The 57,671-nt window shown below is 71.6% G+C and carries 47 protein-coding genes and 1 tRNA gene (2 of these 48 only partly in view); 19 read left to right on the top strand and 29 right to left on the bottom strand.

Annotated features, from left to right (window positions below; genetic code table 11):
• Together J2X68_RS07925 and J2X68_RS07920 are read right to left on the bottom strand one after the other, a co-directional pair.
• Positions 1–1,255 carry the 5' end (the start) of an SUKH-4 family immunity protein gene (locus tag J2X68_RS07925; protein WP_310431772.1) on the bottom strand. The gene continues 1,682 nt to the left of window position 1, outside the view, so only the first 1,255 of its 2,937 coding nucleotides appear in the window; its start codon is at positions 1,253–1,255; the stop codon falls past the left edge of the window.
• 8 nt (positions 1,256–1,263) lie between these two features.
• A complete protein-coding gene (locus J2X68_RS07920) occupies positions 1,264–2,259 on the bottom strand; it encodes an SMI1/KNR4 family protein (RefSeq protein ID WP_310431716.1) in 996 nt (331 codons plus the stop codon).
• A 307-nt stretch (positions 2,260–2,566) separates the two neighbouring features.
• Here J2X68_RS07920 and J2X68_RS07915 point away from each other — a divergent pair, with 307 nt between their 5' ends.
• Together J2X68_RS07915 and J2X68_RS07910 are read left to right on the top strand one after the other, a co-directional pair.
• Positions 2,567–3,202: a YwqJ-related putative deaminase gene (locus J2X68_RS07915; RefSeq protein WP_310431715.1), complete on the top strand. Its 636-nt coding sequence runs from the start codon at positions 2,567–2,569 to the stop codon at positions 3,200–3,202.
• A gap of 244 nt (positions 3,203–3,446) precedes the next feature.
• The gene (locus J2X68_RS07910) at positions 3,447–3,941 is read left to right on the top strand and encodes an SUKH-3 domain-containing protein (protein ID WP_310431714.1); all 495 of its coding nucleotides are present in this window, start codon (positions 3,447–3,449) and stop codon (positions 3,939–3,941) included.
• A gap of 79 nt (positions 3,942–4,020) precedes the next feature.
• On the opposite strand, the gene J2X68_RS07905 is transcribed toward J2X68_RS07910, so the two are convergent.
• Entirely contained in the window at positions 4,021–5,310 is a 1,290-nt protein-coding gene (locus tag J2X68_RS07905) for a histidine kinase (RefSeq protein WP_310431713.1), read from the bottom strand.
• A gap of 339 nt (positions 5,311–5,649) precedes the next feature.
• Here J2X68_RS07905 and J2X68_RS07900 point away from each other — a divergent pair.
• The 6 genes from J2X68_RS07900 (at position 5,650) to J2X68_RS07875 (ending at position 10,548) form a co-directional block, all read left to right on the top strand.
• Positions 5,650–5,724, top strand: a tRNA-Gln gene (locus tag J2X68_RS07900).
• 112 nt (positions 5,725–5,836) lie between these two features.
• Complete coding sequence (gene glmU / locus J2X68_RS07895) at positions 5,837–7,285, top strand: bifunctional UDP-N-acetylglucosamine diphosphorylase/glucosamine-1-phosphate N-acetyltransferase GlmU (protein ID WP_310431712.1); 1,449 nt, start codon at positions 5,837–5,839, stop codon at positions 7,283–7,285.
• A 134-nt stretch (positions 7,286–7,419) separates the two neighbouring features.
• On the top strand, positions 7,420–8,394 hold the full coding sequence (locus tag J2X68_RS07890) for a ribose-phosphate diphosphokinase (RefSeq protein ID WP_189920751.1): 975 nt from the start codon (positions 7,420–7,422) through the stop codon (positions 8,392–8,394).
• A gap of 176 nt (positions 8,395–8,570) precedes the next feature.
• Complete coding sequence (locus tag J2X68_RS07885) at positions 8,571–9,158, top strand: 50S ribosomal protein L25/general stress protein Ctc (RefSeq protein ID WP_310431711.1); 588 nt, start codon at positions 8,571–8,573, stop codon at positions 9,156–9,158.
• A 70-nt stretch (positions 9,159–9,228) separates the two neighbouring features.
• Positions 9,229–9,831, top strand: a complete 603-nt coding sequence (pth, locus tag J2X68_RS07880) for an aminoacyl-tRNA hydrolase (protein ID WP_062645254.1) — start codon at positions 9,229–9,231, stop codon at positions 9,829–9,831.
• Between the two features lie 270 nt (positions 9,832–10,101).
• A complete protein-coding gene (locus tag J2X68_RS07875) occupies positions 10,102–10,548 on the top strand; it encodes a hypothetical protein (protein ID WP_310431771.1) in 447 nt (148 codons plus the stop codon).
• Positions 10,549–10,650: 102 nt separating this feature from the next.
• Here the strand turns inward: J2X68_RS07875 and ppc are convergent, their stop codons facing one another.
• Positions 10,651–13,392 carry a phosphoenolpyruvate carboxylase gene (gene ppc, locus J2X68_RS07870; RefSeq protein WP_310431710.1) on the bottom strand — a complete coding sequence of 914 codons (2,742 nt, stop codon included), beginning with the start codon at positions 13,390–13,392 and terminating at the stop codon, positions 10,651–10,653.
• A 313-nt stretch (positions 13,393–13,705) separates the two neighbouring features.
• Here ppc and J2X68_RS07865 point away from each other — a divergent pair, with 313 nt between their 5' ends.
• Positions 13,706–14,719 carry a fatty acid desaturase gene (locus J2X68_RS07865; RefSeq protein ID WP_310431709.1) on the top strand — a complete coding sequence of 338 codons (1,014 nt, stop codon included), beginning with the start codon at positions 13,706–13,708 and terminating at the stop codon, positions 14,717–14,719.
• Positions 14,716–15,396, top strand: a complete 681-nt coding sequence (locus J2X68_RS07860) for a TetR/AcrR family transcriptional regulator (RefSeq protein ID WP_062645257.1) — start codon at positions 14,716–14,718, stop codon at positions 15,394–15,396. The genes J2X68_RS07865 and J2X68_RS07860 overlap by 4 nt, the downstream gene beginning before the upstream one ends.
• Positions 15,397–15,685: 289 nt before the next feature.
• On the opposite strand, the gene J2X68_RS07855 is transcribed toward J2X68_RS07860, so the two are convergent.
• The 3 genes from J2X68_RS07855 to J2X68_RS07845 all read right to left on the bottom strand — a co-directional run bounded on the left by J2X68_RS07855 (position 15,686) and on the right by J2X68_RS07845 (position 17,092).
• A complete protein-coding gene (locus J2X68_RS07855; protein WP_310431708.1) occupies positions 15,686–15,859 on the bottom strand; it encodes a CsbD family protein in 174 nt (57 codons plus the stop codon).
• Between the two features lie 65 nt (positions 15,860–15,924).
• Positions 15,925–16,293, bottom strand: a complete 369-nt coding sequence (locus J2X68_RS07850; protein WP_310431707.1) for a VOC family protein — start codon at positions 16,291–16,293, stop codon at positions 15,925–15,927.
• A 1-nt stretch (position 16,294) separates the two neighbouring features.
• Entirely contained in the window at positions 16,295–17,092 is a 798-nt protein-coding gene (locus J2X68_RS07845) for a trans-aconitate 2-methyltransferase (RefSeq protein ID WP_310431706.1), read from the bottom strand.
• Positions 17,093–17,181: 89 nt separating this feature from the next.
• On the opposite strand from J2X68_RS07845, the gene J2X68_RS07840 reads away from it, so the two are divergent.
• Positions 17,182–17,679 carry a MarR family winged helix-turn-helix transcriptional regulator gene (locus tag J2X68_RS07840; RefSeq protein WP_057600602.1) on the top strand — a complete coding sequence of 166 codons (498 nt, stop codon included), beginning with the start codon at positions 17,182–17,184 and terminating at the stop codon, positions 17,677–17,679.
• Here J2X68_RS07840 and J2X68_RS07835 read toward each other — a convergent pair.
• Positions 17,638–18,417: a response regulator transcription factor gene (locus J2X68_RS07835; RefSeq protein ID WP_310431705.1), complete on the bottom strand. Its 780-nt coding sequence runs from the start codon at positions 18,415–18,417 to the stop codon at positions 17,638–17,640. The genes J2X68_RS07840 and J2X68_RS07835 overlap by 42 nt on opposite strands.
• A 281-nt stretch (positions 18,418–18,698) precedes the next feature.
• Here J2X68_RS07835 and J2X68_RS07830 point away from each other — a divergent pair, with 281 nt between their 5' ends.
• Complete coding sequence (locus J2X68_RS07830) at positions 18,699–19,142, top strand: N-acetyltransferase (protein WP_310431704.1); 444 nt, start codon at positions 18,699–18,701, stop codon at positions 19,140–19,142.
• Positions 19,143–19,222: 80 nt separating this feature from the next.
• Here the strand turns inward: J2X68_RS07830 and galK are convergent, their stop codons facing one another.
• From galK to galT, 3 genes are read right to left on the bottom strand one after another with little or no spacing between them, the layout of a single operon-like run.
• Positions 19,223–20,380 carry a galactokinase gene (gene galK / locus J2X68_RS07825; RefSeq protein WP_310431703.1) on the bottom strand — a complete coding sequence of 386 codons (1,158 nt, stop codon included), beginning with the start codon at positions 20,378–20,380 and terminating at the stop codon, positions 19,223–19,225.
• A complete protein-coding gene (galE, locus tag J2X68_RS07820; protein WP_310431702.1) occupies positions 20,380–21,375 on the bottom strand; it encodes a UDP-glucose 4-epimerase GalE in 996 nt (331 codons plus the stop codon). Before galE ends, galK begins: the two co-directional genes overlap by 1 nt.
• Complete coding sequence (gene galT / locus J2X68_RS07815) at positions 21,372–22,433, bottom strand: galactose-1-phosphate uridylyltransferase (protein WP_310431701.1); 1,062 nt, start codon at positions 22,431–22,433, stop codon at positions 21,372–21,374. The genes galE and galT overlap by 4 nt, the downstream gene beginning before the upstream one ends.
• Positions 22,434–22,582: 149 nt before the next feature.
• Here galT and J2X68_RS07810 point away from each other — a divergent pair, with 149 nt between their 5' ends.
• Both J2X68_RS07810 and J2X68_RS07805 read left to right on the top strand, forming a co-directional pair.
• Positions 22,583–24,283, top strand: coding sequence for a sodium:solute symporter family protein (locus J2X68_RS07810; RefSeq protein WP_310431700.1), 1,701 nt, complete (start codon positions 22,583–22,585; stop codon positions 24,281–24,283).
• 36 nt (positions 24,284–24,319) lie between these two features.
• The gene (locus J2X68_RS07805; protein ID WP_310431699.1) at positions 24,320–24,700 is read left to right on the top strand and encodes a hypothetical protein; all 381 of its coding nucleotides are present in this window, start codon (positions 24,320–24,322) and stop codon (positions 24,698–24,700) included.
• Positions 24,701–24,784: 84 nt separating this feature from the next.
• Here J2X68_RS07805 and J2X68_RS07800 read toward each other — a convergent pair whose 3' ends face one another.
• Together J2X68_RS07800 and J2X68_RS07795 are read right to left on the bottom strand one after the other, a co-directional pair.
• Positions 24,785–25,054, bottom strand: a complete 270-nt coding sequence (locus J2X68_RS07800; RefSeq protein WP_057600609.1) for a hypothetical protein — start codon at positions 25,052–25,054, stop codon at positions 24,785–24,787.
• A 103-nt stretch (positions 25,055–25,157) separates the two neighbouring features.
• Positions 25,158–25,571, bottom strand: coding sequence for an ATP-binding protein (locus J2X68_RS07795; RefSeq protein WP_310431698.1), 414 nt, complete (start codon positions 25,569–25,571; stop codon positions 25,158–25,160).
• A gap of 205 nt (positions 25,572–25,776) precedes the next feature.
• Here J2X68_RS07795 and J2X68_RS07790 point away from each other — a divergent pair, with 205 nt between their 5' ends.
• Complete coding sequence (locus tag J2X68_RS07790; RefSeq protein WP_310431697.1) at positions 25,777–26,628, top strand: helix-turn-helix transcriptional regulator; 852 nt, start codon at positions 25,777–25,779, stop codon at positions 26,626–26,628.
• Positions 26,629–26,636: 8 nt separating this feature from the next.
• Entirely contained in the window at positions 26,637–26,861 is a 225-nt protein-coding gene (locus tag J2X68_RS07785; RefSeq protein WP_310431696.1) for a DUF397 domain-containing protein, read from the top strand.
• Here the strand turns inward: J2X68_RS07785 and J2X68_RS07780 are convergent.
• The 5 genes from J2X68_RS07780 to J2X68_RS07760 form a co-directional block, all read right to left on the bottom strand.
• Positions 26,831–27,403, bottom strand: a complete 573-nt coding sequence (locus tag J2X68_RS07780; RefSeq protein ID WP_310431695.1) for a dihydrofolate reductase family protein — start codon at positions 27,401–27,403, stop codon at positions 26,831–26,833. The two genes, J2X68_RS07785 and J2X68_RS07780, sit on opposite strands and share 31 nt — an antisense overlap.
• A gap of 77 nt (positions 27,404–27,480) precedes the next feature.
• Positions 27,481–27,936 carry a hypothetical protein gene (locus tag J2X68_RS07775; RefSeq protein WP_310431694.1) on the bottom strand — a complete coding sequence of 152 codons (456 nt, stop codon included), beginning with the start codon at positions 27,934–27,936 and terminating at the stop codon, positions 27,481–27,483.
• Between the two features lie 4 nt (positions 27,937–27,940).
• The gene (locus tag J2X68_RS07770; RefSeq protein ID WP_310431693.1) at positions 27,941–28,588 is read right to left on the bottom strand and encodes a hypothetical protein; all 648 of its coding nucleotides are present in this window, start codon (positions 28,586–28,588) and stop codon (positions 27,941–27,943) included.
• On the bottom strand, positions 28,588–28,986 hold the full coding sequence (locus J2X68_RS07765) for an Imm10 family immunity protein (protein ID WP_310431692.1): 399 nt from the start codon (positions 28,984–28,986) through the stop codon (positions 28,588–28,590). The genes J2X68_RS07770 and J2X68_RS07765 overlap by 1 nt, the downstream gene beginning before the upstream one ends.
• A 3-nt stretch (positions 28,987–28,989) precedes the next feature.
• Entirely contained in the window at positions 28,990–36,717 is a 7,728-nt protein-coding gene (locus tag J2X68_RS07760; RefSeq protein ID WP_310431691.1) for a ricin-type beta-trefoil lectin domain protein, read from the bottom strand.
• A 512-nt stretch (positions 36,718–37,229) separates the two neighbouring features.
• On the opposite strand from J2X68_RS07760, the gene J2X68_RS07755 reads away from it, so the two are divergent.
• Positions 37,230–40,676: a DNRLRE domain-containing protein gene (locus J2X68_RS07755; RefSeq protein ID WP_310431690.1), complete on the top strand. Its 3,447-nt coding sequence runs from the start codon at positions 37,230–37,232 to the stop codon at positions 40,674–40,676.
• A gap of 36 nt (positions 40,677–40,712) precedes the next feature.
• Here J2X68_RS07755 and J2X68_RS07750 read toward each other — a convergent pair whose 3' ends face one another.
• The 11 genes from J2X68_RS07750 to rsmI all read right to left on the bottom strand — a co-directional run bounded on the left by J2X68_RS07750 (position 40,713) and on the right by rsmI (position 55,629).
• On the bottom strand, positions 40,713–41,411 hold the full coding sequence (locus tag J2X68_RS07750) for a response regulator transcription factor (protein ID WP_310431689.1): 699 nt from the start codon (positions 41,409–41,411) through the stop codon (positions 40,713–40,715).
• A gap of 264 nt (positions 41,412–41,675) precedes the next feature.
• The gene (locus J2X68_RS07745; protein ID WP_310431688.1) at positions 41,676–43,763 is read right to left on the bottom strand and encodes a PQQ-binding-like beta-propeller repeat protein; all 2,088 of its coding nucleotides are present in this window, start codon (positions 43,761–43,763) and stop codon (positions 41,676–41,678) included.
• A gap of 85 nt (positions 43,764–43,848) precedes the next feature.
• Complete coding sequence (locus J2X68_RS07740; RefSeq protein WP_310431687.1) at positions 43,849–45,651, bottom strand: PQQ-binding-like beta-propeller repeat protein; 1,803 nt, start codon at positions 45,649–45,651, stop codon at positions 43,849–43,851.
• Between the two features lie 191 nt (positions 45,652–45,842).
• Entirely contained in the window at positions 45,843–47,648 is a 1,806-nt protein-coding gene (locus tag J2X68_RS07735; protein ID WP_310431686.1) for an ABC-F family ATP-binding cassette domain-containing protein, read from the bottom strand.
• Between the two features lie 365 nt (positions 47,649–48,013).
• Positions 48,014–49,342, bottom strand: a complete 1,329-nt coding sequence (locus J2X68_RS07730; protein WP_310431685.1) for a HEAT repeat domain-containing protein — start codon at positions 49,340–49,342, stop codon at positions 48,014–48,016.
• A gap of 80 nt (positions 49,343–49,422) precedes the next feature.
• Positions 49,423–50,328 carry a 4-(cytidine 5'-diphospho)-2-C-methyl-D-erythritol kinase gene (locus J2X68_RS07725; protein WP_310431684.1) on the bottom strand — a complete coding sequence of 302 codons (906 nt, stop codon included), beginning with the start codon at positions 50,326–50,328 and terminating at the stop codon, positions 49,423–49,425.
• Positions 50,325–51,251, bottom strand: coding sequence for a 16S rRNA (adenine(1518)-N(6)/adenine(1519)-N(6))-dimethyltransferase RsmA (rsmA, locus tag J2X68_RS07720; RefSeq protein ID WP_310431683.1), 927 nt, complete (start codon positions 51,249–51,251; stop codon positions 50,325–50,327). The genes J2X68_RS07725 and rsmA overlap by 4 nt, the downstream gene beginning before the upstream one ends.
• Positions 51,252–51,284: 33 nt before the next feature.
• Positions 51,285–52,967, bottom strand: a complete 1,683-nt coding sequence (locus tag J2X68_RS07715; RefSeq protein WP_310431682.1) for a ubiquitin-like domain-containing protein — start codon at positions 52,965–52,967, stop codon at positions 51,285–51,287.
• A gap of 114 nt (positions 52,968–53,081) precedes the next feature.
• A complete protein-coding gene (locus J2X68_RS07710; RefSeq protein WP_310431681.1) occupies positions 53,082–53,990 on the bottom strand; it encodes a TatD family hydrolase in 909 nt (302 codons plus the stop codon).
• 56 nt (positions 53,991–54,046) lie between these two features.
• The gene (locus J2X68_RS07705) at positions 54,047–54,478 is read right to left on the bottom strand and encodes a hypothetical protein (RefSeq protein ID WP_310431680.1); all 432 of its coding nucleotides are present in this window, start codon (positions 54,476–54,478) and stop codon (positions 54,047–54,049) included.
• A gap of 290 nt (positions 54,479–54,768) precedes the next feature.
• The gene (rsmI, locus tag J2X68_RS07700) at positions 54,769–55,629 is read right to left on the bottom strand and encodes a 16S rRNA (cytidine(1402)-2'-O)-methyltransferase (protein WP_310431679.1); all 861 of its coding nucleotides are present in this window, start codon (positions 55,627–55,629) and stop codon (positions 54,769–54,771) included.
• Positions 55,630–55,691: 62 nt separating this feature from the next.
• Here rsmI and J2X68_RS07695 point away from each other — a divergent pair, with 62 nt between their 5' ends.
• Both J2X68_RS07695 and J2X68_RS07690 read left to right on the top strand, forming a co-directional pair.
• Positions 55,692–57,443: a phospholipid carrier-dependent glycosyltransferase gene (locus J2X68_RS07695; RefSeq protein WP_310431678.1), complete on the top strand. Its 1,752-nt coding sequence runs from the start codon at positions 55,692–55,694 to the stop codon at positions 57,441–57,443.
• 118 nt (positions 57,444–57,561) lie between these two features.
• On the top strand, positions 57,562–57,671 hold the start of the coding sequence (locus J2X68_RS07690) for a penicillin-binding transpeptidase domain-containing protein (protein ID WP_310431677.1). It continues 1,528 nt past the right edge of the window; only the first 110 of its 1,638 coding nucleotides appear in the window; the start codon lies at positions 57,562–57,564; the stop codon falls past the right edge of the window.

Genomic DNA, 57,671 nt, shown 5'->3' with positions numbered 1-57,671 from the left:
GCGGAGGCGGTGGCTGCGCCCCGGTTCCGCGCTGACGCCGTGGGGGCGGCGCCGCCTTGCTGGTCGCGGCGTCCGCGATGTCGCCGGCGTTCGGCGCGAGCGGCCGCGCGGGCGTGCCCGGTCCGGCCGGAGGCGGCGTACCCGGCCCACCCTCAGAAGACGAGGACGAGGACGAGGACGAGGACGACGAGGACGACGACGGGGACGAACCCGGTGAGGACGGAGCCCCCGGGCCACCCGGGCCGCCCGGCGCGCTCGCGCCGGGCCCCTGCGGGTAGCCGTACGAGGAACCGGCCGGACCGGCCGGCGGAGTCGGCGGAGTCGGAGAGGCCGGTGCGTTCCCGGCCGGCCCCGCGCCGCCCGTCCCCGGCTCCGGAGCGTCGAGCGCGGGCGCGACCGCCGTCCGCGGAAGCCGGCTGCCGCCCGCCATCAGCGCCGTCTTGGCGTCCGGCGCGGACACCGGCGGCACCGCCTCGTCGTCGGAGCCGCTCAGCGGCGGCGCGAACACGGTGGCGGGCAGCGGAACGGAGCGGTCGTCACCGGCGTCGGCGTTGGTGTCGGTGCCCGCCCACGGCGTCGCCCCGACGGGAGCGGCGGGCGCCGACGGTCCCCCGGCGGGGGCACCCGCGGGCACTCCCGCCTGCGTCTCGGGCAGCCGGGTTCCCGGCACCCCGCCCTGGGTCCGGGGAAGCGAGGGGTCACCGCTCACGGGGGTCCCGCCCGGAACGGCGTCGGCCGGGCCGCCCGCACCGGAATCCGCACCCGCGGGCGAGACGGACCCCGGCGCCGAAGGCGCCTCGCCGTTGCCGGAAGCGGCACCGTGCGCGGAACCGGAACCGGAACCGGTATCGGAACCTGCACCGGCCTCCCGCCGGTCGGCGATCCCCAGCTTGTCGGCCGCCTCCTGGAGCCATTCCGGCGGCGACAGCAAGAACGACGTCTGATTCAGGTCCACCCGGGCCGGGGGCGCGGGCACCGCGTCGGCGGGGGCGTCCGTGCGGCCGTACTCCTCCTCGTACCGGCGGATCACCTCACCCACCGGCACCGCGGGCCACAGGGTGGCCTCCCCGCTGTCCCGGGCGATCACCAGCCGCTGCGCGCCGCCGTCCGAACGGGGGCCCTCGGCGCGGTCCTCGGCCCACACCACGAAGCCGAGCTCGAACTCCCGCACCCGCACCTCGCGGTGCTGATACGCCGGCACGTCACCGTTGATCCACTCCTCGGCGCGCTCCTGCGCCTGCGCGAACGTCACCATCGTCCAGCTCACTCCCCCACCGAAGACGCGGCTGTCGGCACCGCACGCGCGAACCCGCCGTCCACCATCAGATTGGCCACCGTCTCCAACTCCGGCGGATTACCGGCCAGCCTCGACAGGAAGACGTCGAAGTCCTCACCGCACGGCAGCAGCAGCCGCTCCATGCGCTCCGCGGGCGACCACGCCGGATCCACGTCCCGGACGTCGTCGTACGCGCAGAACCACACCGAACCGGCCCGCTCGCCGCGCACCTTCACGGCCAGCAGCCCGCCCTGCACGAACCCGACGCCCAGGTAGTCCTTCGTCAGATGGTCGCGCAGGCACTTGTTCACGTACACGAGGTCGTTGACCGCGGCCTCGTCGCGCACCGTGAAGAAGGGCTGGTCCACCAGGAGACCCAGCTCCGCGTCCAGGGCCGTGCCCACCGGCGCGCAGCCGCCCGCCGCCTTCACGAACGACCGGTACGCGCCCGGCAGCCGGTACCCCAGGTCCTCCTCGACGCCCTGGACCTGCTGTTCCGTCACCGCCACGCCCGACTTCGGCAGCCCGAAGTGCACCGGACGGGTCTCCTGGAGCGGCCGCGTCCCGCGCTTCGCCTGGTCCACCACCGCCGAGGAGACCCCACCGTGATGCCGCAGCAGCGCCTTCACCTCGACCGGGACCAGTTCCAGCCGCCGCGAACCCACGACGTGGTGCCACGTCCAGCCGTGCGGCGTCGCCACGCTCGGCACCGTGTCCCACAGCTCGTGTCCCGAAGCCGCCAGCACCGCGTTCGCCGACACGTAGTCCGTCAGCCGCAGCTCGTCCACGCCGAAGCCCTCCGGCGGTTCCGCGATCTCCGCGGCCGCCCGCGCGTACGGCGAGAAGTCGGGGTAGCCCCGCTCGTCCATCCGCACGCCCCTCGGGTGGCGTGCCGCCCGGACCGGATCCGGGAAATGCACGACCTGCCCGGCATAGGCCGCGTTCGGCGGCGCGGCTTGCTGCCCGAGCCGACCTGTCGTCATGGCGGTTGCCCCCTGCGGCACTCTGTACGGCCCGCAGCGGCCGGTTCCGCTTCCGGACCCACCCACCACGCCCCGTATCGACTGTCTCCAACAATCTCCAACGCGCGTCAACCGCGCGCCGACGGTGCCGACAGCCTATGCGGTACGACGACGGCGGTCACCGGCCCTCCGCTTCCGTGACCAGCCGTCACCCTGCCGTGACAGCCCGCCCGGACACGGGCGTGTCGAACCGCCCCAGCTTCCGCACCCGCCACGCCATTTGGCACTCTGTGACGTCCGGGGGGATGCACGGGAGGGGTAGACGATCATGAACGCGACGCAGACAGGGTCACACACCGGCAGGTCGGACGACCTGTTCGGCAACGACACGGCCGCCCACGACACCGGCCGGACCGGCGACCCGCACACCAACCTGCACACCGGCCCGCACGCCGGTCAGCACACCGGTCAGCACACCGGTCCGTCAGGCGATCCCCGCATCGGCTGGTCCGCGACCGAGGCCCCGCACACGCCCGTCCTCCGCCACCGCCGGGACGGCATACTCCCCACCGTCGCCGCCGCCCTCTCCGTCCGCGGCGCCACCCTCACCAGCACCGCGGCCCGCGCCGACCAGCCCCCGCAGCTGCACCCCCTCGTCCAGGACTTCCTGGACACCCTCACCAGCACCCAGCGCGACCGTTTCACCGGGCGCTGCGCCGAGGCGCTCCTCATCTCGCGCCACCTCACCGCTGCCGACGCCGCGCGCAGCAGACGCGCCGCCCGGCGCCCCATGACCAACGGCGAAGCGCGCAAAACCCTCAAACAGGCTAAACTCACCACCCGTCGCATCCGCGAGGACGGCGACCCGCTGCACGGCAGTTTCGCCGCCCCCTGCCGCGCCTGCACCGCGCTCAGCGCCCACTTCGGCGTCCGCATCGTCGACCCCTCGACCGCGGGCGCCTGAACCGCACCCCCACCGCCCGCACCCCCACCGCCCGCACCTCGACCACCCGCACCCCCACCGCCTTCACCGCCACCGCCCGCACCTCGACCACCCGCACCTCGACCACCCGCACCTCGACCACCCGCACCCCCACCGCCTTCACCGCCACCGCTCGCACCTCGACCGCTCGCACCGCCACCCCCGCCCAGGACGACACGACGGCCCCACCGGGCCACGCACCACCAGCTCGACGAACGAAGGGCCGATGCACCCCGACCGCACGTCCACCACACGCTTCCCCGTCCCCGTCGACGCCGCGCTGCGCGCCGCCGGCTGGCAACCCGGACGCTGGGACATCAAGCAGGCCGAGATCTGGGCCGACACCCTCCGGGACCACACCTCGCCCGCCGGCCACCGGCACGCGGTCTTCCCCGCCGCCGTCGAGGCCTGGGCCGAATTCGGCGGCCTGACCATCGCGCCCACCGGCCCCGGCCGCCAGGTCGCGCCGTCCACCGTCCACCTCGACCCCCTGCACGGCCTCCATCTCGCCCGCACCCTCGCCGACCTGGGCCGCGCCCTCGACACGGACGTCGCCCCCCTCGGCACCGAGACCGACACCCAGGGCATCCTCGCCATCGACGCCGAAGGCCGCGTCTACGCCCTCGACCACACCGGCGACTGGTACCTCGGCCCCGACATCGACCAGGCCCTCGGCGCCCTCACCTCCGGCATCGAGCCCGTGCGCCTCACCGCCGGCTGACCGGCCGGCCCGCGGCCCCCGAGGGCTGAGGGGGCTGCGGGGGCTACGACGGCTGCGGGGGCTACGGCGGCTGCGGGGGCTACGCCGCCGCCGGAATCACCGCCGACACCCGGAAGCCCCCCGCATCCGTCGGTCCCGACACGAACACCCCGCCCAGCGCCAGCACCCGCTCCTTCATCCCCACCAGTCCGTTGCCGCCCGAGGGGAACCCCGCCGACAGGGCCGACACCTCCGGCGGCGGCCCGTTCTCCACCTGCATCGCGATCTCCCCGTCCCGATGCGCCAGGCGCACATGCGTCTTGGCGCCCGCCGCGTGCTTGTGGACGTTCGTCAGCGCCTCCTGCACCACCCGGTACGCCGTCTGCTCCACCTCCGCCGCGTACGCCCGCACCTCGCCCTCCACCAGCAGCTCCACGACCATCCCGGCGGCCGCCGACTGCCCCACCAGCTCGTCGAGCTCGGACAGACACGGCCCCTCGCCCTCCTCCACCACCACCGCGGCGGCCACCCCCACCGCCACCACGGGCACCGAGGCCGCCCGATCCGCCGGACCGCCGCTGCGCAGCACTCCGAGCATCTCCCGCAGCTCGGTCAACGCCTGCCGCCCCATGTCACCCACCAGGGCCGCGTTGCGCACCGCCTTCTCGGGGTCCTTGCGGGCCACGGCCTGCAGGGCCGCGGCGTGGACGACCATCAGACTCACGCGGTGCGCGACCACGTCGTGCATCTCGCGCGCGATCCGGGTCCGCTCCTCGCCGCGCGCCCACTCCGCCCGCTCCTCCGCCCGCTCCGCGAGCAGCTGCAACTCCCGTTCCAGGCTGTCCGCGCGCTCCCGCAGGCTCTCCATGAGACGCCGCCGGGCGCCGACGTACAGGCCGAGCAGCAGCGGCGGCGCGGTGAGCCCCAGCGAGGTCGTGATGGCGGCGAACGGGATGAACCAGTCGCCGATGGTCAGCCGGCCCTGGTCCATGCTCTGCCGCACCCGCACGAACGTCACGATCAACGTCCCCACCAGCTGCATCCCGGCGAGCGAGGCGATGATCCGGCGGGGCAGCTCGGAGGCGGCGAGCGTGTACAGCCCCACGATGCCCATCAGGTAGCCCATCTGGGCCGGGGTGATGGCGATCGACACCAGCACCACCGCGATGGGCCACTTCCGCCGCACCACCAGGACCGACCCGGCGAGCAGTCCGAACACCACCCCCGCCGCCGCCGGGATCCCGGCGTCCCGGGCGAACGGGATCCCCTCCACCGCGCACTCCACGGCGGACACGAGCCCCAGGCTCCAGTCGAACGCCGCGCTCCGCCATCTGGTCCACCACCACGGCCCTCCCCGGGCCGCCGTGTCCTCTTCCCCCGTCGTGGTCATGCCTCCAGCCTACGGGCGCGACCCCCGGCTTTTCCGGCGACTTTCCCCGACCGCCCCACACCACACTCCGTAACCGAACAGCATCGAAACCCACCGGTATCCCTCGAACTGCCGAACCACGCCCGTTCGAACCCGGAACCGGGCGTTCCGACGCGGGCCCGGCCGTGCCGGATCGCCTCTCGGCGCCCCGCCGAGGGCCGCCCGGCCCGTCCTCGGGTGATCATGGGCCGGAGCGCCGACCCGCACCGGCCTACACCGTCGCGTCGAGGGCTGATGGTGCGGCATAGTAGGAGGCGCCACACGACAGCCGGACCATATGTCCGGTTACGTCACCCTTGTTCCCCTGTGGTGTAATTGGCAGCACTGTGGCTTTTGGTGCCATATGTCCGGGTTCGAGTCCTGGCGGGGGAGCCATAGCAGTTCCGGGCCCTGACAGCACTGTCAGGGCCCACTCTCATGTCCTCAAAGAAACGCCCCGGTATCCTTCGGATGTCCCACCCCACTCCACAGCCGAAGGGCAACTTCCGTGAGCGCCATTCGCCCGGCAGCCGTCGTCGTTCTCGCAGCGGGTGAGGGCACCCGTATGAAGTCCGCCATACCGAAGGTCCTGCACGAGATCAGCGGCCGCTCCCTCGTGGGCCATGTGCTGGCCGCGGCCCGTGAGTTGGACCCCGAGAACCTGGTCGTCGTCGTCGGACACGCACGGGAGAAGGTCACGGCGCATCTCGCCGAGGTCGACGCCGGTGTACGCACCGCCGTGCAGGAGGAGCAGAACGGCACCGGGCACGCCGTCCGGATGGGCCTCGAGCAGCTCGGCGGAGACGTCGACGGCACGGTGGTCGTCGTCTGCGGCGACACCCCGCTGCTCACCGGAGCGACCCTCGCCGAACTGGCCGCCACCCACCACGCGGACGGCAACGCCGTCACCGTCCTCACCGCCGAGGTGCCGGACGCGACCGGCTACGGGCGGATCGTCCGGGACGGCGCCTCGGGCACCGTCACCGCGATCGTCGAGCACAAGGACGCCAACGACGCCGTGCGCGCGATCCGCGAGATCAACTCCGGGGTCTTCGCCTTCGACGGGCCGCTGCTCGCCGACGCGCTGAAGAAGGTCCGCACGGACAACAGCCAGGGCGAGGAGTACCTGACCGACGTCCTCGGGATCCTCCGGGAGGCCGGGCACCGCGTCGGCGCGTCCGTCGCGGCCGACCACCGGGAGATCGCCGGCATCAACAACCGGGTCCAGCTCAGCGAGGCCCGCCGCATCCTCAACGACCGGCTGCTGACCGCCGCGATGCTGTCCGGCGTGACGGTCGTCGACCCGGCGACCACCTGGATCGACGTCACCGTCACCTTCGAGCAGGACGCGGTCGTCCACCCCGGGACCCAGCTGCACGGCAGCACCCACCTCGGCGAGGGCGCCCAGGTCGGCCCCAACTGCCGGCTGAAGGACACCGAGGTCGGCGCGGGCGCCCGGGTCGACAACACCGTGTCCGACAGCGCCCACATCGGTCCGCACGCGATCGTGGGGCCGTACGCGTACCTCCGCCCCGGCACCCGCCTCGGGGCGAAGGGCAAGATCGGCACGTACGTCGAGACCAAGAACGCCACCATCGGCGAGGGCACGAAGATCCCGCACCTCTCCTACGTCGGTGACGCCACGATCGGCGAGTACTCCAACATCGGCGCGGCGAGCGTGTTCGTGAACTACGACGGACAGGACAAGCACCACACCACCGTCGGGTCGCACGTCCGCACCGGTTCGGACAACATGTTTGTGGCTCCTGTCACGGTCGGGGACGGCGCGTACACCGCCGCCGGGTCCGTGATCACGAAGGACGTGCCGCCCGGTTCGCTGGCCGTGGCCCGTGGTCAGCAGCGGAATATCGAGGGTTGGGTGGCCCGCAAGCGTCCGGGCAGCGCGGCGGCGAAGGCGGCCGAGACGGCCTCCCGCCAGGCGGAAAGCGAAAGCTGACCGGAAACAGGCACGTCGGACACGGCGTACCGTGATAAGTGCACACCCGCACCCCACCAGCTGAGACGGCCCCGTCGCGCCCAGCGGCGAGGTCTCTCGACACCCAGCTGAGACACCTCTGAGGAGACAGTGCTGTGACCGGGATCAAGACGACCGGCGAGAAGAAGATGATGTTCTTCTCCGGCCGCGCCCACCCCGAGCTTGCCGAGGAGGTCGCCCACCAGCTGGGTGTCGGGGTCGTCCCGACGAAGGCCTTCGATTTCGCCAATGGTGAGATCTACGTCCGCTACCAGGAGTCGGCGCGAGGTGCGGACTGCTTCCTGATCCAGAGCCACACCGCTCCGATCAACAAGTGGATCATGGAGCAGCTGATCATGATCGACGCGCTGAAGCGCGCGTCGGCCCGCTCGATCACCGTCATCGTGCCGTTCTACGGCTATGCCCGTCAGGACAAGAAGCACCGCGGCCGTGAGCCGATCTCGGCCCGTCTGATCGCCGACATGATGAAGACGGCGGGCGCGGACCGGATCCTCACCGTGGACCTGCACACGGACCAGATCCAGGGCTTCTTCGACGGCCCGGTGGACCACCTCTTCGCGCTGCCGCTGCTCGCCGACTACGTGGGCAGCAAGGTGGACCGCGAGAAGCTCACCGTCGTGTCCCCGGACGCGGGCCGCGTGCGGGTGGCGGACCGCTGGTGCGACCGGCTGGGCGCGCCGCTGGCGATCGTGCACAAGCGGCGCGACAAGGACGTGGCGAACCAGGTGACCGTCCACGAGGTCGTGGGCGAGGTCAAGGGCCGGGTCTGCGTGCTCGTCGACGACATGATCGATACCGGTGGCACGATCTGCGCCGCCGCGGACGCCCTGTTCGCGCACGGCGCCGAGGACGTCATCGTGACGGCGACGCACGGCGTGCTGTCGGGTCCGGCGGCCGACCGCCTCAAGAACTCGAAGGTCAGCGAGTTCATCTTCACCAACACCCTGCCGACGCCGGGCGAGCTCGAGGTCGACAAGATCACGGTGCTGTCGATCGCGCCGACGATCGCGAACGCGGTGCGCGAGGTCTTCGAGGACGGTTCGGTGACGAGCCTCTTCGACGAGCAGTGACGGTCCTCGTCTAGATCGATTTCCTGTACGGCCTTCCCGCTGCGTAAACTGCCACAGTTGCTCGGCGAGGGAGGCCGTACACGCGTGTGTACGGCGGTCCGTTATCGACGCGCTCTTCGTAGCAGGCCGATGGTTGGCCGGGTGACCACCTTTCCCCAGATCTACGAGGAGTGAACATGGCCGAGGTCAAGCTCGCAGCCGAGACCCGCACCGAGTTCGGCAAGGGCGCCGCCCGCCGTATCCGCCGTGACAGCAAGGTTCCCGCCGTGGTCTACGGCCACGGCGCCGACCCCGTGCACATCACGCTGCCGGGCCACGAGCTCCAGCTCGCGCTGCGCACCCCGAACGTCCTGCTCAGCCTCGAGATCGACGGCAAGACCCAGCTCGCCATCCCGAAGGCCGTCCAGCGTGACGCGATCAAGGGCTTCCTGGACCACGTCGACCTGCTCCTCGTGAAGCGCGGCGAGAAGGTCAACGTCGAGGTCTACGTCCACACCGAGGGCGACCTCGCGCCGGGCGCCTACCTGCTCGAGCACGTCCTCAGCACGCTGACGGTCGAGGCCGAGGCCACCCACATCCCCGAGTCGGTCACCGTCTCGATCGAGGGCCTCGAGGCCGGCGCCGCCATCCTCGCCAAGGACATCCCGCTGCCCAAGGGCACCACGCTGGCGATCGACGAGGACGCGGTCGTCCTCCAGGTCCTGGCCGCCCAGGCGGAGGAGGCCCCGGCGGAGTCCGCCGAGGCCGAGGGCACCGAGGCCTGATTTCCCGGCACCCCATCCCGTCGGCCGCCGCTTCCTCCGGGGAGCGGCGGCCTGCGCGTATCAAGGAGACATGGACGTGACGACCGACGCCAATGCCCCCTGGCTGATCGTGGGTCTCGGCAATCCCGGCCCCGAGTACGCCATGAACCGGCACAACGTCGGTTTCATGGTCGCGGATCTGCTGGCCGAGCGGATCGGGGGGAGGTTCAAGCGGGCGGGCAAGGCGCAGGCCCAGGTCGTCGAGGGCCGGCTGGGTCCGCCGGGTACGGGCAGCCGCCGGGTGGTGCTGGCGAAGCCGATGTCGTTCATGAACGTGTCGGGCGGGCCGGTGAACGCGCTGCGGGACTTCTACAAGGTGCCGGTGGCGAACATCGTCGCGGTGCACGACGAGCTGGACATCGACTACGGCGTGCTGCGGCTGAAGCTCGGCGGCGGGGACAACGGGCACAACGGTCTGAAGTCGATGACGAAGGTGATGGGCCCGGACTACCACCGGGTGCGGTTCGGGATCGGGCGGCCGCCGGGGCGGATGCAGGTGGCGGACTTCGTGCTGAAGGACTTCTCCTCGGCCGAGCGCAAGGAACTGGACTACTTCGTGGACCGCGCGGCGGACGCGGCGGAGGCCCTGGTGCTCGAAGGACTCGAACGGGCGCAAAGCACGTACAACTCCTGACTTGTCACCCCCGGAGGTTGACGGGCCGTTCAGGCATGGCCAATGATCCCGGCCATGCCTGCCACAGCAGCCCCCTCCCACCGCCGCCGGGGTCGCTCCCGCAAGAGTCCGGCCAAGAGCTCGGCCGCGGGCGCGGCCGCGGGCTCCGGCTCGGCCGAGGGACCGGAATCGGCCAAGGGGTCGGCCAGAGGCCCGGCGAAGGGGTCCGCCAAGGGGCCCGCGCAGGGGTCCGCCAAGGGGCCCGCCAAGAGCTCGGCCTCAGGAGTCGCGCTGCGGTTCGGGCGGCTCGCGGCGATGGGCGCGGTCGCCGTGCTGATCCTGATCGCCGGGGTGTGGGGTTCCTGGGGGTCCGCGCAGCACGTGATGCTGACGAAGGGCCGGGAGCAGGGCACGGTCCGACTGACGCGGTGCGGTGAGGACACGTGCGCGGGGCCGTACACGCCCGTGTCCGCCGGTTCGACGGCACGCGCGCGCGTGGAGATCGAGAAGTCGGTCGCGGTGCGCAAAGGCGGGATCTACACCGTGGTGATCAAGCCGGGCAGTGACGAGGTGGTGCGGTCCGGTCCGGCCGGCGTCCTGTACGCGTGGGTGCCGCTGGGCGGGGCACTGCTGCTGGCGTCGGTGGTGGTCGCGGGAGGTCTGGGGCGGGTCCGGGCGGGCTGGGTGCTGGCCGGGACGGGCGTCGCGTTGCTGACGGCGGCGTTCGTGGCGGTGTGACGCGGCCGTGCGCGTCGGTGGTGTGCGTGCGGACGCGGAAGAGGCGCCCCGGTCCGTGCGGACCGGGGCGCCTCTTGTCACGGGATCGGTCGGGCGGGCGGGTCAGCCGGTGTTGCGCAGGCCCGCGGCGACGCCGTTGACGGTGAGGAGCAGGGCGCGGGCGAGGAGCGGGTCGGGCTCGGCCCCCTCGGCGGCGGCGTCACGCTGGCGCTTGAGCAGCGTGACCTGGAGGTAGGAGATCGGGTCCAGGTAGGCGTCGCGGATGCCGAAGGTCTGCTTGAGCACGGGGGTGGCCGCCAGCAGTTCCGCTTCGCCGGTGATCTTCAGTACCTCGGCCACGGTCAGGGCGTGTTCGGCCTTGATCCGGTCGAAGACGTGCTTGAGCTCGTCGGGGACGAGGGTGTCGACGTAGTGCTGGGCGATCCGCAGGTCCGTCTTGGCCAGCGTCATCTCGACGTTGGAGATGAAGTTGCGGAAGAAGTGCCACTGTTCGTGCATCTCGTCGAGCACGGTGTCCAGGCCCGCCTCGCGCAGCGCCTTCAGGCCGGAGCCGACGCCGAACCAGCCGGGCACGATCTGCCGGGACTGGGTCCAGCCGAACACCCACGGGATCGCGCGCAGTCCGTCGAGCGAGACGCCCGAGCCGGGGCGGCGGGAGGGCCGCGAGCCCAGGTGCAGATCGGCGAGCTGGTCCACGGGCGTGGAGGCGAGGAAGTACGTCGGAAGGTCCGGGTCCTCGACCAGCCTGCGGTAGGCGGCGTGGGCGGCGTCCGAGACGACGTCCATGGCCGCGTCCCAGCGGGCGAGGGCCTCGTCGGACTGGCGGGGCGCGGTGTGCAGGGCGGACGCCTGCAGGGTCGCCGCGACCGTCAGTTCCAGGTTCTCCCTGGCCAGGGACGGGATGAGGTACTTGTCGGAGATGACCTCGCCCTGTTCGGTGACCTTGATCTCGCCCTCCAGGGTGCCCCAGGGCTGGGCGAGGATGGCGTCGTGGGAGGGGCCGCCGCCGCGGCCGACGGTGCCGCCGCGGCCGTGGAACAGCCGCAGCCGGACGCCGTAGCGGTGGGCGACGTCCCGCAGCCGGCGCTGGGCGCGGTGGATCTCCCACTGGCTGGTGGTGATGCCGCCGAACTTCGAGGAGTCCGAGTAGCCGAGCATGACCTCCTGGACGTCTCCGCGCAGCGCCACCAGGCGCCGGTAGGAGGGGTCCGAGAGCATGTCCTCGAGGATCGTGTCGGCGGCCTTCAGCTCGTCCGTGGTCTCCAGGAGCGGCACGATGCCGATCTTCGCCCAGCCGGCGTGCAGGTCGACGAGACCGGTCTCGCGGGCCAGCACCGCCGCCGCGAACACGTCGTCGGCGCCCTGGCACATGGAGATGATGTACGACTCGATGACCTCGGGTCCGAAGACCGCGAGGGCGCGCTTGACCGTCTGGAAGACGCCGAGGGTCTTCTCGCCGGCGGCGTCGACGGGGGCCGGGGTCGGGGCGAGCGGCCGGCGGGAGCGCAGTTCCTTGGCCAGGAGCTTCGTGCGGTACTCGCGGGGCATGTCGGCGTAGCGCCAGGACTCCTCGCCGAGGCGGTCGAAGAGCTGGCCGAGCGCGTGGTGGTGGGCGTCTGCGTGCTCGCGGACGTCCATGGTGGCGAGCTGGAGGCCGAAGGCGGCCAGGGTGCGGATGGTGCGGTTCATCCGGCCGTCGGCGAACAGCCCGCCGCGGTGCTCGCGCAGGGACGACTGGATGAGGGTGAGGTCCGCGAGGAGCTCGCTGGTGCCGAGGTAGTCGCGCCCGGGCTCGTGCGGGATGCCCTTGGCGAGGCGCTGCTTGGTGTTCTCGAGCTTCTGCCGGATGCAGGTGGCCTTGAGCCGGTAGGGCTCCTCGGCGTTGAGGCGCTTGTAGCGGGGGCTGATCTCGGGCAGCCGCTCGAGGTCGCCCTGCAGGGACTCCAGGAGTTCCTCGGTGGCGCCGGTGTAGCGGATGGAGTTGGAGAGGAATCCGCGGAGCTCGTCGATCATCTCCAGGGCGTCGTTGATGCCGTGTTCGTGCTGGAGGATGAGGACGTCCCAGGTCACCTGGGGGGTGACGTTGGGGTTGCCGTCGCGGTCGCCGCCGATCCAGGTGCCGAAGGTGAGCGGGCGGGTGTTCTCCGGGACCTTGACGCCGACCCGCTCCAGTTCGGCGGTCAGGTCCTCCAGGACGTCGCCGACGGCGCCGGCGTGGAGTTCGTCGAGGTAGTAGATGGCGTTGCGGGCCTCGTCGGCGGGCTCGGGGCGTACGACCCGGAGCTCGTCGGTCTGCCACACGAGGTCGATGTTCTCGGCCAGGCGGGTGTCGTAGCGGCGGCGGTCGGCCTCGATGACGGGGGTCTCCAGAAGCGCGGCGATGCGCCGGAGCTTGTTGAGTACCGACCGGCGCGCGGCTTCGGTGGGGTGCGCCGTGAAGACGGGGCGCACGTTGAGGTTGCGGACCATCTGCTGGACGTGTTCGGGGTCGGCGTCCTTGAGGCGGTCGGCGGTGCGGGCGAGGAGGCCGCCCTCGGCGGCGCGGCGCTCGCGCAGTTCGCGGCCGCGGTGGACCTGTTCGGTGACGTTGGCGAGGTGGAAGTAGGTGGAGAAGGCGCGGACCAGCTTGGCCGCGGTCTCCAGTTCGATGCCACGCAGCAGTTCGGCGGCGGCCTCGCCGTCCTCGCGGGTCAGGCGGCGGACCTTCTCGACCAGGTCGAGGAGCTCCGGGCCCTCCTGCCGGACGAGGGTCTCGCCGAGCAGATCGCCCAGTCGGCGGATGTCGGCGCGCAGCTCGGTGCTGGTCGTTGCGGTGGCCTGGCCAAGGTCGTCGGCACTGCTCACAGGTGCGGCTCCTTGCAGTGTTGAAGCTCGTCCGGGAGGGAACCCGTACTCCGGCCCCGCGGCAGGCGTCGCATAGGGGCCGGACATCCGGGAAGAAAACAGAGCGGACCGCGCTGTCCGACTGTCTCCAAGGATAGGTGTCCCTGGGGACGCGCAGGTTGGCGGGCTCTTGCCGCCGAGCCGGGCACTGCCATACTTACGATGCCGTAGGTTACGGAACCGTAGGGAGCGTCGCATTGGTTCGTCGTGTGGCCTTCCGCGGGGTGCGGGACAACGGCATCTCCCTCATTCCGAGACCCCCCAGGGGACGCGCATGACCACAGGCAGCTCCAACGTGATCGATGACCCTTTGAAGGCGCCCGACGGCACCCCCACGCCCTCCGCCACGCTCGGTGGCGAGCAGAAGCGTTCGATCGAGCAGATCATGCTGCTGATCTTCATCGTCGTCCCGTTCCTCGCCGTGCTGGCGGCGGTGCCGCTGGCCTGGGGCTGGGGGGTGAGCTGGCTGGACCTCGGCCTGCTGGTCTTCATGTACTTCCTCGGGTGCCACGGCATCACCATCGGTTTCCACCGCTACTTCACGCACGGCTCGTTCAAGGCCAAGCGGCCGCTCCGGATCGCGCTGGCGATCATGGGTTCGATGGCGGTGGAGGGGCCGCTCGTGCGCTGGGTGGCCGACCACCGCAAGCACCACAAGTACTCCGACGCGGACGGCGACCCGCATTCGCCGTGGCGGTTCGGTGAGACGCTGCCGGCCCTCGTCAAGGGCCTGTGGTGGGCGCACATCGCATGGATGTTCGACGAGGAGCAGACCTCGCAGGAGAAGTACGCGCCGGATCTGATCAAGGACCCGGCGATCCGCGCGGTGTCCCGGCAGTTCGTCTACTGGACGATCCTGTCGCTGGCCCTGCCGCCGCTGGTGGGCGGGCTGGTGACGATGTCCTGGTGGGGCGCGTTCACGGCGTTCTTCTGGGGCTCCCTGGTGCGGGTCGCGATGCTGCACCACGTGACGTGGTCGATCAACTCGATCTGCCACGCGGTGGGCAAGCGCCCGTTCAAGTCGCGGGACCGCTCCGGCAACGTGTGGTGGCTGGCGATCCTGTCCTGCGGCGAGTCCTGGCACAACCTGCACCACGCGGACCCGACGTCGGCGCGGCACGGCGTGATGCGCGGCCAGCTGGACTCCTCGGCCCGGTTCATCCGGTGGTTCGAGAGGCTCGGGTGGGCCTACGACGTGCGCTGGCCGTCACGCTCACGTATCGATTCGCGCCGTAACGCGGGTGGGGACGGCTCCCGACGGGGGAAGGCCACCGCCGAGGCGGCATGATTGACGGCGTGGCGACCGATCCCAGCAGCACCCCCAGTAACGAAGCGAAGCCGCGGCGTGCCCGGCGCACCCGCATGACGGGTGCGGAGAGGCGCCAGCAGCTGCTCGAGATCGGTCGCACCCTGTTCGCGGCGAAAGGTTTCGAAGGCACGTCGGTGGAGGAGATCGCGGCGAAGGCCGGGGTCTCGAAACCGGTGGTCTACGAGCACTTCGGCGGCAAGGAGGGGCTCTACGCGGTCGTGGTGGACCGTGAGATGCGCCGGCTGCTGGACATGGTCACGTCGTCGCTGACGGCGGGCCACCCCCGGGAGCTGCTGGAGCAGGCGGCGTTCGCGCTCCTCGACTACATCGAGGAGTACACGGACGGTTTCCGGATCCTGGTCCGGGACTCCCCCATCCCGCAGTCGACCGGGTCGTTCGCGTCGCTGATCTCGGACATCGCCACCCAGGTGGAGGACATCCTGGGCCGCGAGTTCAAGAGCCGCGGCTTCGACCCGAAGCTGGCCCCGCTGTACGCCCAGGCCCTGGTCGGCATGGTCGCCCTGACCGGCCAGTGGTGGCTGGACGTGCGCCGCCCGAAGAAGGCGGAGGTGGCGGCCCACCTGGTGAACCTGTCCTGGCACGGGCTGGACGGGCTGGAGGCGAAGCCGCACCTGATAGGGCGCCGGAAGGCCTGACGGACGCCCTTCGCGCATGGCCGCCGCACACGGGCGCGGCGCACGGGTGACCACCGCGCACATGCACAGCGCACACGTGCACCGCGCATGTCCCCAGGCGGTACGCGCACCCGGGCACGGAGCACCGGCACACGGCCGCGGGGCACATGTGGCCGTGGCACACCTGCGGGCGGGGCCCCGACCTTCGTGGTCGGGGCCCCGCCCGCAGGGGCGACCCGGCGCGCTCGGCGCGTCGGCGCCGCACGACGCCCTCGGTCGTCCTAGTGCTTGAAGACGCCCTCGGTCGTCCTCAGTGCTTGAAGACGTCCTTGGTCTTCTCCTTGGCCTGCCGGGCGTCGCCCTTCGCCTGGTCGGCGCGGCCTTCGGCTTCCATCCGCTCGTTGCCCACGGTGCGGCCGACTGTCTCCTTGGCCTTGCCCTTGGCCTGCTCCATCTTGGCCTTGGCCTTCTGCTCGCCTGCCACTGTTCATCACTCCCAGTCAGGTCGGCGGGTGGTCTCAGTACGGCGAGTGACCCGTCCGGCGCGTCTCAAACCCCGTCGACGGGCTCCAGGAACTCCAGCCGGTTTCCGACGGGGTCACGGGCGTAGAAGCGGCGGTGTCCCGGCAGACCGGCGTCCCAGGTCACCGGGGTGCCGCGGGAGGCCAGCCGGGCGGCGTACGCCTCGATGCCGGTGACCCGCAGCCCGGGGTGGGCCTTCGCGGACGGCCGGAAGCCCGGCTCGATCCCGAGGTGCAGGTGCACGGCCCCCGCCCGGAACCAGCAGCCTCCCTTCACCGCGAGCACCGGCGGCTTGGGCACCTCGGTCATCCCGAGGACGCCGGTGTAGAAGCGGCGCAGCAGGTCCTCGGCACCGGGCGGGGCGGCGAGCTGCACGTGGTCGACGGCCGCCAGCACGTCAGGCCCCCTTCACGGCCACCGCGAACAGGCGGCGGAACGGCAGGACGGTGCCGTACTCCGCCCTCGGGTAGGCCTCGCGGAGCAGGTCGCGGTACTCGGTGACGAAGGCTTCGCGGGCCTCCGGGTCGTCGGCGAGCGCGTCGAGGGCGGGGCGCAGACCGGTGCCCTTCACCCAGTCGAGCACGGGGTCGTCGCCCTGGAGCACGTGGAGGTAGGTCGTCGTCCAGACGTCGGTGGCGCAGCCGAGGCGGGCCAGCCGGTCGAGGTAGACGCCGGGGGCGTGGACGGAGTCCTCGTGCCGCAGGACGTGGCCGAGGCGGCCCTTCCAGCGAACGCCGTTGCCGAGCTCGCGCATGAGGGCGTGCAGGGGCGCGTCGATGTTGTGGGGGACCTGGAAGGCGAAGGCGCCGCCGGGGGCGAGGCCGTCCAGCCAGCCGGCGAAGGCGTCGAGGTGGCCGGGCACCCACTGGAGGGCGGCGTTCGAGACGAGCAGGTCGTACGTCTCCTCCGGCGTCCAGGTGGCGAGGTCGGCGTGGGCGAAGTCGAGGCGCGCGCCCGCGTGCGCCGCCGCGTCGGCGAGCATCTGCGGCGAGTTGTCGTAGCCGGTGACGCGGGCGGTGGGCCAGCGCTCGGCGAGGACGGCGGTGAGGTGGCCGGGGCCGCAGCCGAGGTCGGCGACGCGGGGCGGTTCGCCGGGCAGGTCGGGGACGCGGGCGAGGAGGTCCCCGAAGGGGCGGGCGCGGTGACCGGCGTGACGCAGGTACTGGGCGGGGTCCCAGGTGGGGTTGGTCGTCATGACCGGTACTTTCCCCCGGTATTTATCTTGATGTCAAGAGACTCGACATCAAGAGACTTCACGTCGACACAACCACTACACTGATCGTCATGGAGGACGAGGTCGATCGGCTGGTCGCAGCGTGGCGCCGGGAGCGCCCGGACCTCGACGTGGAGCCGCTGGAAGTACTCAGCCGGGTGAGCAGGCTGGCCCGGCACCTGGATCGCGCACGCCGTCTGGCGTTCTCCGAGCACCAGCTGGAGCCCTGGGAGTTCGACGTCCTGACGGCGCTGCGGCGCGCGGGGGCGCCCTACCAGCTCTCGCCGGGCCAGCTGCTGACGCAGACGCTGGTGACCTCGGGCACGATGACGAACCGTATCGACCGGCTCGCGAAGAAGGGCCTGGTGGAGCGGCTGCCGGACCCGAGCGACCGCCGGGGTGTGCTCGTCCGCCTCACGGACGACGGCAAGGACCGCGCCGACCAGGCGCTCGCCGGGCTGCTCGACCAGGAACGGGCGATCCTGGCCGAGCTCTCCCACGCCCAGCGCGGTGAACTGGCGGGCCTGCTACGCCAGCTGACCGCCCCGTTCGACAACATCCCCGGCTGAGGGGCCCACCAGGTCGACGGGTCCCACGCCCGCCCGGCGCGCGAGGGCGACCGCGGCGAGGGTGGAGTGCACGCCCAGCTTGCCGAGGACGTTCTGCATATGGGTGCGGACGGTGTGCGGGGAGAGGAACAGGCGGTCGGCGACCGCCTTGCGGCCCAGTCCCGCGACCATGCAGCGCAGCACCTCCCGCTCCCTCGGGGTGAGCGACTCGACGAGCCGCTCGCTCTCGGTGCGGTGCTTGCGGGCGGCCGTCAGCTCCCGCAGCACGCCGGTGAGCAGGGCCGGCGGCAGATGGGTCTCCTCGCGCAGCACTCCGCGGATGACGGTCAGCAGCCGGGACAGCGAGCAGTCCTTCGCCACCCAGCCGGAGGCCCCGGCCTGGAGGGCGAGGGCCGCGCGGCGGGGATCGTCCTTCTCCGCGAGGACGACGATCCGGACATGGGGCTGCGCGGCGCGGACCCCCACGACCAGCGATATCCCGTCGACGAGCCCGTCCTCCCCCACCTCCTGCACGGGCACGGCGGGGCGTATGCCCGGCAGCGCGGCGCCGAGGTCGGCGTCGACGAGCAGCACGTCGTACCGGCGCCCCTCGGCGGCCGCGCGCTCCAGGCTGCGCAGCGCCGCCGGGCCGCTGCCGGCCGCGGACACGTCGACGTCGGGCTCGGCGGCCAGCGCCGCGGCGAGCGACTCGGCGAAGATACGGTGGTCGTCGACGACCAGTACACGAATGCGAACCACGAAACCCCCTCCCCCAAGCTCCTTGACAGAGCAGGGGATACCCCAAGGTCCGGAGACGGAGAACGACGACCGCGCGGATACGACGCCCGGTGGGGACACCGCTGCCGCAACGGCCGCCGCCGTGCAGAGACTGCTACCCCTACCGCGGGCGCCGTATCCGACTGTCTCGCCCCCTGATCAGCACCGGCCCCCACCGGCACTGTTCACAGGGTAGGGCCGCGGGCGTGGAGCGGAAGGCAAATTGCAGGATTGGTTCGGCCACCGCGCTTATGGTGTGCCGCATGTTTCGTCTTGAGACAGAAGTCGACAGGACTCGCCGCGATCTTCTCCGTTCGCGGCTTCTCGCCACCAACACCGAGGCCTCGCCGGTGCTGCGCGCGCTGCGCGGCACACCAGCGGAACGCGAGGCGGCGCTGCACGTGTGGGCGTCGGACCCGGAGGGCGGTCTGGCCGGCGGTCTGGTGGGCCACACCTGGACGACCTGGCTGCACGTCACCTACCTCTGGGTCGACGCCCGGCACCGGGGCACGGGTCTGGGCAGCGCCCTCCTCGGCGAAGCGGAGCGGGTCGCCCGCGAGCAGCGCGGCTGCGACCGCGTACGCCTGGAGACCTGGGACTTCCAGGCCCCGGAGTTCTACCGGCGCCGGGGCTACGAGGTGGTCTGCGTGATCGAGGACTATCCCCCGGGCCTGACGGAGTACACCCTGACGAAGCGGCTGGCGTAGCCCCTCCGGGGCGGGAACGGCGAGGGGCGGCGGGGGCGAGATCCCCTCGCCCACCCCACCGCCCCACGGCGAGGAACCGCTCAGCCCAGCCGGCGCGCCCCCGCCGCGGGGACCGCCTCGAACACCCTGGGCGCCTTGTGTCCCGCGGCCGCGAACGCCTCACCGACAGCCTTGGTGAGCGTCTCCACGTCGGTGGCCTCGGCCAGCACGATCGCCGAACCGCCGAAGCCCCCGCCGGTCATCCGCGCGCCGAGCGCCCCGTGGGCGAGCGCGGTGTCGACGACGAGGTCCAGCTCGGGGCAGGAGACCCGGAAGTCGTCCCGCAGCGAGGCGTGACCCGCCGTCAGGACCGGTCCGACGGTGCGGGTGTCGCCGCCCGACTCCAGGAGGGCGACGACCTGCTCCACCCGCTGGTCCTCCGTCACCACGTGCCGGACGAGACGGCGGACCTCTTCCTCGTCTCCGAGCCGGGCGAGGGCCTCGTCCAGGTCGGCGTACGCGATGTCGCGCAGCGCGTCGACGCCGAGGAGGGCGGCGCCCTTCTCGCAGCCGGCCCGTCGCTTGCCGTACTCGCCACCGCTGTGGGCGTGGGTGACCTGTGTGTCGACGACCAGCAGGCGCAGGCCCTCGGCGGCCAGGTCGAGGGGGATCTGCTTCTGCGAGAGGTCGCGGGTGTCGAGGAACAGCGCGTGGCCGGCCTCGCAGCACGCGGACGCCGTCTGGTCCATGATGCCGGTGGGCGCGCCGACGTAGACGTTCTCGGCGCGCTGGCACAGGCGGGCGAGCTGCCAGCCCTGGAGGCCGAGGTCGTAGAGGTCGTTCAGCGCCAGGGCCACGACGACCTCCAGCGCCGCCGACGACGACAGGCCCGCGCCCGACGGGACCGTCGAGGACAGGTGGATGTCGGCGCCGGTCACCTGGTGGCCGGCCTCGCGCAGCGCCCAGACGACTCCGGCCGGGTACGCCGTCCAGGCGTCGTCGGACTCGGGCGTGAGCTCGTCGAGCCGCAGCTCGGCGACGCCGCTGTCGAGGTCGGCCGAGTGCAGCCGCAGCACGCCGTCCGTGCGCCGTGCGACCGCGGCGACCGCGATGTGCGGCAGCGCGAAAGGCATGACGAAGCCGTCGTTGTAGTCGGTGTGCTCACCGATGAGGTTGACGCGGCCGGGCGCCGCCCAGACGCCCTCGGGCTCGGCCCCGTACAGCCGGACGAAACCCTCGCGAACTTCCTGTGCCCCCACTACGACTCCCTTGCGCTGCTTGCGATGTGCTGCGCGAACTCCCACGCGTCCGCGACGATACCCGCGAGGTCCGCGCGGGACGGGTTCCAGCCCAGCCGCTCACGGGCGGTGGCCGCCGAGGCGACCAGGACGGCCGGGTCGCCGCCGCGACGCGGGGCCACGACCTCGGGGATCGGGTGGCCGGTGACCTCGCGGACCGTCTCGATGACCTCGCGCACGGAGAAGCCGTTGCCGTTGCCGAGGTTGCAGATGAGGTGCTCGCCCGGCTCGGCGGCGGCGACGGCGAGGAGGTGTGCCTCGGCGAGGTCGGCGACGTGGATGTAGTCGCGGACGCAGGTGCCGTCGGGGGTCGGGTAGTCGTCGCCGAAGACGGAGATGGCCTCGCGGCGGCCCTGCGCGACCTGGAGGACGAGGGGGATGAGGTGCGACTCGGGGTCGTGGCGCTCGCCCTGTTCGCCGTACGCGCCGGCCACGTTGAAGTACCGCAGGGAGACGGCGCCGAGCCCGTGGGCTGCGGCCTCGCCGCTGATCATGTGGTCGACGGCGAGCTTGGAGGCGCCGTAGGGGTTCGTGGGCCGCGTCGGGGCGCTCTCCACGATCGGGACCTCCCGCGGCTCGCCGTACGTCGCCGCCGTGGAGGAGAAGACCAGCTTGCGCACGCCCGCCTCGCGCATGGCGCCGAGCAGGGCCATGGTGCCGCCGACGTTGTTGTCCCAGTACTTCTCGGGCTTGACGACGGACTCGCCGACCTGGGAGAACGCGGCGAAGTGGAGCACGGCGTCGAAGGAGTCGTCGAGCCACTTGGCGGCGTCGCGGATGTCGCCCTCGACGAACGATGCGCCCGCCGGGACACCCTCGCGGAAACCGGTGGAGAGGTTGTCGAGCACGACGACCTCGTGGCCGGCCTCCAGCAGGTGCTGGGCGACCACGCTGCCGACGTAGCCCGCGCCGCCCGTGACCAGATACTTGCCGCTCGTGCCGGTGGTGCCGCTCATGAACTCGCTACCTCTCGCAGTCGCCGGGCCGCGGACTCGGGCGGCACGTCGTTGATGAAGACGTTCATGCCTGATTCGGAGCCCGCGAGGAACTTCAGCTTGCCGGAAGTGCGGCGGATGGTGAAAAGCTCGAGATGGAGCGCGAAATCGTCCCGGTTGACGCCCTCGAACTCCTCCAGCGCGCCGAAGGGCGCCTGGTGCCAGGCGGCGATGTACGGCGTCGGCGGTTCACCTTCGCCGAAGATCCGGTCGAAGCGCCTCAAGAGTTCCAGATAGACCTGGGGGAACTCTGTGCGCGCCTCCTCGTCGAGGGCCAGCAGGTCCGGCACCCGGCGCTTCGGGTAGAGGTGCACCTCGTAGGGCCAGTGCGCCGCGTACGGCACGAACGCGACCCAGTGTTCACCCTCCAGGACGACCCGCTCGTCGGCGAGTTCACGCTCCAGGACGGCGTCGAAGAGGTTCTGCCCGCCGGTCGCCTCTTTGTGCGCCGCGACCGAACGCAGCATCAGGGCGGTGCGCGGAGTGGTGAACGGGTAGGCGTAGATCTGCCCGTGCGGGTGACCCAGCGTCACACCGATCTCGGCGCCGCGGTTCTCGAAGCAGAACACCTGTTCCACGGAGGGCAGATGCGACAGCTCGGACGTCCGGTCCGTCCACGCGTCGAGGACCAGTCGCGCCTGCTCCTCGGTGAGGTCGGCGAAGGACGCGTTGTGGTCGGAGGTGAAGCAGACCACCTCGCAGCGCCCGGAGTCGCCGGCCAGCGAGGGGAAACGGTTCTCGAACACGACGACGTCGTACGACGAGTCGGGGATCTCGCTGAGCCGGTCGCCCTGGGAGGGGCAGAGCGGGCATTCGTCGGCCGGCGGGTGGTAGATGCGCCCCTGCCGGTGCGAGGCCACGGCGATGGAATCGCCGAGCAGGGGGTCCCGCCGTACCTCCGAAGTGGTGACCGTGGGGTCCAGCGGACGCCTGTCCACCGCGTCGCGCACCGAGTCGTCCCGCTGGTCGTAGTAGATCAGCTCACGACCGTCGGCCAAGCGGGTCGAGGTCTTCTTCACCGCGACTCTCCATCCGTACCTCTAGACCCGCAGACCTAGATCCGTACACCTAGCGAAGCTTCCAACAGAACCAAACACATAAAACCATAAACCCCCACGCGAGTCACCACCACAACCAAACAAAGAACACCAAACGAAGTGAGCAGGGCATGCGAACCCCCACAGATCCGGCCTACACGGCAGCACAGCTGGCGGCAGAGCTGCGGCTGCCGACGAACTGGCTCGACTACACGATCCTCGGCATCTACTTCGTCGTGGTCCTGGGCATCGGCTTCGCCGCTCGCAGATCGGTGAAGACCAGCCTCGACTTCTTCCTCTCCGGACGCTCCCTGCCCGCCTGGATCACGGGCCTCGCGTTCGTCTCGGCCAACCTGGCCGCCACCGAGATCCTGGGCATGGCCGCGAACAGCGCGCAGTACGGCGCGTACACCGTTCACTGGTACTGGATCGGCGCCATCCCGGCGATGGTCTTCCTGGGCCTCGTGATGATGCCGTTCTACTACGGCAGCAAGGTCCGCTCCGTCCCCGAGTTCCTGCTGCTGCGCTTCGACCGGGGCGCCCACCTGCTGAGCTCGGCGCTGTTCGCCTTCGCGGCGATCCTGATCTCCGGCGTGAACCTGTACGCCCTCGCGATCGTCGTCGAGGCGCTGCTGGGCTGGCCGCAGTGGGTGGCGATCGTGGTCGCCGGCGCCTTCGTGCTGGCCTACATCACGCTCGGCGGCCTCTCCTCGGCCATCTACAACGAGGTCCTCCAGTTCTTCGTGATCCTGGCGGCGCTCATCCCCCTGTCGGTGCTGGGACTGAAGAAGGTGGGCGGCTGGGACGGCCTGACCGACTCGCTGACGAAGGCCCACGGGGACGACTTCGTCACCGCCTGGGGCGGCACGGGCATCGGCAGCGACAACCCGCTGGGGGCGAACTGGCTGACGATCGTGCTGGGCCTCGGCTTCGTCCTCTCCTTCGGCTACTGGACGACGAACTTCGCCGAGGTGCAGCGCGCCCTGTCGGCGAAGAACCTGTCGGCGGCCCAGCGGACCCCGCTCATCGCCGCCTTCCCGAAGATCTTCATCGTCTTCCTGGTGATGATCCCGGGCCTGGTGGCGGCGGTGCTGGTGCCGAAGATCGGCACGGCGGACTCGGACCTCCAGTACAACGACGCGATCCCCTACCTGATGGAGCAGCTCCTGCCCAACGGCGTGCTGGGCATCGCGGTGACCGGACTGCTGGCCGCGTTCATGGCGGGCATGGCGGCGAACGTCTCGTCCTTCAACACGGTGTTCACGAGCGACATCTGGGCGAAGTACGTGGTGCGCGGCCGCGAGGACACCTACTACGTCCGGTTCGGCCGTCTCATCACCGCGATCGGCGTGGCGGCCTCGGTGGGCACGGCGTTCCTCGCGTCGTCGTTCTCGAACATCATGAGCTACCTCCAGACGCTGTTCAGCTTCTTCAACGTGCCGATGTTCGTCGTCTTCATCGTGGGCATGTTCTGGAAGCGGGCGTCGAAGAAGTCCGGGTTCTGGGGCCTGCTCGCGGGCACGACGGCGGCGATGGTGAACTACTTCGTCCTCTACAAGCAGGACATCATCGGCATCCCCACCGACCAGGGCGCCAACTTCGTCTCCGCGATCGCGGGCTTCGTGGCGGGCGCGGTCGTGATGGTGGCGGTGTCCCTGTTCACGGCCCCCAAGGCGGACGAGGAGCTCCAGGGCCTGGTCTACGGCACCGTCTCCCCCGGCATGGCCGAGCCGCCGGCGGCGGGCGACGACGCGTGGTACCGGCGTCCGGCCCTGCTGGGCTGGAGCGCGGTGATCCTGGCCGCCCTGTGCTACATCCCGTTCTCGTTCTGAGCCCGGTCGCGAATACCGCGGGAGACTGGAGAGACCATGTCCGAGCAATTCGAACCGTCTGAGCGCGCCGAGGCTGCCGAGCGGCTGCGGCGGGCGGGGTACTCCGAGGCCGACGTCCAGCGGGAGGTCACGGAACTCGAGCAGAAGTCCGCGACCGCGGCCCGGATCTTCGACCTGCGCCGCATCATCGGCGGCCTGTTCATCGTCTACGGCGTGATCGTCACGATCGCCGGCCTCACGGACAGCGACGCGGAGATCGACAAGGCCCAGGGGATCAACATCAACCTGTGGACCGGCCTGGCCATGCTGGCCCTGGGCATCTTCTTCCTGGCCTGGCTGAAGCTGCGGCCCACGGCGCCGGTCACCCCGACGCTGCCGCCCGAGGCGCTGGGCGAGAAGGCCCCGCCCGGCGAGTAGCCGCGGCCGGGTCACAGGCCACACGCCACGAAGCCGAGCCGGCTCCGGGACCGACACGTCGGTCCCGGAGCCGGCTCGGTTCGTCTACTCGTGGTCGGCGACGTTCGCGTTGATGGCGTCGTCCCCGTTGTTGCAGATCTGCTGGGTCGCGTCCTGGTTCGACGAGAGGCCGAGCAGCGGGAGGTTCAGGTTCGGGATGTTGATGAGACCGAAGGAGATGTTCTCCACGTGGTTGGAGCACTCCCTGGAGTCCCCGTCCGCGCCGTGGACAGCGGCAGTGGCGAACCCGGCACCGGCCATGCCGAGGCTTCCGATCATGGCAGCCACGAGAGCGGTCTTGTGAAGCTTGCGCATTACATTCCCTTTTCCGGCTGAGTGACGTGTCCCGCTACAGAGCGAGACGTTACGATTACGCACGTTATGTCGTGATGATCTGCTTTGCACCACGGGTTGCGCCTTATGCCGCCGCCAGCTCGCACCACACGAGCTTGCCCCGGCGGCCCATCCGGGAGAGCGGCTGCCAGTGCCAGAGGTCGGAGCAGGCCCGGACGAGGACCAGGCCCCGGCCGTTCTCGGCGCCGGTCAGTTCGTCCGGCCGTCCCGGCGGCTCGGGCGGCTCGGGGTCCGCGTCCCAGGCGCCGATCTGCAGGACCCCGTCCCGCAGACGCAGCCGCAGACAGGCCGGGCCCTTCGTGTGCAGTACGGCGTTGGAGACCAGCTCCGAGGCGAGCAGTTCCGCGGTGTCGACCAGGTGGATCAGGCCGTGCAACGTGAGGATCAGGCGCAGGGTGCGGCGGCAGACGGTCACGGCTCTGGGGTCGCCCGGGATGTAGAGGGAGTACTCCCAGGAGTCGGGGGCGGTTTCGGACATGCGTCAACTCCGAGTGACGTGAGGGGATTTACGCGCGGTGGCGTTGCCGCAGCCGTCATGACAGGACGAAGCGGTGCACTTCCGCAGCGTGTGCGGTGCGTCACTGACGGTATTTCCTAAGATTAGGGAGGCGCAAGCGGTTGGCCTATCCTGACCCTCGAACGAGGTATGTCACCAGGGCAGTTGAGACGAGGAGGTGCGCTGCGTGCCACCCAAGAGGCATCTCACGGCCCGCAGGGTGCGACTGGGCGCTGAACTGCGCAAACTCCGCGAAGCGACGGGCATGAAGGCGCGGGAAGCAGCTGCGCTGCTCGGTGCCGACGCGGTCCAGATGAGCCAGATCGAGTCCGGCGTCGCGGGGGTGAGTCCGGAGCGTGTCCGTCGCTTGGCGGCCCATTACGCCTGCGCGGACGAGGCGTTGATCGAGGCCCTGATGGCCATGGCATCCGATCGGACACGCGGCTGGTGGGAGGAGTACCGCGGAGTCCTGCCGCCGGTGAATCTGGACCTGGCGGAGACAGAGCACCACGCGACGTTCCTGCGTGAAGTCGCGATCACCTATGTGCCCGGGCTCTTCCAGACTCCTGACTACGCCCGAGCGCTGTTCGGGTACATGCGTCCGGAACTGCCGGAGAGCGAGCTGATCCCCAGGGTGGAACACCGATTGCGGAGACGCACGGTGATCGAAGGCGACAACCCCACCTCCTACACGGCAGTCGTCCACGAGTTCGCTCTGCGCATCCGCGTGGCAGACAGGAATGTCTCCCGCACTCAACTCCTTGCGGTCCTGGAGCAGAGCGAGCACGACCACATCACCATGCGCGTCATCCCCACCGACCAGGACGGCTTCGGTGGCGCCGGAGCCTCGATGATGTACCTGGGCGGTCCGGTACCCCGACTCGACACCGGGCTGAGGGAAGGCGCGACCGGCACCGCGTTCATCGACGCAGAACCTCAACTGAACACTCTTCGAACGCTCTTCCATAAGGTGGAGAAGGCGACGCTGGACCCCGCAGCGTCCCGGGATTTCGTCCACCGCTTGTCGAAGGAACTGTGAGGCGCACCATGGCTCAGGCCCTGCACTGGCAGAAGTCCACGTTCTCGGGCGGCGCCGAGGGCAACGCCTGCGTCGAACTCGCCGCTGCCGCCGTCCCCGCCGCCCTCCACCTCCGTGAGAGCGACACCCCGGACGCGGCCCTCACCGCCCCGCCCGTCGCGCTCGCTCACCTCCTGGCGGGGATACGCGGCGGACTCGGACCTCAGCGGACGACGTCGAAGACGTTCTTCTGAAGGCCGTTGGCGTACGCCTCGTGCTCGACGAGCTTCAGCTTCTGCGTGTCCTTGTCCGTGGCGCTGAACAGCCGCTTGCCCGCGCCGAGCAGGAGCGGGAAGACGAGCAGGTGGTAGCGGTCGATCAGGCCGGCGTCCGAGAGGGCCTGGTTGAGGGTGGCGCTGCCGTGGACGATGATCGGGCCGCCCTCGGTCTCCTTGAGCGCGGCGACGTCGTCGAGCGAGCGCAGGATCGTCGTCTCGCCCCAGTTCGACACCAGGTCGTCCTCGGTGAGGGTGGTGGAGACGACGTACTTCGGCATCACCTTGTAGTCGGCGAAGTCCGCCATGTCGGGCCACACGGGGCTGAACGCCTCGTAGCTGGTCCGGCCCAGCAGCATGGCGGTGGCCTCGGTCTGCTCCCGGCCCTTGATCTCGAAGGCCTCGGGGAGGAACTCGACGTCCTTGAAGGTCCATCCGGCGTTCCGGTAACCGGGCTCGCCGCCCGGGGCCTCCACGACGCCGTCGAGCGAGATGAATGCGGTGCTGATCAGGGTGCGCATCTGAGGTCCTCAGGGTGTCGTGGCCGGTGCGGTCATGCTCTCTGACCGCGGTTCGCGGCGAAACTCATCGGCGTCCGTCAGTGTCCGGTGCCGTACCCGGCGATGTCACCGCTGCGGGCCGCCGCCACCGCGGCGATCGTCAGGGTCGCCGCCCAGGTGAGGAAGTGGATCGACGGCGGATAGCTCGCGAGGGTGTAGCCGTCCCCGGTCAGGGCGGCGACGGAGAGGGCCGCCACCGGCAGCCCGGCGGTGAGCGCCGCCAGCAGGCCGCGCAGCGCAGGGCGGGTGAGGAGGTCGCGGGGTGCGAGCGCCAGGGCGAGGCCGGTGGCCGTGCCGACGGCGACGCCCAGCGTCATGAAGCTCAGCACGGCGAGCCCGCCCGCCGACGTCAGCGTCCGCGCGGTGCCGTCGTGGCCGCCGGTCAGACAGACGAACGCCGCCATCAGGCACAGGGTTCCGACGATCCCCGCGGGCCACACGCCGATCAGCACACCGAGGCGCGCTCCCCGCCGGACCGTCGCTCGCAGCTGCATGCGGTCAGCCTCGCAGCTTCACCACCTGGGCGTCCAGGACCGTGGCCGGGATCGACGGGGTGCCGCTGAGGTAGGCGATCGCGTTGCCGGAGCGGAGGATCACGGCCTTGGCCGGGGCCGCCTTGCCGGACCGGGTCACCGTCGCGCCCACGCCCATCGCCTGGTCGACGCCCTCGGGGGCGAGTTCCGGGGCGACCCTGCCGACCTTGTGCTCGTCGCCGTCGACGGTGGCCGTGAAGCCGGACGCGCACGCGTCGAGGGCGGTGGCGATCGCGTCCATCGCCTGCTGGGCCTCGTCGGAGGCGTACTCGGCGAGGACCACGGTGACGGTGGCGCCCTCGCCGGTGGCCTTCCGTACGACCGTGGTGACCGGCTTGCCGACGGCCGTGCCGGACAGGGCGTAGGCCAGCGGAACGCAGGCGTCCTGCGTGACCTGCACCTTGCGGGCGCCGTCCGGCGTGGACACGGTGAAGCCGTTCGCGTCCCGCGCGACCAGCGCCGCGCCGCCGAGGCCGCCGGCCCGCGCGGTGGCCCCGGGCTGGGCGGTGGGCTTCAGCAGACCGTCCTCACCGCCGGCGCCACCGCTCGCCACGTCACACGCCGACAGCAGCGCGCAGAGAACCACCGCCGGGCCGAGCCGACCGTATCGCATCAGAATCCCACCAGGACGGGTCGCTCCTCGGCCCGGCCCCAGTCGAGGATGCCGGGAAGCCCGGTCACGTACGCCGCCACGTTCTCGGCGGGAGCGTCGAAGCGGACCGTCAGGCGCTCCGGCACATTCAGCACGGCAGCAGCCTGTGCGGCGATGTCGAACCGCAGCACATCGCCTTCCCGCTCCACGCGCAGAAGCCCCCCGTAGTGGGTCCGGCCGCCGCTCACGAGACAGTAGGTGTCCATCCCCAGAGAGATGTCCTGCTCGTCGGGTTCGTAGTCCGTCCGCTGAATGAGCAGCGTGAATCCGGGCTCTTCGATCCCTTCCGAGAAGCCCGCCTCGACCACCTCGTCCTCTTCGTCGATGTCGAATCCGACCGACTGCGCAACAACTTCCATCGCTCACTTCTTTCTACGGCCACCGGTTGCGACCCATGTTCCGGCGCCGACGGGACTCGCCCAGGCGTAGACCACGTTCACACCGAGTTCCTTGACCATGCGGTTCATCGCTCCCTTGCAGCGGGAGCAGGGCGGAAGCTGCCCGACGAGGCGGACGGTCTCACCCTTGTCGACGGGAATGTGCCCGGCGTACGGGTCCCCGGGGATGGGGTTCTTGCCGGCCGACGCCCCGGACATACGCCCGACGCGGTTCTCGGTGTGCGTAGCGGCTTCGGTGTTGTAGCCGCCGCCGAGAGCCTTCTCCGCGTCTGTGGACGCGCCGCTGCGCACGGAGTAGGACAACCGGACATCGCCGTTCACATCCTCGATGTCGACGTCGACCGTGTGCCCCGGAGCTTCTCCACAGTTGTGGACCAGGACCGGAGCAGCACCGGCCAGCACATAGTACGAGTGGAGATCCGCGACGGTGAGGTTGTGGACCGTTGCCCGCTGTGTCGTCCACCGTTCGACGGCCGTGACCTGGACGTACGTGCCGGCGCTGGTGCGCAGCCACTCCCCCGCCGCCAGATCCGTGGCGTCGACCCACTCGTCCAGCTCCGGGACCCAGAACGGGTGCCCCTCGGTGGCCGTCACCTGCGCGGTACCGTCACTGTCGCCGACCGCGACGGTCACCTTGACCAGGTGCTTGACGCCGTCGCCGACGATCTCGGCGGTGACGGTCTCGGCGGACGTCTCGCCGGTCTTCGGGTCGGACGCCAGGACCCTGTCGCCGTTCTCGACGTCCTCGATCGGCTTGGTGGTCCCGTCGGCCATCAGGACCCGGGTCCCGGGGACGAAGCTGTTGTTGATCGGGCAGCTGGCACCGGACGCACCGCTGTCGTCAGCGCCTCCTCCCGACGACTGCTTCCTCACCTTCGCCTGCGGTGACTTCGGCTCCACCTTCTTCGCCGCTGTCTTGCGGGCCTTCTGGATCGCGTTGCCGGTCTTCTGCGCGGCCTTCTTCGCCTGTCGGGTCGCCGCTTCCTTTGCCTTCTTCTTCAGCTGTGCCGCCAGCGCGGCCGCCTTTTTCTTGGCCGCGGCCGCCTTGCGGGCCAGCTCGCGGGCCTTGCGGGCCAGCTCGATGATCTTGCGGGCCTTCTCCTTGGCCTTCATCAGCGCGTTGATCGCCTTCGCGATCCGATACGCCGCCTTGGCTATCCCGAAGGCCTTGTACGCCTTCGTCCAGGGGATGGCGTTGAGGAACAGGTCGCCGCAGGACCACACGTCGCCCCGCGAGAAGCAGCCCACCACGCTGTCCCAGCCGACGAACTCCTTCAGTGCGGCCCAGCCGATGGACAGGATCACGTCCGCTACCGAGGTGGCCAGCGTCTTCTTCGCCGACGCCTCGTCCGAGGCCGACGGGCCGCCGTACTCCGAGGAGCCGCCCTCCGATGCCAGACCCGACGGGTCGGCAAAGGTGACCGGGTTGTTCTCGCAGTAGACGTAGCCGTTCATCTGGACGGGGTCGGCCAGATCCAGGAGCGGGTCGGCGGACAGGAAGCGGCCCGTGTTCGGGTCGTACTCCCGCGCTCCCAGATGGACGAGTCCGCTGCTCGCGTCCTCGTCACCACCGACGTAGCTCTGGTGGGAACGCCAGGTGCCCGGTTCCGACCGCTCCACGCCGAACGGGTCCGTCTTGGAGAACTTGACCTTGTTGCCCGACGTCAGCGCCACGTTGGCGTACGCCGTGCCGTTCTGGTCGGTGATCTGTACGGACAGTTCCGCCGTGCCGGTGCCCTGAGCGTGGCGCATCACGGTCGGCGCGCCCGCCTGGGAGTAGTAGCGCTCGGTGTAGGCGGGACCGCCGGCCGCGTTGACCGAGATCGTCGACTCACCGAGGTACAGGGTGCGCTCGGTGGCGGAGATCGCCATCAGACGCGATCCGTCACCGCCGTAGACGTACTTGGTCTCCTTGTCCGGGATCCACTGCTGGTTCGCAGCGGTCCCGCAGGTGTTCAGCTGGAGGTCCGTGCTGTCGGCCGAGTTGGAGCCCGGCACGTCCAGGCACTTGCCGGACGAGACGTGCTTCAGGGTGCCGGTGGACGTGGCCGTCCACTGCTGGGCCGCCGCGCCGGTGCAGTCGGCGATGACGACCAGGGTGCCGTTGGCCGTGCCGCCGTCCTTCGGGACCACGCACTTGCCCAGGGCCTTCAGTGCGCCCGTCGACGGATCCGTCGAGGAAGTCGGGGCGATGCGCAGCTTCTGCGCCTTGGAGCCGTTGCAGGTGTAGAGCTGGAGCGGCGTACCGGCCGTGGTCAGACCGCCGGCCAGGTCCAGGCACTTGTTCGCGAGGCCCTTCCACGCGCCCGCGCCGTTCTCCCCGAAGCCGGTGACCTTCTCGACCTGACCGTCCCAGGTCCAGGTCAGCGCCTGCTCGGACCCGTCGTACGTGCGCGTGAGCGTGTTGCCCGCGTCGTCGTACGTCAGGCCCGTGGCCTTGGTGACCTGTGCGCCCGAGTCCGCCTTGTACGTGGACGACGTACCCGTCAGCGTGTGCGGCTGGGTGCCGTCCGCCTTGCCGTACGTGTAGTCGGTGGTGGCGTCCTTGGTGGTGTCCAGACCCGGGTCGTGCTCGACGAGCTTCTTGCGGTTGCCCATCGCGTCGTAGGTGTACGACTGCCAGTAACCGCTGTTCGCCGCCGTGACGTTGGTGGTGCCGTCCGAGTACTTCGCGGCGGCCGTCGTCTTGCCCGGCGCCGTGCAGGACGCGGGTGCCGTCCATGCCTCGCTCAGCTGGCCCAGCGCGTCGTAGGTGAAGCACTGGCGGTCGGTCACCGAGTTCGAGGTGTCCGCGATCGACGTGACGTTGCCGGCCGAGTCGTAGGCGTAGCTGCGGGAGTTGACGCGGTGGCCGGTCACGGTCGTGGTGTCGCTGGTCGACTCGCGGTCGACGATGCTCTGGGTCAGTTCGCCCGTCGCCTCGTCGTACAGGTTCGTCGTCCAGACGCGGTTCGGGTTCTCGCCGCTGGCGGTGCGCAGGACCTGGCCGTACGGGGAGTAGGAGGTCTGCGCGGTGTACCAGGCGAGACCCGAGGTGGAGACCGGCAGACCGTCCTCGTTGTAGCGGATCGCCAGCCTCTCGGCGGGCAGGGTGCCCACCGACGGCAGGTTGACCGCCTCCATGACGCCCGACTCCGAGTACTCGAAGCTGTAGGCGTACTCCTTCTGGAGACCGTAGGAGAGTGCCACCGACTCGGGGATCGAGATCTTCTGCCCGGTCGGCTGGTAGTCGGCCGTGTAGCCGGTCACCGAGGTGCTGTACGCCAACCCGTCCGTGTAGCGGGTCAGCGAGGTGGCGAGGCCGACGCCGCCGATCAGTGTGTCGTACGTCGTCTTCGCCAGCAGGGTGCCGGTGGCGGAGTCCTTGTGCTGCTCGATCGGCCGGGACAGCTTGTCGTAGACCGTGTAGACGGCCGCGTTCTCGTCCGTGACCAGTTGCGGCCGGTCCAGGATGTCGTACGCGGTCGTGGTCGTGCCCGCGTCCGGGTCGACCGACTCGATCTCGCGGCCCCGGGCGTCGTACTTCCAGGTCCAGAGGTTGCCCTGGGAGTCCTTGGCCTTCACGCGGTCGCCGCGCTCGTCGTACGTGTACGTCGTCGAGCGGTAGGCGGCGCGCAGCGCGTCCGTGTACGTGTCCACGCGGACCGTGCGGCCCATCGCGTCGGACCAGGTGCGCTGGGCGGCGGCGCCCGTCGGGTTGATCACCGTGGAGTTGTCGAGGCCGTACTCGTAGCGGCTCGCCTTGGCCGGGACCTCGGCGCCGTTGAGGTACGGGGTCTCGGTGAGGGTGCGGCCCAGACCGTCGTACGCGTAGAGCGTCGCGTTGGGGACCTGGTAGTCCGAGTCCAGCTCGAACAGGACGGTGGAGGGGTCGTCCTTGTCGTAGTAGGCGTTGTTGGTCTGCCGGATCGTGCCGTTGGCGCCGTACAGGGTGTCCGTGATGAGGCGTCCGCCGCCGACCGCCGGTTCCTGCTTCTGGCGTTCGCGGCCGAGGCCGTCGTAGATGACGGTGGAGACGCCGTAGTCGCCGTCGTCGGTGAGCGACTCGGTGGTGATCGAGACCGGCTGGCCGATCGTCGTGTCGTAGGTGATCTTCGCCGACGGCGACTTGGACGTGGCGCGGGAGGGGTTCCACACCTGGGTGGCGCGGCCGAGGGCGTCGTACGTGTAGGTGGTGACCCGTCCGTTGACGTCCTCGTCGGTCAGCGCGACCCCGCGGCCGGGCTCCAGCGTGCTGGTCTCGCTCTGGTTCAGCTCGTTGGTGGTGGTGATCCGGAAGACCTGGCCCTTGTCCGGGACGTAGGTCGTGACGGCCTTCGCGGTGTCGTTGTTCGCGATGGCCAGGGCGTTCCTCGTGGACGTCGTACGGCCGTAGTCGTCGTACGTGACCTCGCCGTCCTTGACCCAGTCGCCGCCGGTGCCGGTGATCGCCCAGGTGGTGGTGGCGTTGCCGGTGGTGGGAGCGGCGTCGTAGGCCTGGCCGTCGTAGGCGACCCGCGAGCCGTCGATCCAGTCGGCGGCGGTCGCCGTGGCCGCCTGCGCGCAGGTGCCGGCGGTGGTGAGGGTCTGCCGGTCCAGGCCGATGAGGTGCTTGGCGGTGTTGTGCACGTACGACATCACCGTGCAGGTGTCGTCGTCCGTGTTGTCGGTCGCGGCGTCGGCCGACCAGTCGTTGTAATCGGCGACCTGCGTCGGAAGGCCGTAGGTGTCCTCGTACTCGGTGACGGTGCGCAGGACGCGCACGGTGCGCTTGTCGTCGCCGGTGCCGGAGGAACGGGTGTAGGTGAGGGACTCGGGGGTGAGGACCCGCCAGGCCTTGAGGTCCGGGATGCCGCCGGAGCGGCTGCGGGCGGCGAGCTTCACGGCCTTCGGCTTGTCGACGGTCCTGGTCAGCCAGGTGTCGGCGGTCGCCGAGGCGTAGGTGAGGGACTCCGCGACGCGGCCCGCGAACGGCTCCTCGTCGGTGGCGATGGTGACGCCCTCGGAGTCCTTGACGGTGACCGAGCGGGTGCCGCCGCCGGACAGGGGGTCGCCGTCCATGCCCCGGAAGAAGCGGGTCTCCGTCATGCCGCGCTTCGTGGACACGTACGCGGCGTCGCTGTCGGCGCCCGTGTAGGTGCGCACGCGGGCGAAGCCGCGCCACTGGTCCCAGGTGCGGGTCTTCTTCTTGCTGAACTCCGCCTGGTTCAGGGCCCAGGCCGCGTCACCGAGGTAGTCGTAGGTGGTCGTGATCGCGTCGACGCCGGTGAGGGCGGGGAGTTCCTGGACGGACTCGACGACGTACTTGTTGAACCAGTCGGTCGTCTCGACGTCCGGGTCGGCGTTCCAGAACACCGGGTAGCACAGGCCGGTGTTGGCGTCCGGTGCGGGGAAGCCGCTGCCCGTCCTGCACGCGCCCGACGGCGCCTTGTAGGTGACGACCGTCTCGCCGCCGTACTCGCTGACGACCCGCGCGATGCGCAGCCGGTCGAAGGCCGGGTTCGGGTCGTTCGCGCCCTCCTTGACCCGGTTGGGCATCGGCTGGCTGTTGGCGAGGAACTGCACCGGGTTGAGGGTGAGGGACTCGCCCTCGGTGTCGTAGCCGGTGCGGGTGATCGACTCCAGCCACAGGGCGGTGCCCTCGTCGGTGAGGTCGGCGGGCAGGGACTGCTGGAGCGTCCAGCTGTCCACCTTCGACAGGGCCGTGGAGCCCTGCGTGCGCTGCGTCCACGTCGTCACCTGGGCCAGCCGCTTGCGCGACCAGAAGGTGGGGACGGGGACGTAGCACTCCTTGCCGGACGCGCAGTACAGGTCGGCCGGGGTGTCGTACCAGATCCGGTTCCTCGCGAAGTCGCCGGAGGCGAAGTTGTCGTTCTCCTCGCCCTCCGCCGTGCAGGCGAGCTCGCCCTCCTTGAAGCAGCGCTCGTCGACGTCGAAGGTGACCTTGGAGATCGGGGTCGCGTACGGGTCGGCCGTGGTCAGGCCGTACTCGATGCGCTTGAGGTAACCGCCGCGGTCGTAGGAGACGGGCGTCTTGAACTTGTTGTTCTTCGCGTAGTGGTTGGTCTCCTTCGCCCACCACAGCGTCATCGCGTTGCCGTTGGTGTCGACGACGTAGTCGAGGTTCCAGCGCCAGGCCTGGTCGCAGAAGGAACCGGCGAAGTCGCCCGCCTTGTAACAGGGTTCGGCGCTCTGGTTGCCGGCGACGGGCGCGGTGAGGACCGAGTTCGTCACCGGGTCGCCGCTCGCCCAGTCGTCGGCCAGCTTGTGCTTGCCGAAGTAGTACTGGGTGCCGTCGCGGGTGGTGACGCGCCAGTACTCGCCGTCGGCGTCGCCGTTGTCCAGGGCGGTGTTCCGCAGCAGTTCGACGCGCGAGCCGTCGTCGTTCGCGGTGACCCACTTGTCGCCGTACGGACTGCTCGCGCCGTCGGGCAGGACCAGCTCGGTCGTCGTGCCGCCGAGCGTGAGCGTGGCGTTGTACGAGCCGAAGCAGAGGTCGCTGGTCTTCTTGGTGTTGTTGCCGTTCGTCTGGTCGTCGCGGCAGGAGGCGTAGGTGCGGGTGATGGACCCCGCGTTGTACTCCCAGCCGTCGCCGACCCAGGAGGGCTGGTTGTTGGAGGCGGAGGTGCGGCCGTCCACGCCCTGCGAGTTGTAGCCGAAGGACACCGACGGCGAGGGGCCGCCGGGGACGCTCGGGGTCTGGAGGCTGTACGAGTAGGTGAAGCCGCCCGAGTTGCCTCCGGCCGACCAGGAACCGGCGCTGACCAGCGGGGTCGCGCCGAAGTCGCCCTTGGAGCCGGAGCCGGAGTCGGTGGCGAGCAGGACCGAGGAACCGGATCCGTCGGCGGTCGCGGCGGCCAGCGTCGCCAGCCGGGTGCCGCCGACGGACCGCGTCTCGCGGTACACGCCGTCGGTGACCGTGCCCGTGCCCGACGCGGCGGCCGTGGACGCGGTCGCGGCGCTGGTGCCGCCCGCCGCCAGGACCTCGGTGTCGACGGTCGCCAGGATGCGGCGCTCGAACACCGCGTCGCCGTCGGCGTCGGTGCCCGTCTGCGCGACCACGTTGTCGGTGGAGACCTCGGTCGGCTCGGAGCAGCCCTCGGTGTCCGGGGTGGTCAGGAAGCAGGACGGGTACTGCACGAAGGACAGCCGGTCCGCCCAGTTCGCGCCGTACAGCTCGGAGAAGTCGGTGTAGTCCAGGGCGATCACGGCGTCGCCGGTCGCCTCGGCCGGCGGGGTGACCGTGAGGGCCACGCCCTCGATGGCGGTGGTGGCGAGTTCTCCCTGGCCGGCGAGGGTGACCTGCCACTCGCCCTCCAGGGCCGCGGCCTCGGTCGTGGTGGCGTCCTCGGGGGCGCCGACCTCGACGGGGAGCGCGGTGCCGTCGGCCTGGGTGAGCGGGACCAGATCGCCGGGCGCGAGGCCCGTGAGGTCCTTCGTCGCGGTGCCGCCCGCGGGGGCGGTGACCTGGCTCGGGTCGTACTCGAGGGGCTGCTCGGCCTCGGCCGTGGTCAGTTCGGCGAGCCCGCCGCCGGCCTCGCCCTCGGCCTGCTCGGCGTCCGGCAGGTCGACCAGGTCGACGCCGCTGCGGTCGTCACCCGGGGGCAGCGCCACGGCGGCGGGCGAGACGCCCAGCACCAGCGCCACGGCGAGCGCTCCGACCACACCGGCGCGCATCCGCGCCCGTCTGCGGCGTTCGGCGCGCGTGCTCACACGCCACCCCCTGCCGCTCCATGACAGCGATCCCCACACAGCGACAGCCCCCGCGCCCACAGTTCCGGCCATTGATGAGCACGAATGCTCTGGCAAATGTTCATGGAAAGTCAACAGGTCCAAGAAGGCGCGTGATTTAGCTCACCGGAGAAATTCCGCAGTCCACAGAAAAAGATATGAGCACGGTTCAATCGCTGAAAGAACAGGTCAAACGCCGGTCAATGCACTGTCACGCGTGGGTACCTTGTGATCGTTTGGCACGGGACGCCCGGGACGCGAACTCACTGGCCAGCCCTACTGGTTAGACGTAGACGAGAGCCGTCCTGCTCCATCAGAAAGGTCACGGAACGGTAAAGGCGACCGAGCGGTGTGGCGCAATCTCCTGGGCATCGGCGATGCTCTGGTGCGCGCTTTCCGGGCGTGGAATGCGAAAAGCAGACCCCCGGGTGCGGCATAGCTCATTCACAGAATCCCGGCTCGCCCGGGATTTCAGGGGGAGGGGGCGCAAGCCCATGGAACGTCGTCGCTTCGGCCTGCCCGCGTCCGGGCGCGGCCGGGCAGGGGTCGCCGCAGCCGTCGCCGGCGCGATCGGCGTCGGGCTGCTGGCCGTGCCGCTCTTCGACGACCCCGGCACCGCCGACGCCCCCGCCGGGACCGGGAAGACGGCCGCCCGTCCGCTGGACCAGGACACCGCCCAGCGGCAGGCCGTCGCCGCGGGCAAGCGCGTCGAGGTCACCGCGATGCGGGACGAGACGTCCACGACGTACGCGCGTCCCGACGGCAGCTTCGAACTGGTCGCGCACGGGGCGCCGGTGCGGGCCCGGGTGAACGGGGTCTGGAAGCCCCTCGACACGAGCCTGGCCCGGACCGCGCAGGGCTGGGCCGCCAGGGCGACCGTCGATCCCGTGGTGTTCTCGGCGGGCGGCAAGGGCAGCGGGAGCGGGGCGGGCGGGGCGAGCCACCGCGGCGCCTCCCGCCCGGGCCCGGCGTCCGCGGTCGTGCGCCCCGCCGTCTACACCGTCGCACGCGGCGGTGACACCGTGCGGGCCGCCGACGCCACCGAGGGCTTCTCCGAACTCGCCACCGTCACCAGCGGCGGCCACGAGATCACCCTGAGCTGGCCCGGCCCCCTGCCCGAGCCCACGATCAGCGGGTCGAGCGCGCTGTACCGCGAGGTCCTCGACGGCGTCGACCTGATGCTGACCGCCCAGGCCGGCGGCTTCAGCCATGTCCTCGTCGTGCACAGCGCCGAGGCCGCGGCGGACCCCGCGCTCACCCGGCTGTCCTACGGGCTCTCCTCCCCCGACCTGACCTTCCGCCTCGACCCCGTCACGAAGATCGTCACCGGCACGGACCGCGACGGCCAGGAGATCGCCGTCTCCCCGACCCCGTACCTGTGGGACTCCGCCGGCGCCCACGCGGTCACCGAGGGCGCCGACCCCGAGCCGACCGAGGGACCGGCCGAGCCCGCCCCGTCGTACTCCGAGGAGCCCGGCGCGCCGGTCGGCGAGGAGAACGCCACGCCCGAGGACGGTCAGGACACCGACGCGCCGACCGCCACCGAGGACAGCGGCGCCGGCGCGGCCACCGCCGACCCCGCCGCCTTCCGCCAGGCGTCGTCCACCGCCCTCACCGACGCCCAGGTGTTCGCCCTGCCGGGCCTCGCCGGTCCCGACCCGGGCACCCATATGGCCCTCGCCGGAACCGAGTTGAGCGCCCCGGGCGCCGCCTCCACCGCCCTGTCGATCGTGCCGGACGCCGACCTGCTCACGGACCCGGACACGGTCTACCCGGTCTTCGTCGACCCCACGATCTACGGCAAGACGAAGAACTGGACCACGGCCTACAAGAAGTACCCGAGCTCCAGCTTCTACGACGGCGCCAACTACAACAGCGGCACCACCGAGGCCCGCGTCGGCTTCGAGTCCACCACCTGGGGCCTGTCCCGCTCCTTCTTCAGGCTCGGCTGGTCCACCAGCATCAAGGGCGCCCACGTCTCGTCGGCCTCCATCCGGCTGCGCGAGACCTACTCCTGGTCGTGCTCCGCGCGCGAGACCCAGCTCTGGCTGACCTCCGGCATCTCCTCCAAGACCACCTGGAACAACCAGCCGGACTGGAAGTCGGAGATCGGCACCAAGTCCTTCGCGTACGGCTACAACTCCTCCTGCCCGGACTCCTACGTCAGCTACGACGCCAAGTCGGTCGCGCAGGACGCGGCGGACGGCGGGTGGTCCTCGATGACCATCGGGCTGCGGGCCAGCACCGAGGACTCGGCGTACGCCTGGAAGAAGTTCCGCGCGGAGGGCGACAGCGCCCCCAAGCTCACCCTCGTCTACAACCGCAAGCCGAAGACGCCGAGTTCGGTCGTCCAGACGCCGGGCGGCACCTGCGACCGCACCACCCCGTACCTCCACATCGGCAAGCGCGACCTCGTGCTGTCGGCCGCCTCCTCCGACGCGGACGACACCTCCACCCGCCAGGACCTGAAGTACCTGGACTTCGAGCTGTGGCGGACCGGCTACGGCGACAGCAAGATCCTCGACAAGAACGTCACGGTCACCAGCGCGGGCAAGGCGTCGGTCACGGTCGCCAAGTCGTCGTTCACCAACGGCTACCAGTACTCGTGGCGGGTGCGCGCGATCGACTCCAGCGGGGCCGCCTCACCGTACGCGCCGACCTCCGACCCGTACGTGTGCCGGTTCGTCTACGACAGCAGCGTGCCCAACGAGCCGCTGATCACCTCCACCGCCTTCCCGGCGGCGGACGAGGACGGCACGGTCTGGTCGACGGTCAAGTTCGGCACGTCCGGCAACTTCACCTTCGCGCCGGACGAGGACACCGACGTCACCAAGTTCCAGTGGTCGTTCAACACCACGACCTACGCGAGCAGCAAGACCGTCACCGCGGGCGCCTCGACGACCGTGTCGCTGCCGCCGCCGCTGGCCGGGCCCAACGTGCTGTACGCGCGGGCCGTGGACAGTGCGGGCAACGTCTCGATCGGCACGAAGTACCTGTTCTACGTCACTCCGCGCGACACGGCCGACGAGGCCGGGGACACCACCGGCGACGGCACCCCCGACCTGTTCGCGATCAGTTCGGCCGGCAACCTGTGGATGTACCCCTCGTCGACCGCCGGTGACCTGCACGTCGGCATGGAGGCCGCCCACGACGACGGCGTCGGCCTGCTCTCCGACCCGGACGAGGACGGCGTGGACCACGCGCCGGGCTACTGGATGGGCGCCGACGGCACGGCGGCGCTGATCGCCCACGGCGGCGACGCGCTCGGCGCCGACGGGATCGGCGACGTCTTCTCCCGCATGCCCGACGGCAAGCTGTACGTGTACCCGGGCGACGGCTACGGCAGCGTCGACGTCTCCCGGCGCATGACCCTCCGGCTGCCCTCGGGCTCACCGGACCCGGCGACCTTCGACCAGATCATCGTGGGCGACTACGACGCGGACGGCCGGGTCGACCTGTTCGCCACCGCCACCGGGGGTGAGCTGTGGGCCTTCGAGGGCTACACCGGCGCCACCTTCCTGACGGTCACCAAGATCGCCTCCACGGCGTGGCTGGACCGCGACCTCGTCTCGGTCGGCGACCACGACGCCGACGGCGCCCCCGACCTGCTGTGGCGCTCCGGCTCCTCCAGCCGTCTCTACCTGCGGTTCGGCGTCAAGGACAGCGCGGGCGGCTCCACCATCGCCTCCCTGTCGACCGCGGCGGCCTCCAAGACGGGCGCCGACGAGGTCTACGCCGAGGGATGGTCGACCACCACGGTGCCCACGAGCCACCTCTACGGCACCCCGGACGTCGACAACGACGGGATTCCCGACCTCTGGGCCCTGTCGAGCGCCGGAAGCATCTACTTCTACAAGGGCGGCGCCGCGGTCATCGGCACGGGCACGGCGGTGATCAGCGCGGACAGCTCCTGGGCGACCACGAAGCTGCGCTTCGGCTGAGCCGCGGTCGACTCCCGGGTGCGGGGCCGGAGTTCGTCAGAACTCCGGCCCCGCACCCCTTTCCGTGTCCCGGGAGGTGTGCGGCAGCGGGCCCGCGCGGTCCAGCAGACCCGTGCGGGCCGCGAGGGCCGCCGCCTCCAGACGGGAGCCGACGCCGAGCTTCATCAGGACCCGCTGGACGTGCGTGCGGGCCGTGGAGGGGGCGATGCCCATGCCCGCGGCGATCAGCCGGGTGTCCTCGCCGTCCGCGACCCGGACCAGGACCTCCACCTCACGGGGCGTGAGCATCTGGAGCAGCCGCTGGCCCTCGTCGTCGGGCTGGGCCGCCGGGTTCAGCAGCTCGCTGAACGCGCCCTGGAGCAGCGACGGCGCCACCGCCGCCTCGCCCGCCCGCGCCTTCATGATGGCCCGCTCCACACCCTCTATGCGCTCGTCGTGGCGCACGTACCCGGAGGCGCCCGCGGCGAAGGCGGCCGCGATCCCGCGGGGGCTCGGCACCGGGCCGAGGACCAGGACCGCCACCTGCGGCCGCTCCCGCTTGATGCGGACCACCGGGTCGAAGATGCCCGGCTCGGCCGGGACCGCCGTGCCCAGCAGACACACCTCCGGGGAACGGGTGATCACCAGCTCCGCCGCGCCCGCGGCCGGCGCCGCCGCGGCGAGCACCCGGTGCCCGCGCAGTTTGAGCGCCGAGGCCAGTGCCTCGGCGAGCAGTCGGTGGTCGTCGACCACCATCAGCCGCACTCCCAACGAGCAACCCCCCAGTCCCCCATGGATGCCCACACGGACTCACACGGATCCTCGCGGACCGACAAAGGGTGCCCCCCGGCACCCTGTCCTTCATGCCCCCGGAAGCTACACGCTTGTTCGACGTTGCGCTCCCCCTACCGGTGAGATGTGCCCCGGATCGCCGAAATTCCTCACATTCGAGGGTCATGGGCGATAAATGAACGGCCCCGCCCCTGAGCAGGGGCGGGGCCGTCATGGCGATTAAGACGATCAGCTGCCCGCGCCGTACGCGACCGCGAGGTACTGCGGGTCGCCGCTCGAGAGCGAGCCGTCGTCGGCGTACACCTCGGACATGAACAGGCGTCCCTGGGAGAACAGGACCTCGGAGTACTCCGGGGACATGCTGGTCTCCAGGTCGCGCACCGCCTCCGTGGCCGGGTTCTCCAGCAGCTTGGTCTCCTTGAAGGAGCCTCCGGCGATGCTGACGACCTGGCCGCCCTTGTCGTACGGCGGCCGCTTGTAGGCGATCAGGTTGCTGCCGTCCATGCGCAGCGGGTAGATCGTGTAGCCGTCGCCGGCGTCCGCGCGCTGGCCGGTCTGCTTGCCGGTGGCCAGGTCGAAGGCGACGACCTCGTTGGTCCGGCTGTACTCGCCGGTGCCGTCGTGCTCCTCGGTCGGGACGTAGATCCGGTCGTTGCCGACGGCCAGGCCCGTGCAGGCCTCGATCCTGGTGATGCCCTCGCAGTCGGCCGCGTACTGGTCGCCCGGCACCGAGATGCGGGTGCGCAGCTTGCCGGTCTTGTTGTCGATGGAGAAGAAGTCCGAGATGCCGCTGCCGTCACCGGCGCTGTCGCCGACGTCGGCGGCCACCACCAGCGGGTCGCTCGACACGACGGACGCGTAGTCGATGCCCGTGGCCAGCTTGTACTCGGAGATCACCTTGCCGGACACCGGGTCGATGGTCTGGATGTGGAGCTCGGGATTGTCGTACGCGCCGCACTTGCGCACCGCCACCAGCTTGGGGCCGCCGCCGTACCCGGCGTCGTAGCAGGTGTCGGCCGGCTTCGGCGACCACAGCACCTTGCCGGAGTCGATGTCGAAGGCGGCGCCGCCGTTGGTGCTGCCGAGGGCGACCGTGTTCGCGCTGACCGTCACGTTATTGAAACTGATCGGGTAGTCACCGGAGTTGACGGTCTTCTTCCACAGCTGCTTGCCCGCGGCGAGGTCGATCGCCGCGACCTGGTCGCAGGCGGCCGTGTCCGCGGTGCTCGCCTGGAAGGTGACCGCCGTGCGGTAGTCGTCGGTGGCGAACCTGCTGGCCTCGCACACCGGGCCGGGCAGCGCGACCGACCAGAGCTTGGTGCCCTTGGCCAGGTCGTAGCCCGCGACCTCGTTGACGCCCGTCTTCACGTACGCCTTGTCGGTCAGCCAGGAGCCCTTGACGCCGACGCTGTCGTCCTTCTTGACCTGGGGCATCGGGATCTTGAACAGCACGTCGGCGGCCGGGTCCGCCGGCACCTTCTCCTTGCCGCCGGAGGACGTGCCGCCGGTGCCTCCCGTGCCGCCGGCGTCGCCGCCGCCGGTCGGGCCGGCCGTGCCCGCCTCTTCCTTCTTGCCGCCGTCGGACTTCGCGTACCAGACGCCGCCGCCGACGATCAGCGCGATCGCGACGACCGCCCCGACGATGATCGCCACCTGCGCGTTGAACTTCTTGCCGCCGGCGCCCGGTCCCTGGCCGGGGCCGCCCGCCTGCGGGTGCATGGGCATGGTGGGCTGCCCCGGGTAGCCGTAACCCGCCGGAGCGGTCGGATACCCCGGCTGGCCCGGCTGCCCCGGGTAGCCGTAACCGGGGGGCTGCTGGCCGTACGGAGGCGTCGGCTGGCCGTACGGGCCCGGCTGCGGCTGACCGTAGGCGGAGGGCGCGGGGGCGCCCGGCTGGGGCTGACCGTAGGCGGAAGGCGCGGGCGTGCCCGGCTGGGCCGGGTAGCCGTAACCGGGGGCGGCGGCCGGGGGCGCCGGCTGTCCCGGAGCCTGCGGGTAGCCGTACCCGGGCTGGGGCTGCTGCGGGGGCCCGGACGGCGCCGGGGGCGGCGGCGTCTGCGGCGGCTGCGGGGCCTGGGGGGCCTGCGGGGCCTGGGGCCGCTCTGTCGCCTGGGCCGGGGGCGCCTGCGGGTAGCCGTAGCCCGGCTGCGGGGCCTTCGTCAGGTCGGGGGCCGGAGGCTGCGGCGCGGCGTCCTGAGGAGCGGCGTCCTTGGGCACGGCGTCCTGCGGCGGCGTGTCCTGCGGCGGCTCGGGCGGGCCGAAGCCGCCCTGCGGCTGCTGCGGGGGCTGGTTCGGCGGGGGCGGCGGCTGGGTCATGGTGTGGATACCTCGGGGAGAACGCTCGGAAAGCTCGGGCGGACGGGCGGGGACGTCGACGGGGCGGGGAAGGCGGTGGGTCGCCTCACTTGCCGTAGGCGAGCATCAGCTTCTCCTTCGTCTCGTCATTGCCCGTCAGCCGGGTGGAGGAGAGGTAGAAGCGTCCGTCGGCCCAGGCGATGTCGCGCGAGTAGAAGCTGTCCTCGATCTCGGCCGTGCTCTCGGGCAGCTGCATCAGCGTCGTCGGCGTGTGGGCGGACCCGGCCGTCGGGATGCCCACCACCCGGCCCGCCGTGTCGTACGACGGCTCGACGTACGCGACGAGGTTGCCGCCGTCGACCTTCATCGGCAGCATCGCCTCGTCGGTCGGGGACTTCACGCGCCACTTCTCCTTGCCGGTGGAGAGGTCGATCGCCACGATCTCGTTGGGACCGCTCTTCGCCTCGGTCGGCAGGTAGAGCGTGTTCGCGTCGGAGGCCGTGCCCGTGCAGCCGGTGAGGTTGCGCTGCAGGAAGCCGGAGTCGCACGCGGGCGCGAAGTCCTCGTCGAAACCGACCTGCGAACGGTAGGAGCCGTCCGCCTTGAAGGTCGCGATGTTCCAGGAGTTCTTGTCCTCGTTGGTGCTGTAGACCACGAGCGGGTCGACGGAGTACGTCTTCGCGACGGACCAGCCCTTGTCGAACTTCTGGGTCCACCTGACCTTGCCGGTGGCCGGATCCAGCTCCTGGATCTCGTCGTGCTCGTTGGCCTCGGTCGCGTCGCAGGACGCCACCGAGATCAGCCGGGCGCCGCCCGCGAACGCCGTCGGGAAGCACGCGTCGCCGTACTTCTGCTTGTCGTACAGCTTCTTGCCGGTGCGGACGTCGTACGCCGTGCCGGACTGCGAGCGGCCCACCATCAGGGTGTTGCCGGCCAGCGACAGCTCGATGCTGATGGCGCTGTCGAACAGCGCGCCGTCCGCGACCACGCCCGTCCAGCCCTTGGCGCCGGTGTTGAGGTCGATCTGCTGGAGCTGGTTGCACTTGGCCCGGTCGCTGGTGCCGCTCATGTACGCGACGACGACCTTGTCGTCCGCCGTCTTCTGCGGGGTGACCGCGCAGATCTTCTGCGGCAGGGCGATGGTGTCCCAGGTGGGCTTGCCGTCGCCAACGTTGTACGCGACGACCTCCTTGTACGCCGCCTTCACGGCCGTCTTGGAGGTGATCCACATGCCGGGGGCCTCGGCGCCGGAGGCGGGCGCGTCGGGCGCCTCCTTGTACCAGAGCACCTTCGCCTCGCCGGCCTTGCGGTCCGCGTTGAAGTCCTCGGTGTCCTCGCCGCCGTCACCGCTGCCGTCACCGGGGTTGACCGGTGCGCCGCTCGTCGTGGCCTTGGCGTCGTCGCTCGGTCCGGCGACCGGCTTCTCGCCGCCCCCGTCGTCGCCGTTCGTGACCGCGAACACGGTCCCGCCGATCACCAGCAGCGCCGCCACCGCGGCCCCGATCACCAGCGCGGGCCGCCCCTTGAAGGGGTTGCGCCCGCCCGGCGGCGTGCCGGGGGCGCCGGGCGCGCCGGGGAACTGGGGCTGCTGCGGGTAGCCGTAGCCCGGCTGCTGGCCGTAGGGCCCGCTCGGCCGGCCGTACGGCCCCGGCTGGGCGTAGGGGCCGGGCTGCCCGTAGGGGCCCGCCTGCGGCGGCTGCCCGTACGGACCCGGCTGCTGCGGCTGTTGCTGCGGATAGCCGTAACCCGGCTGCGGCGCCTGGGCGGGCGGGCCCTGGGGCGGCTGCGGCGGCATCTGGGGCGCGCCGAAGCCCCCCTGTGGCGGCTGCGGCGCCTGTGGCTGTTGCGGCTGGTCCTGCGGTGCTCCGAAACCACCCTGCTGCGGCGGCTGATTGGGCGGCTGAGCCATCAGCGTGTTCCCCCTATGTCACTGGTTTTTAGCCACGCCCCCAGGTCAGTGACCCACCCGAAGCCGTCTTCAGAAAGTTCTCAGACGGCTCTTTCTATCACCCGTGCCGGACGGCTCCCGGGGCCGATCCACCCCTGTTCCCAAGGGAGGACCGCCCCGTGATGCCGTCGTTATGCGCCTTCACGCGCCCTTCACGCGTCCTCGGCGAGTTCCAGCCACCGCAGCTCCAGTTCCTCGCGCTCGCCCGCCAACCCCCGCAGCTCGGCGTCGAGTTTCGCGACCTTCTCGAAGTCGGTGGCGTGGTCGGCGATCTGCGCGTGCAGCTTGGACTCCTTCTCGGATACCTTGTCCAACTGCCGCTCGATCTTCTGGAGTTCCTTCTTCGCGGCGCGCTGGTCGGCGGCGCTCTTCTCGGTCACGGGCTTCGCGACGGCCACCGGGGCCGAGGCGGCCGCGGCCTCCTCCATGCGCTGCCGGCGCTCGATGTACTCGTCGATGCCGCGCGGGAGCATCCGCAGGGCGGCGTCGCCGAGGAGCGCGAAGACCCGGTCCGTGGTCCGCTCGACGAAGAACCGGTCGTGGGAGATGACGATCATCGAGCCCGGCCAGCCGTCGAGGAGGTCCTCGAGCTGGGTGAGGGTCTCGATGTCGAGGTCGTTGGTGGGCTCGTCGAGGAAGAGGACGTTGGGCTCGTCCATGAGCAGGCGCAGGATCTGCAGACGGCGGCGCTCACCGCCGGACAGGTCCCCGACCGGGGTCCACTGCTTGTCCTTGTTGAAGCCGAACGTCTCGCACAGCTGCCCGGCGGTCATCTCGCGCCCCTTGCCGAGGTCGACGCGCTCGCGCACCTGCTGGACGGCCTCCAGGACCCGCAGTCCGGGGTCCAGCTCGCCGACCTCCTGGGAGAGGTAGGCGAGCCTGACGGTCTTGCCGACGACGACCCGGCCGGCCGCGGGCTGCGCCTCGCCCTCGGTGCGGGCGGCCTCGGCCAGGGCCCGCAGCAGCGAGGTCTTGCCGGCGCCGTTGACACCGACGAGGCCGATGCGGTCACCGGGGCCGAGGTGCCAGGTGATGTGCTTGAGCAGCACCTTGGGACCGGCCTGGACGGTGACGTCCTCGAGGTCGAAGACCGTCCGGCCGAGGCGGGAGGAGGCGAACTTCATCAGCTCGCTGCTGTCGCGGGGCGGCGGCACGTCCTTGATGAGCTCGTTGGCGGCCTCGACGCGGAACCGCGGCTTGGACGTCCGCGCGGGTGCGCCGCGGCGCAGCCAGGCGAGCTCCTTGCGGACCAGGTTCTGCCGCTTGACCTCCTCCGTCGCGGCGATGCGCTCACGCTCCGCGCGCGCGAAGACGTAGTCGGAGTAACCGCCCTCGTACTCGTGGACGTCGCCCCGCTGCACGTCCCACATCCGGGTGCAGACCTGGTCGAGGAACCAGCGGTCGTGGGTGACGCAGACGAGCGCGGAGCGGCGCTCGCGCAGATGCCGGGCCAGCCAGGAGATGCCCTCGACGTCGAGGTGGTTGGTCGGCTCGTCCAGGACGATCAGGTCCTGCTCCTCGATCAGCAGCTTGGCGAGCGCGATCCGGCGGCGCTCACCGCCGGAGAGCGGACCGATGACGGTGTCCAGGCCCTGCGGGAAACCGGGCAGGTCGAGCCCGCCGAAGAGCCCGGTGAGCACATCCCTGACCTTGGCGTTGCCGGCCCACTCGTGGTCGGCCATGTCCCGGATGACCTCGTGCCGGACGGTCGCGGCCGAGTCGAGCGAGTCGTGCTGGGTGAGGACGCCGAGCCGGACGCCGCCCGAGTGCGTGACCCGGCCGGAATCCGCCTCCTCCAGCTTGGCGAGCATGCGGATCAGCGTGGTCTTCCCGTCGCCGTTGCGGCCGACGACGCCGATCCGGTCCCCTTCGGACACGCCGAGCGAGATGCCGTCGAGGAGGGTACGGGTCCCGTACACCTTGCTGACGTTCTCGACATTGACCAGATTGACGGCCATTTCTCTCCTGCCACGGGGGATGCTCGACCCTCCAGGGTAGTCGGCGCGGCGGACGCCCTCGGGTGCCCGGCTTCTTTCGCGGTCACGGGGGCGTCCGCGGCTTCCGCAAGCGCGTGCGATCGCCGTGCGCGCCGTCCACGGGCGTCGTGCGCGCCGACGGTGCACGCCCCCTGCCACGGGCGTCCGGACGCCGACTCCCGCCGAGCGGCGAACGGTTGCGCGCGCGGGGCGGACACCACCCCGCGCACGCCGGGTCGGGCGGGGCGGGCGGGGCGGGGGTCTCTCGGGCGGGGCGGGGTGGGGCGGAGCGGGATCGGGCGCGTTCGGGCGGGGCGGGATCGGGCAGGTTCGGGCGGGCGGGATCGTCACTCCGGTCCGGGCTGATCCCGCTCGCGGGCTTCCGGGTGGCGTTCCTCGTAGCGCCACATCGCCCGCACGAGGCCGCCGTCCGCCCAGCCGTCGACGTCCAGGGGCCGCAGCCCCCGCTCGGCGGCCACACAGCGCGGATCGTCGCGCTGCGCGAGCCCGTACGCCGCGTGCACCCGGGTGTCCCGCAGCTCGTCGCCGAGCAGTCCGGCGAGCACGTCGGTGACGCCGGGCGCCTCCGCGGGGCAGTGCGCCAGCCAGCGGGCCGCCCGCTCGCGCACCCGGGGGTCGGGGTCGCGCGCCAGCGTGTACAGGACGTCGAGCTTCTCGCGCCGCACGCGCGCACGCGCGGGTTCCGGGCGCAGGGTGCCGGGCACCTCCAGGCGTACCCGCGGGTCGGGGTGCCCGGCGTACGACAGACCGACGGGCTCGATGATCTCCCCGTTGCCGTCGGCGTCGCCCTCCTCGCCCAGCCCGGCCAGCACCAGGGCGAGCACCTCGGGGTCCGGCTCCTCCAGGGCCCAGGGCAGGAACACCTCGGGCGCGGGCTCGTCGACCACGGAGCCCGGCCGCGAGGACAGCCCGCCGAACCCGATGACGAGGCACCGCAGCACGTCCGCTGCGAAGAGCCGGCACAGCCGGTCGGGATGCCCGCTCAGCGCCCGGGCGGCGCTCCAGGTCTCCTCGTCCCGCCGGGTGGCGAGGAGGACGACGGAGTCGGACCAGACGCCGTGGTCCCGGTCCGGGCGGGCGAGGGCCCGCGCGAGCAGCTCGTCGAACGGCGTGCGGATCCCGAAGCGCTCCTCCAGCACGGTGAGGACGCCCAGGTGGCCGTCCCACACGGTCTGCCCGCCGAGCGAGTACCGCTCGTGCCGCGTGCTCCAGGTCTCGACCCGCACCGTGCCGCGCTCGACCGGCCCGGCGGCTCCGGTCCTGCGCCGCAGTTCGGTCCCGAGGTCCGCCCCGGCCCAGTACCGCGCGCGTGCCAGCAGGTCGGCCCGCGCGCCGGCGTCGAGGCGGACCACCTCGGGAAGCAGCCGGTCGGCCATCCAGGAGCAGCCGCCGTCCACCGCCCGGGTCAGCGCGCTGTCGCCGCCGGGCAGCCCGGGATCCCCTCCCGGCGCCTCGCCCACCGGCCGCAACGCGTCGGCGCCGGCCCTGATCAGCTCCTCGGCGACCGGTTCGTCGTAGGCCGCGACGGCCACGCAGAGCAGGGGGACGCCGTCGGCCGGGTCGCGGGCGTCCGGATCCTCCCCGCCGTCCAGCAGCGCGTGCACGGTCTCCGCGTCACCCCGCCGAACGGCCGCGACCAGTTCCGCCGACCCCATACGCCCGCCTCCCCACGCCGGTTTCCCGATGCGGCCGGCCGGGCGAGCCCGGAGGGCGCGGGTTGCCCGGACCAGCCGTACTACCGCCGGTCCCCGATCACCGTCGCGCCCGGCGCCGGTCCCGCGGCCACCCGCACGCTCCGGCAGGTGCCCGACGTGCGCAGCGCCTCGGCGGTCTTCGCCGCGGCGGCGGTGTCGCGGGCGAGGAAGGCGGTGGTCGGGCCGGAGCCGGAGACGAGCGTGGCGAGGGCGCCGGCCGCGTGGCCCGCGGCGAGGGTGTCGGCCAGTTCCGGGAACAGCGACAGCGCGGCGGGCTGGAGGTCGTTGGTCACGGTCGCCGCGAGGGCGTCGGGGTCGCCGTCGGCCAGGGCGTCGAGGAGGGGCCGCGAGGCCACCGGCTCGGGGATGTCCCGGCCCTGCGCCAGCCGGTCGAACTCCCGGAACACCGCCGGTGTCGACAGCCCGCGTTCGGCCATCGCGAACACCCAGTGGAACGTGCCGCCGACCTCCAGGGCCGTCAGTTTCTCGCCGCGCCCGGTGCCGAGGGCCGCCCCGCCGACCAGGCTGAACGGCACATCGCTGCCCAACTCCGCGCAGATCTCGAGGAGTTCGTCACGGGTGGCGCCGGTGCCCCACAGCGCGTCGCAGGCCAGCAGCGCGCCCGCGCCGTCCGCGCTGCCGCCCGCCATGCCCCCGGCGACGGGGATGTCCTTGGCGATGTGCAGGTGCACGTCGGGCGTGCGGCCGTACCGCTCGGCCAGCGCGATCGCGGCCCGCGCCGCCAGGTTCGTCCGGTCCAGCGGCACCTGGCCGGCGTCCGGGCCCTCGCAGGTGACGCGCAGGCCGTCGGCCGGGGTCGCCGTGACCTCGTCGTACAGGCCGACGGCGAGGAAGACGTTCGCCAGGTCGTGGAAGCCGTCCGCGCGGGCGGCGCCCACCGCGAGCTGCACGTTGACCTTGGCGGGCACCCGCACGGTGACGCTCACTCGGAGTCCTTCCGCCGGGAGGTGCCGAGGGACGCGCGGGACGCGGCGGGAGCCTCCCGGTCGGGCGCGGCCTCGGCGATGCGGGCGAACTCCTCGACCGTGAGGGCCTCTCCGCGCGCCTGCGGCGAGACGCCGGCCGCCACGAGGGCCTCCTCGGCCAGGGCCGCGGAGCCCGCCCATCCGGCGAGCGCGGCCCGCAGGGTCTTGCGGCGCTGGGCGAACGCCGCGTCGACGACGGCGAACACCTCGCGCCGCGACGCCGTGGTCCTGATCGGCTCGGTCCGCCGCACCAGCGAGACCAGCCCGCTGTCCACGTTCGGCGCGGGCCAGAAGACCTTGCGCCCGATGGCGCCGGCCCGCTTGACCTCGGCGTACCAGTTGGCCTTGACCGACGGCACGCCGTACACCTTCGAGCCGGGCCCGGCGGCGAGCCGGTCGGCGACCTCCGACTGGACCATGACGAGGGTGCGTTCGATGGTCGGGAAGGTCTCCAGCATGTGCAGCAGCACCGGCACGGCCACGTTGTACGGCAGGTTCGCGACGAGCGCGGTCGGGGCGGGGCCGGGCAGTTCGGTCACCTGCATCGCGTCGGAGTGCACCAGCGCGAAGCGCTCGGCGCGCTCCGGCATGCGGGCCGCGATCGTCGCGGGCAGCGCGCCGGCCAGGACGTCGTCGATCTCGACGGCCGTGACCCGGTCGGCGGTCTCCAGGAGCGCCAGGGTGAGCGAGCCGAGCCCGGGGCCGACCTCGACGACCACGTCGTCGGGCCGGACCTCCGCGGTGCGGACGATACGGCGGACCGTGTTCGCGTCGATCACGAAGTTCTGGCCGCGCTGCTTGGTGGGACGCACGCCGAGGACAGCCGCCAGCTCACGGATGTCGGCGGGGCCCAGGAGGGCGTCGGGGGCGGGGCTGGTACTCACGGGACAAGGGTACGGGCCGCGCCGCCGCGCTCCTCACCCGTGCAGCCGCGTCCCGCAGTGCGGCCAGGGACTCGACCCGCGTCGCACGTACAGCTTCTTCGCGCGGAGCGTCTGTTCGGCCGCCGGGGCGTCCTGGGGCCGCCCGCTGCCGCCGAGGCTCTGCCAGGTGCGGGTGTCGAACTGGTACAGCCCGCCGTACGTGCCCGAGGGATCGACCGCGTTCGGCCGGCCGCCCGACTCGCAGACCGCGAGGCCCCGCCAGTCGAGGCCGTCGGCGCCCCGCACGGACGCCGGCAGCGGCTTCGTCCCGACCTTCACCACCTGGTCGCGCGGTGCGCGGACGATCTCGTCACGGATCCGCCGCGGTGTCTGGCGCACGCCGTTCACGGTGCGCAGCGCGTACGTGATCCGGCGCAGGCCGGGCCGTCCGGCCCGCTCCACCACCTCCGTGCCCTTGAACAGCGAGGGGTCGTCGGTGCGGCGCACGCCGAACGGGATCGCCTCCTCGCGCACCTCCTTGGCGCCGGTGATCCGCAGCACGGTGACCGTCTGCCCGTCGCGCGGGAAGCTGCCGGGCGCGACGGAGGTGGTGTCCTGGCCGCGCAGGGTGATCCCGGCGGCCGCCACCGCCTCGCGCACGGTCGCCGCGTTGGTGCGGACGGTGCGGGCCCGGCCGTCGGCCATGATGGTGACCGAGCGCTCGGTGCGCACGTCCAGCGCCAGCCCCGCACGTCCGATCGGCTGGGTGTGCGGGACGGACATGTAGGCGCCCTCGGCGCGCACCCCGAGCTGCCGGAGCGCCTCCCGCACGGTGTGCGCCGTCGTCCACACCTCGTGCCGGTGCCCGTCCAGGGTGAGCCGGACGGGCCGCCCGTACTGCACCGCGATCTCGTCGCCGCTGGCGACGGGGGTGCCCGGGGCGGGCGCCACCACGTCGTGCGCGCCCACCCGCACGCCTTCCTCCGCCAGGAGTTCGGTCACGTCGTCGGCGAAGGTGTGCAGCGTGCGCGGCTTGCCGTCGACGGTCAGCTCGACCGCCTTGTCCTCGGCGACGAACGCGGTGGTGCCGCCGGCCAGGAAGGCGACGACGAGCGCCTGCGGGACCAGGCGGCGGATCGTGGACTCCGGCCGCTCGGCGGAGCGCGACCGGCGCCGGCGCGCGGCCCGCCCCGCCTCCCGCGCCGCGTCCTGCCGCGGCGGCGGCAGGTGGGGCAGCACCGGACCGGACAGCCGGACCGTCTCGGCGTACGGCGCGGCACCGGAGAGCCGGACCGTCTCGGCGTACGGCGCGGCACCGGAGAGCCGGACCGTCTCGGCGTACGGCGCGGCACCGGAGAGCTGGACCGTCTCGGCGTACGGCGCGCCGCCGGAGAGCTGGACCGTCTCGGCGTACGGCGCGGCACCGGAGAGCTGGACCGTCTCGGCGTACGGCGCGCCGCCGGCGGGCCCCGGCGGCGCGACGGACCCCGGCGGCTCGGCGGACCCGGCCCGCTCGGCGAACCGGAGCGGCTCGGGGAGCCGGAGGGTCTCCGGAGGCGGGGGCGGCGCTTCGTACGTCTCGTAGGTCTCGTACGTCTCGTACGCGGGCCGGTACGTGTCGTCGTACGTCCCGGGCGCCGCGTACACGCCGTACGCGATCGTCTCGGCGTCGTGCAGGTCGACGTACGACCCGCCACCGCCGTACGGCTCGTACTCGAAGTACTGCGAGTTGCTCACGCCGACACTCCAGGGGAGGGGTCCGGATCGGGCCCCCAGAACCTAGCGGAGCGACGGTCACTCTCCAAAGTGGCGCGGCTACCGAGAGTTGTGTTCGACGGGTGGCGGACGCCCTCAGTAGGCGAACGCGCGTGCGGTGTTGGCGGCGAGGGCGGTGGCCAGGGTGTCCTCGTCGATGCCCCGCACGGCGGCCATGGCGCGCACCGTGACCGGGATCAGATACGGGGCGTTGGGCCGTCCGCGGTAGGGCGCCGGGGTCAGGAAGGGGGCGTCGGTCTCCACCAGGAGCAGCTCCAGCGGGGCCACGGCGACGGCGTCCCGGAGCTGCTGCGCGTTCTTGAAGGTGACGTTGCCCGCGAAGGACATGAAGTAGCCGGCGCGGGCGCAGATCCCGGCCATCTCGGCGTCGCCGGAGTAGCAGTGGAAGACGGTGCGCTCGGGGGCGCCCTCCTCCTTCAGGACGCGCAGGACGTCGGCGTGGGCGTCGCGGTCGTGGATGACCAGCGCCTTGCCGTGCCGCTTGGCCATCTCGATGTGGGCGCGGAAGGAGCGCTCCTGGGCCTCCTTGCCCTCGGGGCCGGTGCGGAAGTAGTCGAGTCCGGTCTCGCCGACGCCCTTGACGTGCGCGAGCGCGGCCAGACGGTCGATCTCGGCGAGCGCCTCGTCGAGGGCGTGCGCCCCGCCCGGCGTCCGCGCGCCCTGGCGGGACCAGCCTCCCCCAGCCTCAGGGGGCTGGGAGGTGCCCCCAGGGTCGCCGTGCACGATGCGCGGCGCCTCGTTCGGATGCAGCGCGACCGCGGCGTGGACGCCCGCATGGGCCGCCGCCGTCTCGGCCGCCCACCGGGAGCCCCGCACGTCGCAGCCGACCTGGACGACCGTCGTCACGCCGACCGACGCGGCCTTCGCGAGGGCCTCCTCCACCGTGCCCGACTGCATGTCGAGGTGGGTGTGGGAGTCGGCGACCGGCACCCCGAGGGGGGCCGGAAGCGGCGGCGCGGCGTTCTTGTCGGCGTTCGAAGGCATGCCCCGATCCTACGGAAGGGGCATGCCCTCCTCGGCCGGCAATCGGCCCGCCCCGGTCAGCTCGCCTTGCGGAACGGGTGGAGAAGGTCGGACAGGTGCCAATGGTGGTGGTGCGGCGCCTCGGACCGCGCCTCGGCGGGCGCGTCGGCGGGATCCTCGGCCGCCGGCGCCGTCGCCCCGGCCGGTCCGGCCGCGGGCGCCTTGTACGGACGGGCCGCGCTGAGCACCGACGAGACCTGCCCCGCCCGCATGATGCGCACGACGTGCCCGTCGCAGTTCTGGCACACGGGACGGCTCAGCGGCGACGGCACAACCCGCCCGTCCGCCACGTAGAGGACGAACTCGTGACCGTCGGCGTCGGTGTGGTGCTCTATCTCGAAGGCCTGCTCCCAGCCGTGCCCGCAGCGCATGCAGGCGAAGGAGTACGACTCGTTGACGACGGCGCTCGCGCCGCCGCGGAGGCCGGTCTGCCCTGTGAACTCACTCATGACCGCTCCTGTGGTCCGCTGGTGGAACCGCTCAAGTCCCGTCATCCAGTGGACGCCTCGCCCGGAGCGAATGCACCCGACCTGTGCACTGTTGAAGCCGATTTGGGCGTCCCTTGCCCCAACGCCCGCCGCCCTTTGCCCGCACATGGGGCGCACGCTCAGACGACATGCGCCCTGCTCAGAGGGGGTGTGAGCCCCTTCACACCACCCCGGCACCACCCGTCACGGCCGACACCGGCGGCCACGGCGCCGGCCCGCGGGCGACCGTCGCGGCCACCCGCGGGCGACCGTCACAGGTCCCCGGCGTTCTTCGCCGCCACCACCGCGTCGAACACCTCGCGCTTGGGCAGCCCGGCCTCGGCCGCCACCGCCGCGATGGCCTCCTTGCGGCGCTCGCCGGCCTCCTCGCGCACCCGCACCCGCCGCACCAGTTCCGTCGCGTCGAGCTCCTCGGGTCCGCGCTCGGGCGCCCCCGTGACGACGACGGTGATCTCGCCCCGCACGCCCTCGGCCGCCCACCGCGCCAACTCGCCGAGCGGGCCGCGCCTGACCTCTTCGTACGTCTTGGTCAGCTCCCGGCACACGGCGGCCCGCCGGTCCGCGCCGAACACCTCGGCCATCGCGGCGAGGGTGTCGTCGAGCCGGTGCGGGGCCTCGAAGTAGACGAGGGTCCTGCGTTCCTCGGCGACCTCGCGCAGCCGGGACAGCCGCTCCCCCGCCTTCCTCGGCAGGAACCCCTCGAAGCAGAACCGGTCGACGGGCAGCCCGGACAGGGCCAGCGCGGTGAGCACCGCGGACGGACCCGGCACGGCGGTGACGCGGATGTCCTGCTCGACGGCCGCGGCGACCAGCCGGTACCCGGGGTCGGAGACCGACGGCATCCCGGCGTCGGTCACGAGGAGCACCCGCGCGCCGCCCGCCAGATCCGCGACCAGCTCGGGAGTGCGGGCGGACTCGTTGCCCTCGAAGTAGGACACGACACGCCCCTTGGGCGTCACCCCCAGGGCCTGGGTCAGCCGCCGCAGCCGGCGCGTGTCCTCGGCGGCGATCACGTCGGCGCCGGTCAGCTCCTCGGCGAGACGAGGCGGAGCGTCGGAGACGTCACCGATGGGAGTACCGGCGAGAACGAGGATTCCGGGCGTAGCTGTCACGTTTCCATCCTCGCAGGGCCGGTGCACGGGACTCACACAGACCTGTTCCCTACGATGGCGCGGTGACCAGTACCGCGTCCTCCATGGACTCCACGGACTACCGGCAGGGCCGGACGCCGCCCGACCAGCGGCCGTCGTGGCAGCAACGGCTGCGCCGTTTCGGATACACCGCGGAGCCGTCCGCCGACGTCCGGGAGCGGCTGGTGCCGCCGTTCGCGCAGCCCGGCCCCCGGTTGTGGCAGGCGCTCGGCCTGCCGCCCCTGTGGACGGACCGGATCGCGCGCTGGTCGTCCTGGGGCGGTCCGCTGCTGGTGACGCTGCTGGCCGGCGTGCTCCGGTTCTGGCACCTGGGCAGCCCCAAGGCGGTGATATTCGACGAGACGTACTACGCCAAGGACGCGTGGGCGGTCGTCCACCGCGGCTTCGAGGTCAACTGGGACAAGAACGCCAACGACGTCATCCTCTCCTCCGGCGGGCACGTCACGATCCCGACGGACGCGGCGTACGTCGTGCATCCGCCGGTCGGCAAGTACGTGATCGGGCTGGGCGAGCTGATCTTCGGGTTCGACCCGTTCGGCTGGCGGTTCATGACGGCGGTGCTCGGCACGCTCAGCGTCCTGCTGCTGTGCCGGATCGGCCGCCGGATCTTCCGCTCGACCTTCCTGGGCTGCCTGGCGGGCGCGCTGATGGCGGTCGACGGGCTCGCCTTCGTGATGAGCCGCACCTCGCTGCTCGACGGCGTGCTGATGTTCTTCGTGCTGGCGGCGTTCGGCTGCCTGGTCGTGGACCGGGACAAGGCGCGCGAGAGGCTCGCCGCCGCGCTCCCGGCGGACGCGGACGGCCGTCGCCGTCCCGACCCGCACATCGCGGAGACCACCCGCCTCGGCCTGCGCCCCTGGCGCTGGGGCGCCGGCCTGATGCTGGGCCTGGCCATCGGCACGAAGTGGAACGGCCTGTACATCCTGGTGGCGTTCTGCCTGCTGGCGGTGTTGTGGGACGTCGGCTCGCGCAAGGTGGCGGGCGCCCGCCACCCGTACCTGGCGGTGCTGAAGCGCGACACGGGCCTCGCGTTCCTGGCCACGGTCCCGGTGGCGCTGGTCACCTACGTGGTGTCGTGGACGGGCTGGATCCTGTCCGCCACCGACGGCAAGGGCGGCTACTACCGCAACTGGGCGGCCACCGACGGCAAGGGCGGCGACTGGACCTGGCTGTTCCCCGACTGGTGGCGCAGCCTGTGGCACTACGAGCACGAGGTCTACGAGTTCCACACCCACCTCACCTCGCCGCACACGTACCAGTCGAACCCGTGGAGCTGGCTCGTCCTCGGCCGCCCGGTCTCGTACTTCTACGAGTCGCCCGCGCCGGGCCAGGACGGCTGCCCGACCGACGCGGGCGAGAAGTGCGCCCGCGAGGTCCTCGCGATCGGCACTCCGCTGCTGTGGTGGGCGGCCTGCTTCGCGATCCTCTACGTCCTGTGGCGCTGGCTCTTCCGCCGCGACTGGCGGGCCGGCGCGATCGTCTGCGGCATCGCGGCCGGCTATCTGCCCTGGTTCCTGTACCAGGAGCGCACGATCTTCCTCTTCTACGCCGTCGTCTTCCTGCCGTTCCTGTGCCTGGCGGTGGCGATGATGATCGGCGCGCTCGTCGGTCCGCCGGGCTCCGGCGACACCCGCCGGGTGGCGGGCGCCACCGGCGCGGGCGTCCTCGTCCTGCTGATCGCCTGGAACTTCATCTATTTCTGGCCCCTGTACACCGGGCAGGCGATCCCGATCGACGACTGGCGTTCACGTATGTGGCTGGATACCTGGGTCTAACGATTGCGAAAACACACGCCCCACCCGTCCCCCTTTCCGTTTACTGTGAGCCCGAGGGATCTTCTGAACGCGTTCAGAAATGCCCGCGAGGGCTACGGGGACAACGGGGAGGGCGTGCATGCGCAAGGGGGCCAAGGCAGCGGTGGTCGGCTCTGTCTTCGCGGTGATGGTGGGCGGGGCCGGGTACGGGGCCTTCAACATCGTGAACGCACTGAGCGGGGGCGGGAG

The organism is Streptomyces sp. 3330, assembly GCF_031456635.1.
GTDB lineage: Bacteria > Actinomycetota > Actinomycetes > Streptomycetales > Streptomycetaceae > Streptomyces.
Note: the sequence above shows the minus strand (reverse complement) of the source record. Positions and strands in the feature narration are given on the sequence as shown.

Coding starts and splice junctions, on each gene's coding strand:
- J2X68_RS07920 (WP_310431716.1), bottom strand. CDS start 2,259: ATGACGACAGGTCGGCTCGGGCAGCAAGCCGCGCCGCCGAACGCGGCC.
- J2X68_RS07915 (WP_310431715.1), top strand. CDS start 2,567: ATGAACGCGACGCAGACAGGGTCACACACCGGCAGGTCGGACGACCTG.
- J2X68_RS07910 (WP_310431714.1), top strand. CDS start 3,447: ATGCACCCCGACCGCACGTCCACCACACGCTTCCCCGTCCCCGTCGAC.
- J2X68_RS07905 (WP_310431713.1), bottom strand. CDS start 5,310: ATGACCACGACGGGGGAAGAGGACACGGCGGCCCGGGGAGGGCCGTGG.
- J2X68_RS07885 (WP_310431711.1), top strand. CDS start 8,571: ATGGCCGAGGTCAAGCTCGCAGCCGAGACCCGCACCGAGTTCGGCAAG.
- pth (WP_062645254.1), top strand. CDS start 9,229: ATGGACGTGACGACCGACGCCAATGCCCCCTGGCTGATCGTGGGTCTC.
- J2X68_RS07865 (WP_310431709.1), top strand. CDS start 13,706: ATGACCACAGGCAGCTCCAACGTGATCGATGACCCTTTGAAGGCGCCC.
- J2X68_RS07860 (WP_062645257.1), top strand. CDS start 14,716: ATGATTGACGGCGTGGCGACCGATCCCAGCAGCACCCCCAGTAACGAA.
- J2X68_RS07845 (WP_310431706.1), bottom strand. CDS start 17,092: ATGACGACCAACCCCACCTGGGACCCCGCCCAGTACCTGCGTCACGCC.
- J2X68_RS07840 (WP_057600602.1), top strand. CDS start 17,182: ATGGAGGACGAGGTCGATCGGCTGGTCGCAGCGTGGCGCCGGGAGCGC.
- J2X68_RS07830 (WP_310431704.1), top strand. CDS start 18,699: ATGTTTCGTCTTGAGACAGAAGTCGACAGGACTCGCCGCGATCTTCTC.
- galE (WP_310431702.1), bottom strand. CDS start 21,375: ATGAGCGGCACCACCGGCACGAGCGGCAAGTATCTGGTCACGGGCGGC.
- J2X68_RS07810 (WP_310431700.1), top strand. CDS start 22,583: ATGCGAACCCCCACAGATCCGGCCTACACGGCAGCACAGCTGGCGGCA.
- J2X68_RS07805 (WP_310431699.1), top strand. CDS start 24,320: ATGTCCGAGCAATTCGAACCGTCTGAGCGCGCCGAGGCTGCCGAGCGG.
- J2X68_RS07800 (WP_057600609.1), bottom strand. CDS start 25,054: ATGCGCAAGCTTCACAAGACCGCTCTCGTGGCTGCCATGATCGGAAGC.
- J2X68_RS07795 (WP_310431698.1), bottom strand. CDS start 25,571: ATGTCCGAAACCGCCCCCGACTCCTGGGAGTACTCCCTCTACATCCCG.
- J2X68_RS07785 (WP_310431696.1), top strand. CDS start 26,637: ATGGCTCAGGCCCTGCACTGGCAGAAGTCCACGTTCTCGGGCGGCGCC.
- J2X68_RS07780 (WP_310431695.1), bottom strand. CDS start 27,403: ATGCGCACCCTGATCAGCACCGCATTCATCTCGCTCGACGGCGTCGTG.
- J2X68_RS07775 (WP_310431694.1), bottom strand. CDS start 27,936: ATGCAGCTGCGAGCGACGGTCCGGCGGGGAGCGCGCCTCGGTGTGCTG.
- J2X68_RS07770 (WP_310431693.1), bottom strand. CDS start 28,588: ATGCGATACGGTCGGCTCGGCCCGGCGGTGGTTCTCTGCGCGCTGCTG.
- J2X68_RS07765 (WP_310431692.1), bottom strand. CDS start 28,986: ATGGAAGTTGTTGCGCAGTCGGTCGGATTCGACATCGACGAAGAGGAC.
- J2X68_RS07755 (WP_310431690.1), top strand. CDS start 37,230: ATGGAACGTCGTCGCTTCGGCCTGCCCGCGTCCGGGCGCGGCCGGGCA.
- J2X68_RS07750 (WP_310431689.1), bottom strand. CDS start 41,411: ATGGTGGTCGACGACCACCGACTGCTCGCCGAGGCACTGGCCTCGGCG.
- J2X68_RS07745 (WP_310431688.1), bottom strand. CDS start 43,763: ATGACCCAGCCGCCGCCCCCGCCGAACCAGCCCCCGCAGCAGCCGCAG.
- J2X68_RS07740 (WP_310431687.1), bottom strand. CDS start 45,651: ATGGCTCAGCCGCCCAATCAGCCGCCGCAGCAGGGTGGTTTCGGAGCA.
- J2X68_RS07735 (WP_310431686.1), bottom strand. CDS start 47,648: ATGGCCGTCAATCTGGTCAATGTCGAGAACGTCAGCAAGGTGTACGGG.
- J2X68_RS07730 (WP_310431685.1), bottom strand. CDS start 49,342: ATGGGGTCGGCGGAACTGGTCGCGGCCGTTCGGCGGGGTGACGCGGAG.
- J2X68_RS07710 (WP_310431681.1), bottom strand. CDS start 53,990: ATGCCTTCGAACGCCGACAAGAACGCCGCGCCGCCGCTTCCGGCCCCC.
- J2X68_RS07705 (WP_310431680.1), bottom strand. CDS start 54,478: ATGAGTGAGTTCACAGGGCAGACCGGCCTCCGCGGCGGCGCGAGCGCC.